Raw genomic sequence first — 55,778 nt, 5'->3', positions numbered from 1 at the left:
GTTATAATGGCGGGCCAGCTTACGGTAGTTCTCGTTCAGTACCGGCTCATAGCGGTCTGCGCGGCTGACCGCCGCTTTCAGGTTATCCGGCACAAGAAGCTGGGGCACGCCGCCGAAGAACTCGAACGCCCTGACGTGGGCCATCAGCCAGCTTTCCTGACGCTGGTTTTCGCAGGCTTACGGTGGATTACCCCCAAATGAATCGGAAAACCGATACTGGAAAAACTCTAAAGCGGTGGCTAGTTTTAGTTGACCACTACATTTTTACATCGGTACTAACAAATATGGCACACACTGATCGCTTACATTCAACTTTATAACGATAAAAAAACATACAGTTGCGAAGATTTGTGTGTTGATGGGGATATCGAGGCCAACGCTGTACAAATACATAGCGCCGGCTAGATTGGTCAATAAATGTACTTAGCGTACGTTTTCGTACGGTTGGGCTTCAGATCCCTTATAGTGGTATATCAGTTCAATAACGATAACCGATACCAATCATCCAACTGCCAACATCAACGCTGTCAATACGACTATTTTCGTAACCGATATCTAGAGCTAATTCACTTACAGAATTAACCTGAATACCCACTCCGTAATTCAAGCCGTAGCGAAGTGAACCTGTTTGGGTGAGCTCACGTGAACCAGCGCCCACACCAAGCAAACCATAAATACTAAGCCAATCATTAAGACAGAATGACGAACCAGCAGATACCGAACCATACTTTTCTTTGCTATAAATACTGTTATTCGTACCTGTATGTTCAAGATACATAAAAGAGCCTATAACCCCCCATGCACTATTGGCATTATCATGGCGAAACTTGACGTTGAATCCCTCCGCACCATTTACAACCCCCTGAAAATCCCCCCGTGCATACCCAACAGAAACAGTGCTATTGCTCGCAAATACGTTCCCAGTCACTATTGAGAATAAACACATCCCAGCAATAGAAAATTTATGAATTTTATTCATGCACCCCATAAAACACTCCAGCAATCAGAAAGGTGAAAACGACAATGGTGTAGGTTGCGTAGTTTAGTTCCACATTCTAGTGAATGCCAAAGGAGCCAAAAAATTTAGGTAATATAATTACCTTGACGCCAGATTATATCTAACCAGTATTACTGGTGATTTTCGTGCTCAACAAGAGTATGCCTCTGAGAGATAGTAATAGGTTCAGCCACATTTAAATGCAGTTCTCCTTTTTTAACGTGCTGTAAGAGCGCTTCTCAAAGCGAAGCCCTAGATTAGCAAAGAGTCGAACTGCGCTCTTATTCTGATAACCTAGGCAGAAAGCCAAACACGGCTGCATATATCGAATCCATATGTATAGTGACCTTATCCGGTCAACACATAGAGTACAACAAATAAAAACCGCCAATTTAGGTATTATTTTGTATAAAAAAAGATATTATCTTTAATGAGAATTAATAAGCCAGTTTTTTATCAGCATAGCAGCCCTGATGATGCAGGGGAGCAAATCATGATCGACTGGGATGATCTTACCCAGTAATATCGGACACGGTATTAAGTGAGTAAACTCTTAACTCAGAGGTGACTCATGACTAAATCATCAGCAACGGAAAACAAGCCCCGCAAACAACACACGCCTGCCTTTCGGGACGAAGCGCTTAAGCTCGCTCAACGTATTGGCGTAGCAGCAGCCGCGCGCGAACTAGGTCTCTACGAGTCGCAACTTTATACCTGGCGAAGCAAACAACAACAGCAACTGACATCATCCGAGCGTGAAAGCGAACTGGCTGCCGAAAATGCCCGGCTCAAACGTCAGTTGGCAGAACGGGAGGAAGAGTTGGCTATTATCCAAAAGGCCGCGACATACTTTGCGAAGCGCCTGAAATGAAGTATGTCTTTATCGGAAAACATCAGCCTGATTTCAGCATCAAAGCCATGTGCCGAGTTCTCCGTGTCGCCGGCAGTGGCTGGTATGCCTGGCGTCTGCGTCGTCACCAGATAACTCCGCGTCAGCAGTTCCGTCTTGTCTGCGATTACGCATTGACTCAGCATTTTTGTTACCCAACGCTCACTGTTTCCTCACCAAAATTGTTACTTTGGCTGTGTGATAAATAATCAGCCAGAGGTCCACCTATGAGCAATGCATTGTTGCCTATGGATACCCGTCGTCAGCTTATGCGGGCGCTGAAAACACGCTATCAGGCAGCCAGTAAAGCCGAGAAAACCCGGATCCTCGAAGAGTTCATACTGATCAGTGGGTACCATCGTAAATCAGTAATCCGGTTACTGAATGGTGCCGTCACCAGCGGCAACCAACGGCGTCGATCAGCCACGGCTCGTTCAGTTTATGGCGCAGCTGTTCAGCAGGCTCTGATCGTACTGTGGGAAGCTTGAGATCGGTTGTGCGGTAAGCGTCTCAGGGCGTTACTGCCCCAGCTTATTCCGGCGATGGAGAAACACGGGCATCTCAGCCTGAATCCGGCACTCCGCGAGCAACTTCTGAAAATCAGTGCAAGATCCCTTCGCTGACGTCTGGAACGAAATAGAATGCTGGCTTAAAGATGAACCGCAACTGGGCAGTACCGAATTACTTCTCAAACTTGAAGGCGTACATCCTGGTCAATTTACTGAAGGTCATCGCAGAACACTGCAACGCAGGTTGCAGGAATGGCGGGTCAGGGTGGTCAGAGTACTGGTCTACGGAACTCGTGCCGATGGTAACAGCAACACCCTGATGCAACTCGGCGGCGAGGATTTCCTGCATGAGCTCACCGAATTTATGCTCAACCTCATCATGGAAGCTGACGTCACTCAGCGCATCAACGCAGAGCCTCACGAGCGCAGCGATGAACGCGAGACATACCGCAACGGCTACCGTGACCGGCAGTACAACACCCGGCTCGGCACGCTGGACCTGCGTATCCCGAAGCTGCGTGAAGGCACCTACTTCCCGCCCTTTCTCGAGGCCCGCAGGCTGTCGGAGAAGGCGCTCAACGCGGTTATCCAGGAGGCATGGATAAACGGCGTCTCGACCCGCAAGGTTGACGCGCTGGTCCAGTCGATGGGGATGACCGGCATCTCCCGCAGCCAGGTGTCCTCCATCTGCCGCGGTATCGATGAGCGCGTGTAGGCGTTCCTGCAGCGGCCGCTGGAAGGGGAATGGCCCTACCTGTGGCTGGATGCGACCTACGTGAAGGTGCACAAGAACGGACGGGTGCTCAGCGTGGCGGTAATAATCGCCTGCGCGGTCAGCCCGGACGGTCGCCGGGAGATTATCGGGATGGGTATCGGTGAGTCTGAAGCCAAAGCGTTCTGGCAGGCCTTCCTGCTGAGCCTGAAGGAGCGCGGTCTGGAGGGCGTGAAGCTGGTTATCTCCGACTCGCACAGCGGCCTTAAAGCAGCGATACAGCAGGTGTTCTCCGCCAGCTGGCAACGCTGCCGGGTCCACTTCATGCGCAATATGCTGAGCCGCGTCAGCCGGGCGAACCAGTCGGTGGTCCGTGCCGCATTGCAGCAGGTGTTCGTGCAGACCGACGAGAAAAGCGCCCATGCCACCTGGCGTGAAGTTGCCGGCCAGCTGGAGAAGAGCAACCCGGCGGTCACGGCGATGATGGATGAAGCGGAGGCGGACGTGCTGGCGTACTTCGGCTTCCCGAAAGCGCACCGGGTGAAAATCCACTCGACCAACACGCTGGAGCGCCTGAACAAAGAGGTGAAGCGTCGTGCCGACGTGGTGGGTATCTTCCCCAACGAAGAGAGCATCATGCGGCTACTGGGTGCGGTACTGACGGAGCAGAACGAAGAATGGCTGCTGCAGAACCGCTACCTGCCGCAACACAGCATGGCGGAGACAGACCAGCCCGCTGAAACCGAAGTAATCGACGCGCTGCCACTCAGTGCATAACAGGCCCGTTACCGGACCGGAAGGCTGTAACTGAATTTACACCACCTTGACGGACTCGACCCAGAGTCCCAGAGTTCAGTATCAAAGCCATGTGCCGGGTGCTGCGCGTGGCCAGGAGTGGCTGGTATTCATGGTGTCTGCGCCGTCATCAGACTAACCGGCGACGGCAGTCCGTCTGGTCTGTGATGCCGCTGTCCGGCAGGCGTTCAGTGATGCAAAACAGCGGTATGGTGCACCGCGTCTGGCTGATAAATTGCCCCGGTACAACATCAGAACCATCGCCGCCAGCCTGCGTCGTCAGGGGCTTCGTGCAAAAGCAGCGCGTAAGTTCAGGCCGGTCAGCTACCGTAAGCATGGTCTGCCGGTATCAGAGAACCTGCTGAAGCAGGATTTTTACGCCAGCAGGCCGAACCAGAAATGGGCTGGTGACATCACGTACGTACGGATGAGGGCTGGCTGTATCTGGCGGTCTGTGGTCCAGGGCTGTCATTGGCTGGTCGATGTCGCCAAGAATGACGGCACAACTCGCGTGTGATGCGCTACAGATGGCACTGTGGCGACGTAAGCGACCGGAAAATGTCATCGTCCATACGGATCGTGGCGGGCAATATTGTTCAGCGGATTATCAGGCATTGCTGAAACGGCATAATCTACGCGGGAGCATGAGCGCCAAAGGGTGTTGTTACGACAATGCCTGCGCGGAAAGCTTCTTCCATTCGCTGAAGGTGGAATGTATCCATGGAGAGCGCTTTATCAGCCGGGAATTAATGCGAACGGCGGTGTTCAATTATATCGAGTGTGATTACAATCGGTGGCGTCGTCACAGTGCCTGTGGCGGACTCAGCCCGGAACAATTTGAAAACCAGAACCTCGCTTAGGGCGGTGTCCACATTATCTGGGTAAGATCACATTGCCCCCTGCGCCTGTGGCGCCAGATATTCGAATTCGGACTCATATCCCCTCTCCCGTTACGTTATTCCTGAACCAGTAGCAGACCGGCCCGTCGCAGGTATCATGGACTGACCCCAGGAACCAGCCGTCATCGTCCGGCGGTTCGGGTATCCAGCCCCGCGCATCCGGTGCCTCATCAGTGAATCCGGCTGCAAAGGCCTCAGGTGCCTCATCCCGCATGGTCATCACGAAGCACGCCAGCCCGTGGGTTCTCAGCCAGTAACGAAGTTCTCCCGGAGTTTCACAACCGCTGCGGACAAGCGCAGGATGCGTCGAGTATCCGTGTTCATCGCGTTCTGCATCGACGGGAACAATCATTTTCCGCCCTCCCTGAGTTCAGCACGTTCATCCGCCGCGTCCGTCCCTGAAAAGGACTTATCGCCATCGTGTTGGGGTTCTACGCCGGAAACCTGGATTTTTCCGAAACCAGTAACGGCGAGGGTTGTCACATAAACGACCAGTTGAGTGACAATCATTAAGACAACGATTTTAATGCTGAAGCCTGTCACATAACCCGTCATTCAACGCCATGCAAATCTGAGGAGCTTTAGGTTTGGTGACGAAATTTTCTGGGATTCCGGCGTAGAAAACCATGTGAATAAAGCCCGCATCAAACGGGCTTTATTGGCTTTGCTATTTGTCACCATAGTGATAACGGGCTGCGTAGATGATGATTTCTCCGCTCTTGATTGAATAGACCAGACGGTGACTCTGATCAATCCGGCGGGAATAGAGCGCCGGATCTTTGTGGTGCCGCAGCCGTTCGGGTTTTCCGATACCTGTCAGCGGATCAGCCTCGATGCTGCGCAACAGCTGCCGGATACGCTCAAACTTCTTTTTGTCAGTATCACGCCAGTAGCTAAGGTCATCAGCTCCGTTCCTGGTGAACTTAATATTCCACTTCGACAAATTCGCCGCGCTCCGCCTGTTTCATTGACTCATTGATATGCGCGGCGTTCGCCGGATTGCTGAACAGATAGACCGTTTCGATTAGCGCCTCATACTCTCCTGCATCGATCATAACAATATCAGGTGCGTCACGACGCATGACGCGTACAGGTTCAGCATCATCAGTGACGCGCTTCATGGTGTCAGCAAAATGTTTACGGGCATCAGTAAAATTGATTGCATGCATGTTGTTAGCTCCCATTTTTGGGCTTAGTATATAACACGTACGCAAATAAGTACACATTAGCATTCCATAACGACGAATTCACTATGTAAATTGGCTGGTGTTTTGTTGGCCGCTTAACGGCGGTCACTGTTCCACTGAGCCTCAACCCCCAACACCCCATCATACATCTGGCAGGACTTAACCAAAATGTATCCATATGGCATAAGATGTTATGTAAGAAAGCAGCACAGCGGAGGACACCATGAAACGCCAGAAACTGACTGAATATGAATCCCGCCGCCTGGCAGACGCGATTGCAGCTGAGGTCAGGGCTATGGGATTACACGGCAGGGTAAGGATGCCTCAGGAGACAAGACGCCGCATCCGGGAACAGGTACTGAAAATCATTCTTGCTGAACGGGAAGCGGACAAAAAACGGGAAGCGGCACAGGCGCAGGGTCTCGAACCAGAAGACACCTTCAGCTGGCGGCCACAGCGTCGCCGGTGACGGTGATGGAAACGGAGACCATTGAACATAACGTCCTCTTGCGCGCACAGCTAAAACGGAATGAGAGCGTTTCCGGGGTCAGACGGGCGAAAGTCGTGGCTGTTAAACCGAAAAACCACCGGAAACGCGCCCGGTAAATTTTAACCGTCTGCATGACCATGCAGCAAGATGAATGGCAATCTTTTCCTGCGTAGTCTTACGCTTACGAAGCTCCAGCCCCAACAGTATTCCTATCACCTCAAAATTAGAACCAGTATTAGACATATGTTTAAACCTATCTCTTATTTTAAGATACATCTACTGTCTGGTGTTTCTTGGGGACGCCCCATGAAGTACATTTATCCGCTTTTATCGTCCTGTTATTCGTAAGCGTAAAGCCAGCGCCGTATGTAGCCATTAAGCAAGTACTGGTAACTTAGATGCCCACCTGTTACAGACGGACATCTAAATATGGAAACCCAATCCTGACGAAAAGAACCCTGAAAGAATTATTGGGGTTTGGGGAGTAGTGGAACCAAAAAGACGGTTAAGCGGTTCAATTGAATGGTCAATAACAGGTAAATCAATCTGTTGAGAGCCACTGCGTCTTTTGCTCCGCAAACGGCCAGGATGGGTATAGTTAATTTGGCTATCGTAAAAGAGGTGGCTAAAAATGGCAATATGCGATGTAAATTGGCTGGTTAATTTTTGGCTATTTAAAATGACCGCTTAACGGTGTTTACTGTTCCGTTGCTCCCGAAACCCCAACAACATCTAACACATCATTCACGACTCAATAAAACCAAATTCTTTAAAATAGCATCTAAATACACCCCTCGCAGAATTCCCTAAACATTACCTTACGCATCCGGAAAGAAAATACCAACGCTTTCTTTAGCAACCTTATCAATAAATAGCTTAATAGTTTTTGCGTCAAATTTACCACTAGCTACAGGCTCCTCACTAAGCATATTCATTTTCAAAATTTCACTACACATAGCCCTGACTCTAACCATACTTTCCAGCATAACCTTGTTGTACTCCATCTGGTTAAAACCGCCTTCCTTCATTTCTCTCTGAATACGATAAACTCTGAGCCCTAGCTCAACTAACATGGAAGTTATTGACGAAACTGTTGCATCAGTCTCCGTTGCTCCTTCCTGCCTGCGCTCAGTAATAATCGCATCTATTTCTTCCCTGACCTGATTACTGACAAATGTTTGTATCCGTGGCATTCTTTGCTTTTCCTTACAGATTTAGAATCTTATTAAAATATAAATTCGGAAAATTATCCATAGTATGTTCAGAGTATATCATTTATTTTTGCAGAGTATAGTAACGAGTACACCCCCTCGAAAAACCAGAGTATACCCTAGAGTACACTCTATCTATCTAATTGATTTTAAATGCATAGTATAACAAGAGTATATCAAGCACTCTAATTATACTCTGCATAGAGTATATATATACTCTATGCATCAATGATGCAAATGACTTTGCAGTCTTTAAAAAACCATAACAGCATGATTTCAAAGAAAAATCAGGCAAGATGCAATCTTGCGACGGGTGTGGGACTTTGAAGTTAAGAAGCAGGTTTAGACAAAATTGTCCGCCGGGCAGGATTCCGCATATTCCGGCATTGCCGTTTTTTATCGGAAATGGCACTCTAGACATGGGATATGACAGATATGGAATATTGCAGATGAAGAACGTTCTTCTCGCTGGATTACTCGTGGTTACCTCTCCAGCCATTGCTCAGGACTGTTTTGATATGGCGGGAAGGGATTACCATATTGAACCTGATTTATTGCGTGCAATCTCTTTCAGAGAGTCATCATGGCGCCCTGATGCAATGAACGTTGTCAGCAATCAAAGTTACGCTGTCGGTATGATGCAAATACACTCGCAGAATTTTTCGCATCTGGCTCAGTATGGGATCACGGCTGGTAATCTTTACAGAGATCCCTGCATGAATATCTATACGGGTGCCTATTATCTCGCAATTGCTTTTAAGCGCTGGGGATACTCCTGGAGGGCAGTAGGAGCTTATAATGCAGGCTTTCGTGAAACGGAGGCGCAGGAGAGGAAACGCCAGAAGTACGCAGAGGAAATCAGAGCTATTTATAACGGAATCAAAAAAAATGCGTCACCTGAATGACGCATCAGCTGTTAATCAATAGCACGCCATATCAGTTCGCGTTCCGGGTGCTGAATAATGCTGACATAATCCTTTAGCGCATCCTGACGGGCGATGAGATGATTAAGGACCGTGGCATATTCCGGCCCCATACCTACCACCTTCCATGATAGCCAGTTCATTATCATCAGGGTAGAAATAATTCCTGCTGCATCAGCACTGACTTCTGCCTCAAAGTAATTACCGGGAATAACCATGTTATAGCGCTGTTCACCTTCTGGTGCGATATATCCTGTTTGTGCGGTGGTGAACCTGACACAGTTCGGAGCCACGTTTCCGCCAGTACCCTGCGGAATAATCCAGTAATTCCAGAAACCACCATCATAATCTGAATGCTGACGTAACCAGCTGGCAATCATGTTATCAGCAGAAGGCGTAAAAAAGAGCGCGGGAATAAAATCAAGACGTTCATCTCCATCTGTAACACAGTAGCGCTTGCGTTCATCGATTTTAAATTGTTCGGCTGATGCTAAAAGCAGCCCTCCGCGAATTGATGAAATCGGGAGATAGTCACACAAGGAGAATGCACACCTCCCGGAACGTAAAATCGGCGCAAGACGAATTACCGTTACGGACATCAGAGCGGCGGTAATTTATTACCGCCACGGTGAAAGCGGCGCATCCTTTCAGGATGCAGCAAGCGTGATTTTGAATTTGCGTCAGGATGGACGCCCGAAGGGCAGAGACAGCTTGCTGGCTCTGTTCACGACGTGCCGTGTCCCTTCAGGGACGACGCCCGGACTAATATTTATTATTTTCAACGCAAGGAATAAATAGCAGATAAGATAAACAGCAGTATGCCGGATGAAATATCACAGGTCTTCATAACTAATAATGAGAAACCCACGCGACGGAGTAATATGGGCGGCGCGTAGCGCTGCCGGTATTACTCTGCGCCGCAGGCGCGCGGCCTTTGATGCCACGAAAGGCAGGGTATTCCCCTGCCCTTCAGGCTAGTTATGCAGCTTTATTCATGGATCGCATAAATTGGCGCATGGCATTAATTCGGCGCTGATCCTCCAGGCGCTTCTCAAAGTTGTTGATATAGTACACCGGCGTATACCTGACCCTGTTAAGCTGCATCGTCAGCGTATTGCCCGTGATCACCTCAGCAGGAATACCCAGCAGGGATAGCTGGATAAAGGCCATATCCGCCGCGATCGGATCAATATCGATGCAGCTACCGAACATGTGCTCAGACGGGTTATAGCCCGCCTCCAGCAGATATTCCGCATACGCCACAATCATCCCCGCCGCACCGCTTGCCGGATCGCTGACGGTCACGAATCCCTCACGGCGTATCGTTTCGTCGACGTCCGGCATCAGCAGCCTCGCCAGCAGTGACTGGACGTGATACGGCGTGAAATATTGCCCGTTCCGGTCGTCGCCCAGCTCAAGCTCCATGAAGATCGCACCGAGAAAGTCGTGAAATTTCGCCTCCAGCGCGCAGACCATAAGGCAGAAAAGCGTATGCATATTGCTGATATCGCTCTCGCCGTACTTCGAACAGATTTCACGGCTGCGCTCAATGTTCTCCGGCGTTCTTATCCGCGCCATATCCAACTCGCTGGCCGCCAGCGTGATAAAGTCGCTGAACACCTCCCAGCGGCGCAGCTGGCGGGCGGTATCCCTGAACACGCTGATAAACTGGTGCCGTGCTTCGTCAGTGCTCATCATCCGGTGCGGTATCGTCGGCGCGTTCACGGCTGGCAATACGGGTTTCGCGGGTGTTAAGGGTGCGGCCGCTTTCGCCTGGTCAAAAAAACAGGCAAAACTGAGTTGAGACATATTTCCTCCTCAAATGCCGCCCCCTGCGGGGCGGCTCCTCCGTCAGTTAAATGCCCGCTTCATCTCGAGCGTGCGTAACACCTGCCCCCACTCACTCCCGCGCATGGCAGGAATACGAACGGCGCGCCTCTTCTTCCGGCAGTGCGTTATGTGACGACCCAGCGCCCGCATTTCGGCGCTGATTTCGTCACGGTCGATATCACTGCGTTTAATGCGCACCTGTTTTTTTACGGGTGCGTTTTCCGCCTCAAGCATCTGGACATACAGGGCGGTCGGTGTAACAATTGACGCTCTTCTGAAATGATTCATAGATGTTTCCTTTTAGTTGAGGCCGGATTCATCGTTCCCAGGCGAATAAATCCGGCGGGATATGGCAGACGAAAGTCTGCCTTTTTCATATCTGGCGCTGCATTTCCTCCTTAACGCGGGCCAGGATCTCCGCGTGGTTAAGGCTGCTGTAGTCGCGCATCCGGTAATAACGGATACCGATCCGCGCATAGATTTCGGTCACGTTGCCGCAGACCATCTCCGCCAGCATAAAGGTTTCACACTCGCCGTTCTCACTGCTGCGCCAGTTCATCGGGTACATCAGCCCCAGCGCATCATGGAAGGCGTGGACGTCAATTTCGACGGGCGCTGCGATATACGATTTTTCGCGGCTCAGCCAGTATTCACGCTCTGCCTCACTGGTCGCGTAAATACCCGCTTCAGCGCAGGATTCGGTCAGATTTAAGTGCATGGTTTATCTCCTTCTGGTTTATGGCGCCTGAATGTCGCCGCTGTGGTTAATCGTCAAACGTGATGCCGGAAAATTGAGCCATCAGGTTCAGCATGTCGGCTATATCGTCAACTTTCTGCTGAATGGCAGGTGTTGCCTTAACGATGCGCATCACCGTTGCTTTCAGCTCGTCCATACCGCTGTTTTCCGCTTCACCCAGCGCCGTTTTATCGGTGTTGCTCTGGTACTTCAGCAGGGCTTTGCTGACCTTGTTTTGCAGGCTCTCAAGCCCGCTGAGCGCGCTTTTCTCCCATGCGTCGAGGCTGAATGTGCTGTTCGCATTACCGTTGCTGATGCTCATGATGTCTCTCCGATGTAACTGGCGGCATCCCCTGCCGCCGTGTTTAGTCAGGCCAGTGCACTCACTCTGCGAGCATGGCGTATTCAAAGTTCATGCAGTTTTTCAGGCTCTTGTTCGCATACGTCCACGCCGCCATCCCCGTTGCACCGTATAACCGGACGGCGTGAGCCTGAGCCTGTAACCACGGCTGTACGACATGGAACGACAGCAGCGGCTTATCACGCATCCAGTTGAGCACGCCCTCGTCCCAGACGTTTTTGCTCATGGCGCAAAGGATGTTGCAGACTTCTTCCGCCTCGTCGGCCTCTGACAGTTGCAGGTTCCAGACCTGACACAGCTCCAGCAGGTATGACTTTTGCTCTGCGATAACACAGGCCAGACGGACTTTCGGGTCTGTACCCCATCTTCCGGTAGATTCTTGAGCGGCGGTTTTGACGTTGACGTTTCGTGTGTGCATCCTGGTTTTCTCCTGTGGTGATGGTTGTCCATCTCCCTGGTGAGTTCTCTCGCGGCAAGGGCCGAGTAGCAACGGCGGGGCGGCAGGAGAAGGGCGGAGACAAAAGTTTTTGCGCCCCGCAAAAAGTTTTGGCGGAGTGCATTTCACCCTTCGGATGACGACCCGACGGTGCTACGAATAGCCCTCCGCGTGAGGACGCACGGGAGATAGCTTCACCGGGAGAACAGGATGCACACACCCGACACGTCGGAACGGCGTGGCGCCATTAAAGCGACGGCATCAGCCGGCGCGGTGAAGGCGTTCCGGACGGCACGGCCGGAGAAGCCGCAGCCCCTGACCTTCGCCATCAGACCCTAGCCGTATGGCACGAACCCCGAAGGGGTTCGGCGGAGCCCGGCGGGTGCGTCAGCGGCCGCCCTGGCGGAGTGGGGCTCGACGACCGGACAGCAGCGCTGGCCGGGAGCCGAAGGGGGACATCGCCCTGCCCTGTTTTCGGTTTATGGCCACGGAGCTGCAGCTGAGAAAGTTAACCAGCAGGACGCCGGATATGACACCCGGGATGAAGAACACAGGGAAAACAATGCTGAAGCCAGGTACAGGCAGGTAACTCATGGCGCTCTGACTTCAGCAAATCAGGCAGGAAAGGCTGGAGTGTGGACAAGGCGGAGGGAGCAGAGGGGCAGCGCCGGAGGCGCGTCCCCCTTCCCCTGTTCCCCGGAGGGGAACAGCCCTTCCCAGAAGTTCAGGCGTGCGGTCGCGCCAGGAAGGAAAAAGGGGCTACCATCTAACCGGTAACCCCTTCATAAAGGCGCTTCAGGCATGTCAGAGCAACTCAGCACCTGAAAAGGCGGGGGGTTCCCCCGCCTCCAGGTAGCTTACTTACCGGATGTCGGGTAGCAGCAGTGCATTGCTACACAACCGCCCCCTAAGAACGGTACGTGCGAGTTTCCCCGCATACCGCTCAAGCCTTTATAAGCTTTTGTTTCATCAAAAACCGGCTTCATTACTGTGTAACTGTCGATGGCAGTTGGGGTGCAGTAGAATCAGGTTGTCCAGACCATCATCCCCGCCCTGAGATTTCTTCAGCACATGATGAATGTTCCAGCCTGTTTCCCGGCTAATTGGTTGACTACAGTGCGGACACTGCGTACCTTGCCTTTTCCATATAGCCAATATTTTCCTTTGCCCCTGCTGAGATTCCTTCCAAGAATAATCTAACCGTTTCTCGAAATAGTTCTCCCATTCAGGTAGATAAGGATTTGCCGCCCCTTTGATTTTGATATGGCGAAAGATATTTGTGCTTCCGGCGCGATGTAAGACATACTTTTTCCCATCGTCGTCGATGCCATAAAACATCCCATGTCGCATTTTGATAGATGTATGATACTTACGAAATATCCATCGCCTACTCTTACCGGGATGCCTTCTAGCACACCATTGCCATGTCTTGCGCCAGATATGATGATCAGTAACATTGAATGCGTCCGAGGATGCAACATGCCGGTGGTAGTTAGCCCAACCTCTGATAAGGGGATTGAGTAGGTAAACCAATAACCACGACGGTACTGTTTTGTTATCCTCGATGGTGTTTCTGACCTTCCTGAGAAATGCCTTCACGTTTTTCTTCGCTGGCCTGATGACAAGTTTCCTGCCAAAGCGCCGTACGTGTTGCCCCAAGAAGTCAAACCCGTCTGTAATGTGCGTTATTACCGTTTTATCTTCCGACAGCATCAACCCTCTCTTGGAGAGGAAGGTTTTTACTACGGGGAGGACTTCACTCTCCAGAAGCTCTCTGGATTTTCCAGAGATAATGAAGTCATCGGCATATCGAACAAGATGAACCAGATTTTTCCATCCTTTCTTAGAGCGTTTCTTTCCGAAGTGCGTTTGTAATTCATTCTCCAGTCCGTCGAGTGTCATATTCGCCAATACTGGCGATATGATCCCTCCCTGAGGGGTACCAGAGATCGTCTTCCTGAAAGTGCCTTTATCAATAACTCCGGCTTTCAACCATTTTCTGAGTATTTGCTTATCCATGGGGACATTATTGAGCAACCACTCATGGTTGATGTGATCGAAACATCCTTTGATATCGCCTTCCAAAACCCATGTTGCTGCATATCGGGAACTATACATATTGCAGACCTGTTGTATCGCATCAGCCGCACTTCGCGCGGGCCTGAAGCCATAACTATTATGATCAGCGGTAGTCTCCGATACTGGTTCGAGCCCTAGCAGATATAGAGCTTGCATGGCTCTGTCTTGCATCGTGGGAATGCCTAAGGGTCTTGTCTTACCGTTAGATTTTGGTATGTTTACCCTCTTCAAAGGTAGAGGTTTATAACCTTGTCTTTTGAGTCTGGGTATCGCTTCCCATTTCGCTTAGGGGTGTTCCAGATCTTTCCATCGACACCGGGTGTTTTTCGCCCGCTGTTTTCAGTAACTCTCTTCACTGCCAATGCTCTGGCACTGAAAGAGTGAATCAGTAAGCGTTGCAGTTTTTTCACCTTACGCCACTGCTGATTTCCTGTAGCCTTCGCGATCCTAGTTTGTAAAGTTCTAACGTAGCGGTGGCATTTTCTCCAATCAATGGAGTGCCAGCCTTCTTCGCCGATGGCCGCAGTTACGCAATTGATCGTAATATTCTTACCTGCCATCCCTGAGAACCCTTACAACTTATCCGCGATTAAAGACCTGATGGAAGTCTGCCCGGTTTCCCGACGAGGCAAATTTTGAACCTCTATCCAAACGATTACAGTTTGGCTTTCGCTTTTTCCATCTTCCTATACCCGCACTCCCATCAGCTCATCTTACGATTCACCTGCCACTAGGGCGGCAATACGGGCTTACCAAGTTCCGACCAACATACAGACGAGCGGGTTAGGTTCTGTCTATCCGCCGGGGGAGTTATAGTCCATGTGTTCCCACTACGAACAGGAACAACCATACCCCTTACCTTTTGGTGCAAGCCTATCAGCATCTTTGGCTTGTTGCATGTCACGACGTTTATCGACAGTTCACTATGTTAACCATACCGCTCAGCCTAGCGCTCTCGCCGCGTGATGCTTGCAGCGATCAGATCCTCTCACGATTAACTGATGCGGTAATTGCTGAGCTACATTGTTCCAAGGGCTTCAGACAGAGCCGTCACCCGCTCTGCCTGCCTCAGTAGGCTACAACTAATGGAATAGTTGGTTTTGTATAAAAGATATCAAAACAATATGTTGGACGACTTCTTGTCGCACTCGTAGGCCATAAAAGCCGCCACCTCCCTGTTCGTGTCCCTGTACCGGATTTCGCAGAGCGATTTTCGGGTCAGGTAAGTGAATATCAGCAGTGTGAGACACACTATCAACACGCACCAGAGCAGGGTACTTCGCGGCAGTTTCATAGCTGACTTCTCCTTGCCTTTCGGCAGGTAAGCGGCTAATCTGATGTTGTTCAGGCATACAGACTAAGCCTCGTGGGTTAATGAAAATTAACTACGGGGCTTTCTGCTTTCTGCCGCACAACACGGTAACAAACCACCTTCACGTCATGAGGCAAAAAGCCTCAAGCGCCACGTCGATTATACCGGGCAGATGCTCTTTCTGACCAGGAATATCATCGAGCTATGAGCCAACCAACGGCACGAATAAGCAGGCAGAACATGTAAAAAATGACCGTTGCAGTAAACATCCCGATGAGTATCGCCTGAGACACTTCAGGAGCACCTGACCACATACCGTCACTCCTGAACACCAGGAATGAAAATAACGCACCGAGTCCGGCAAGAGACAAAAACTGAAGAATAAATGCCCGCTTCCGGGTCATAACAACACTGATGATGAGATATCCATATCCTGCGCTAATTACGGCTATTAAAACAAACATTCGCAAAAAATGAGTAAAGGCATACTGAACTTCTGTCATAACTGATTTCCATTCCGGGTGAGTTTCGGTGATACCAGCCAGTTCATTAGCCAGGCCAGCATCATCAGCATTCTGGCAGAATAGGGCACTGCATTATCCTGGCAACATTCAGGTTAACGGTTCCTGATATGTACCAGGATACCACACAGAATGACAATCCCTGCCAGCAGAGCCATGTCTGGAATTAGGATATCGAAAGCGCTACTGACCAGTTCATCCGGATTGTGATCCCCCCAGATTGCCAGTCCGTATCCAACCCCCCAGACAAAAAATGCCAGCCCCGCAGCCAGAACTCCCAATTTAAAAAGAAAGAAAAGCACGTTGTCCAGCTTACCAGGCGGATCGTGCCAGGTGATAACCATCGAGACCAGGGCACAGATTGCCCCCCCCGATATAGTAAGCCTTGCTTCCGAACATCTCCGGCGCACCGAAGTCTATGATCATCGTTAACAGGCCATTTAACAGCGTGACCAGTATCCAGTATCTCATCTGTAAATTATCCTTTTTAATACCCTGCCGACCCTGTTTCCGGCAAAGTAAAATATCATACTCAATGAGGCGACTTTCCCCGAAAATACTCAGGCCGTGTCATCATTTCCCGCTCAATGAGTTCATCAGCAAACAGCGGCGCAATCCGGTTCACGCGACGTTCCAGATTCCGCCGACGGGCAGCCGCTTTTCGTTCATCACTCCAGCGTCTTATCTGCCTTTCATCCAGAAAATCGACACACACCGCATACCCTGCTCCCGCCACCCAGAGAGCCATCACCGATTCAGGGGCGGGCTTCCCTGCCTCCACCACTTCTGACGCCAGCTCTGGTTCACCGGGGCAGGGAAAGGGACGCTTCCAGCGCAGTGAGTAACGCCACTTCATACACGGCTCCGTGCTGTCAGCTTGTTCGGAACCATCCAGCGCTCCAGCTGCCTGACAGACTCAGTGCTTTCCCGCGCCAGTGCATCCGTTTCGGCCATCACCGTCCAGAACGGCTGGTTCTCCGTCATCCAGCGCTCCATTGGCTCCAGCGACGGGAAACGCTCGCTCCAGCGCCAGAACATCTCCTCCAGGTCGAACTGGCACAGTTCAGTCCCCGACCAGCGTGCGCTCCAGCTGCTGACCGTTTGCGGGGTATGGAATGCCAGCTCAATCTCCGCCTGCCCTGCCAGCGCCTGATACGCTGTTTCGTGCTGGCACGCTTCCTTACGGCGCTGGCGGGTGTATTTTTCATCCCGCAGGGCGTCCTGACAGCGAACCCGCTCGGTCTGCTGAAAGGCCACCTCCGGAAAGAGGCGCTGACCGGCACCGACAGGAAGCGGCAGCCAGCAACACGTCCCGCGGCTTTCAATCAGGGCATCGATGGCACTGAGCCAGCTGTCCCTGCTGCCCCGCAGCTCCCGCGCCGTCAGCACCGGCGCAAAATAATGGATTTCCCTGAGAGTGATGCGCGAGCTGCCCGTGAGCCGCCGGAAAAAGGCGCTGGCATACGGGTACATCATGGACACCGCGCCGCGCGACCGCCTGCGCTCAACCTCGGCGATGGCTTCCATCGCGGCGCGTCGCTCAGGGCTGAAGGGAACCAGAGAGAGATGTGAAGGGATCATACCGCGCCCTCCGCTGCCAGAATGCTGATGATGCTGGCCTGACTGTATCCGTCCGCATCGAGACGCGCCGTCAGGCTGACGGTGTGGCTGACAAACTCCGGCTGGTAGTCGCTCAGGGTACGAATAACGGAGAACGGGCGAACGCTGGCGGGAACGAACACCACCATCCAGACGGGACTGATGCCACCGGGACTGCATACGGCAAGATGATACTGCCCGTGGGAAGGGGTGAAGCGGATTTGCACCGGGAAGAAGCCGCCGAACTCGCTGCGGTACTCGCCGTTCATGCCCCAGCTTTCAGGGCAGGACAGGTCACGCATGACGGCGTGGGTCAGTTCGCGGCGGTAGTCCTCACCGCTGTCGCGCCAGTCCTCAAACTCATCACAGGACATCGTTTTCAGTACATCGGGGGTCAGAATAGTGCGCATACGAATCTCCTTATCGCCGCCCCGCAGGGCGGCGCTCCGTTATCAGGCGGCGTGTGCCGTGTTGGTGGTATCGTTGTCAGTGGTGTCGGTATCTGAAACAGCGTCGTCAGCACCGGATTCAGGCGCTGGCTCAGGTCCTTTCAGCCATGCCGGAACCCAGCGGGTGTGCTGCATGAAGTGCTCCGCATGTGCTGCGGCGTCGCCCTTCTTCATCTTCTCCGCGTCACCCGCCGCGCCCGTCAGCCCCGCCTCTTTCAGGGAGGCGACAATCTGCGGATGTTTCAGGCTGCCGAAGTAGTTGTCCTTCGTCGGCTGCCACCAGTCGCGCAGGTGGAACCCGATTGCCGCCTCGACCGCATCGAGTGGACTTCGGGAGGTATGCCCCATATCGCGGGTCTGAACCCCGTCAACGGAACAGGCGGTGCAGAAGGCCATAAATGACATGAGAGCCTCCCCGCTCAGGGTAAAGAAGGTAGTGAAGTCCTTCTCCCAGCCTTCCGGCAGCAGGGCTTTCAGACGTGCTTTCTCGGTCATCAGGAGGTCAAACGCTGCGCCGCCCTTACCTGAGGGGGCATTTTCCGTCAGGCTGCTGTGTGAGACCGTCAGGCTGATGCGGAACGGGTGCGTCGTGGTCAGACAGCCGGAAAAGACGCAGGTACACATGCGCCAGACCATCAGCGCCACCGCCTTTTCGGGCTGCTGCATCAGCGCCGCCTGTAATGCCAGCGTACGCTCGGAGGTCATTTTCGTGAGCAGCGGGACGCTGATCCCCTCTGCGACGTCGGGCTGGCGTGAGGTGAACGGCACCGTTACGCTGCCAGATTCGGTCTCTTCCGGCATATCTGCTTTCAGGCGCACACCGCGCTGCACGTACACCTGCCCTTCGTACAGGCTGACCATCACCCCCGTGCCGGACTTCATGTCGTCAGTCCACGCGCTGACTTCTGCCGCCTCCTGAATGGCGAGGATGTCCGCTTCGATCGCATCCGACTCGTCGCAAACGCTGTCATATGCGTCGTACTGCTCCCGCAGCGCATCAAGACGCTGCTGCTGCTCAGGGGTGTACACCGGATCGGGTTCAACAGGCTGAACGAACTCTTTACCGTCTTCGCCGTGGTACCAGATACGGGCTGCGCGTCCGCGACTCCATGCCCAGCCCTCACGCTGCTGAATGTCCAGTGCGATACGCTCCAGCTTCTCCTGCACCAGACGCTCAACCAGCACGCTGTCTGCCGTGCCGTCGCCCTCGCCCTGGCTGAACACATCTTCACGGACGTAACCCCCTGCCGCCTCGTAGGCATCGCGCCCGATAAAACGGAATTTTGTGTTGTCGGTGCGTATCTCGGTTTCGGTAATGGCGCGTTTAATCAGGTGCGCGGGGGCATTCGACCAACTGGCTTTTACACTTTCGAATACCTCAACCTGACGGGCAGGATCGTCCTCGAGACAGAGCGCCTGACACTGCTCAACGGTCAGTTCGTCCTGCGCGAGCTTATCCATCAGGGCAGGCGCAAGATTTGCCAGCTTCAGCATGCGCTGCACGTGGCGGGTGCCGAAGCCGAGCGCATCACCAATCTGCGCAGGGCTTTTGCCCTGCACTGCTAAGGTGCGGAAACCCGCGATCTGCTCGGCAGGATGCATGGCAGCACGCTGCTCGTTCTCCGCGACGGAGGCAAGGGCAGCAATGTCGTCTGAGACGCGCTTCACGGCAACGGTGTAACCGGACGGGAGACGGTTTTCTTCTGCCAGAAGCTGCATGGCGGTGAGTCGGCGGCCACCTGCGGCTACGCCGTATTTACCGTCCGAGAGAGTGTGAACAATCAGGTTCTGCAGCAGTCCGAGCGCCTCAATGGAGTCGGCAAGACCGCGAACGCTGTCCACGGAATACGGGATAGTGCGCACGTTAAAAGGTGATTTAACGAGATCGGACAGCGGAACATACTCGATGACAGCGGCCTCAAGGGCGGCTTTCAGGGCATCTTCCTGCGCCTTCGTGATTTTTTTAGTGCTGGTTTTTTTGGGTGCTTTTGCTTTAGACTCGGTTACTGACATAGTTAATACTTCGAGTGTTATTGATGATTGTCCGGCCCTGCGGAGGGACGTCTCCGGCAGGGCACCTCTTACTGCTTACTTCGTTTTACGGATACCGTAACGTTCGATGTAATGGTTTAGCCATTTCCCGGCATCCGCTTCAAAATTCCATGCGCGCCAGACCATCTCGCCATCCTTACGGACAACGAGGCGAAAGTGCGTCCCCTGGTCGTCCTCAATCGCGACATTCGCAAACTCCGCCGCCACGGCTTCGGCCTGTTCGCGGGTGAAGGTGTCATCGGGTAACGGTCCGGCGTTATAAATGCTCATGTTTTCTCCTTCAGCCCCGACAGTTGCGGGGCGTGTTCATCAGGTTTCTAGAACGGGGCATCATCATCCATCGGCGGATAGTCGTCCGGTAGCGGCTGCGGAGCCTCCTGAGACGGCGCGGCGCTCTGACGGCCTTTTCTGCCGCCCTTCGCTTTAGGGGATTTATCAGCAGTGCCAGCAGGTTGTGCCGCAGCGCCAGAGTTCTGCGGTTGTGCGGGCTGCTGCGGTGCGGCACTCTGAGCCTGACCGCCGTCACGACGCCCGCCGAGCATCTGCATGGTGCCGTTCTGCCCGACCACGATTTCGGTGACGTAACGGGTCACGTCATTGTCGTCCTGCCAGTTACGGGTACGCAGCTGGCCTTCGACATACACCTGAGCACCCTTGCGCAGGTACTCCCCCGCCACTTCCGCGAGCTTGCCGAACAGCACGACACGGTGCCATTCGGTGTTTTCGCGCATCTCTCCGGTCTGCTTATCGCGCCAGGACTCAGAGGTGGCGAGGCTGAGATTAGCCACCGCACCGCCCCCAGGCATGTAACGGACTTCAGGGTCCTGCCCCAGATTGCCCACGATGATGACTTTGTTGATTCCGCGTACTGTCATGATGAATTTTCCTTCCGGTTGTGTTGCCCTTAAAACCATCACCCGTTGAGTTGCCGGGGCCGCGGTTTTGACGTTTTGCGGGGACCTGCTGAACGCGCCCCCTGGTTGTTACCTTCACCCGTTTGAGAGCCGTTCGCCGCAGGGGCGTAAACCAGCACGGGCGATGGCGGATGTCCAGGGCGCGGTTTACCGCGTGCCATTTACCCTGGACAGCTGACAGCGACTGTGCTTGTCTCAGCCCCGGCGAAAGGACTCAGAGGGGTGAAATGACCAGGAGGAAATGAGCAGGAACCCGCCGCAACGACGGAACGCGCGGGCGCGAAACGGCGTTGCGCCTTACAGCCCGGCGTCAGTTTGCCGGGGTGCAGAAAGCGCAGGATACGGCGCGTGAAGGGCGGCGTGACCGGAACGGTCGCAGCAAGCCTGCCGTTGACGTTGCGACAGAGGGATGGAAACCCGCTGCCCCGAAGGGGCCGGGCAGAGACAGCGAAGCTGGCTCTGTGCGGAGCATGACAGCCCCGGTTCCCGCCAGGGAAGTCGCCCGCAGTCATATCGCTCAGGAAGAAAAGCCGGCAGGACAGTGATATCAACCAGTACGCCACCGGTATGGACACTATTGCCAGCGGCAACGGCAACGCAGAGATTATCACCGGAACAGAAATAACGCCGACCAGCTGCAGCACACCGGTGTTCATACCCTGACACCACAGGTACATCAGACACTGGCGGAGATGCGCGGCGCCGCAGGCGCGGCGTACTTCGCCGGCAGGCAGAGCCTGCCAGGGTTTTGCGCGCGGGCTGACAGGCGGCTGAACCGCCTGCCGGGGAAAATCAGTTGCTGAAGACGTACCCATCATGGAATACATAACCGCTGCTGAACAGGTCACGCGCCCAGGCTTCAAAATCGAAGTAGCTGCGAAGCGGCTCCGGCACCTCATTCAGCAGGCCGTTGTCCTCCACCATCTCCCGCGCGTAGTCCTCCTCGCTTTCCGCTTCGCCGCGATATGCATCATCAAACGCGTCATAGTCACACTCGCCGGTATACTCCGCCCAGGCGATAAACGCGCCCTCCCTCCCCTCTTCTTCAGCCTGTTTGAACGCGGCGATAAAATCCCAGTCGATGGAGCATTCAGAGACGAACTGCGACGGGATGCCCTCCCAGTCCTGAAACATAAATTCGGCGTCCCATTCATCGTTATGCAGCGCCTGGCAGGCCTCGTAAAAATCCTCCCTGCCGTCAAACTCTGTCAGGTCAAACCATTTGCCGTAAATGCTGCCGCAGTTGTACTTGTGATACGTGCCAACGTAGACAGCAGGCGTGGTGGTCGTAGTGCGCATAAAAATTCCTCCGTGGTCGATGTTGTCTGAGTTCCGGCTTACGCCGTGCCGACACGACAGCCCGACAGGGAGCGAAAAATGCAGGGGCGATGCATGAAGCCGCAGCGCCGGTAAACAGCGGAGAGGGTCTGGACGGTTAGCGAGCGAATATTGAGCGAGATAACGACGGGAAGAACCGCGACAAGACTTTAAACATACGGCGACCGGGTGAAGGCATCGACGTCAGTGAACCCTTGCATTTGCAGCGTTCGGGCTAGAGTAGAGGCACGGCGTAAGCCGCAGAGCGCACGAACGTCATTCACCGCGCGGCCGTAACGCCGTGGAGGTCGCGCCGGAACAGAGGAGCTGGCGACATCCTTTTGCGTTGCAGGACCGGCAGGGCCAGGATTGCTCCCGGCCCTGTGGCTGCATCAGATCCGTTCCATCAGCATTCTGACATCGTGCAGTGCCTGTTTGAGGAATTCAGGCGTGGGTCGGCCCACCTCCCATGCCTGCCCGACAAGATTTTCCAGGTCGCCTTCCTGTCGCCGCAGTACGCGCATGAGCAGCGCCGCGGGAACGCTTACCTCGCGTGCCACGGCCTCACGGTGTCGTACCAGAAGGTCGCATACGCCAGAATTTGTAACGCCTTCCCTGCGATATACAGCCATATCCGTATTACCGGTTGTTTCCATCAGCCCCTGAATCTCGGCAGGTTCCGGCTTTACATCAAGTTCACCGCAGGCGACATAAAAAGCTTCTTCGGTCCAGACCAGCAGGACCAGCGGCTCGTCGGGGGTGAACATGTTTTCGAGCCGGGTGCAGAGTTCTTCGCGTGTTCCGTACATTTTGATTCTCCTGTGTCGTTTTCTGACGGGCGTTTCCGCCCGTCCGTGTCAGTCTTTAAAGCTGGCGTCCAGCTCCAGCGCATGCCGGTATGCTTCAAGATAAAGTGCGTTGATGCGGCAAATTGTCTGGCGGGCCAGCCGTTCTGTCAGGTTCTCCGCGTCGTAGCGGTAGCGCGATTCCAGCGCATTCAGGGTGACGCGAAGGTCGCACATGCTGTTTGCCAGGGCGGCAACGTCGGCACGCAGCGCTTCGTTTCCGGCGTAATTCGTCATGCAGCCTCCGGAAGCCAGTCACCGTTGGCAGCGGGCAGGCACATTGAACGCCGGACAGCGGCCAGCCGCTGAACGCCGGCCCGGTGATACTGTTCGAGCAGCTCAATACCGATGTACCGCCGCCCGGCCTGTAGTGCGGCCACGCAGGTGGAGCCGCTTCCGGCAAACGGGTCGAGCACAATCGCACCGGGATGCGTGAAGGACTCAATCAGCGGTTGCAGGCTGGTTACGGGTTTTTCGGTCGGGTGGTGCCGGTTGCCGCTGTATTTCCAGCCCAGCACGTCCGGCAGCGGGTTTTGTGGCAGACGTGGACGGCCTTTTGCCAGCAGGTAGGCACACTCATGGCGGTAGCCCACATAGGCGGACTTCGATGTGTAGGTTTTGGTAAACACCAGGTGGCCGACAACGCTGAATCCGGCATGTTTCCAAGCAGCCATAAAGCGATCGACGCGGTTCCAGCCGTAGAAGCTCACCATCAGCGCGTCTTTTTTTAGGACGCGGTACATCTCATGGCAGGCGGGTTGCAGCCATTCATCGGTTTTATCGCCGGCGATGGTACGCCCCTGACGGTCACGAAAACCTACCAGATATGGTGGGTCGGTAAGGATGAAATCGACAGCATTATCCGGAAAGCCGGACATGATATGGACGCAGTTACCCAGGATGAAACGGGACATAATCATTCTCCTTTCTCAAATGCGGCGCCAGTTACGCCGTGCCGATACGACAGCCGGGTTAAAAGCGGAGAATGCAGGGGCGGTGCCGCAAGCCGCAGCGCAGTGAAAAAGCAGACGCTGGCTGGACGGTTTGACGGCGAAAATTGAGACGGAAAACGACGGGAAGACAGCGGGTAATGCGTTTGAAATTAACTGCGACCGGGTGAGGACACCGGCAGAGCGAACCCTTGCATTCGCAGCGTCCCGGCTACAGTAGCGGCACGGCGGCCACACGATGGCAGGAACCTGAAATACGGCCTATGTTCAGAACTGAGGTGAACCCTGATTAGAGATCCACAGCGGAGAAACACAATGTGCGGTCGGTTTACGCAGTATAACTCCCGCGAGGAGTACCTTGCCTTTCTCGGAGAAGAAGCTGAACGGGGTATTCCGTATGATCCGGAGCCCGTCGGCCGCTACAACGTCGCGCCCGGAACCCGGGTATTGCTGCTGAGTGAACGCCGCTCGCAGCTGCATCTTGATCCTGTTCACTGGGGTTATGCCCCGGAGTGGTGGAACAAGCCCGCTCTCATCAACACCAGAAGTGAAACTGCGGCCAGCAGCCGGATGTTCAGGTCACTCTGGGAGCACGGACGGGCCATTGTCTTTGCCGACGGCTGGTTCGAGTGGAAACAGCAAAACGGCGTGAAACAGCCGTTTTTCATTTACCGTAAGGACGGAAATCCACTCCTGCTCGCAGCCATCGGGAAACAACCATTTGTAAACGGCAATGACCAGGAAGGATTCCTGATCGTCACGGCAGCTGCGGATGAGGGACTGCTGGACATTCACGATCGGCGACCGCTCGTGTACTCACCGGCTGCCGCACGTAAATGGCTCAGCGAAAAGACAACCGGTAAAGAGGCGGAAGACATTGCCCGTGAGGGCAGTCTTTCCGCCGGAGATTTCACATGGCCCCCCTCAGCCGGGCAGTTGGCAATCCCGGTAACCAGGGCCGGAAACTTATTGAGCCACTGACCTAGCAGACGCTGAGATACGCGGCATCCACTCACAGGGTTATGCACCGTTTCTGTGGATAACCCTGAGCCTGTTTTATCCGCCAGAACAATGACCTGGCAGGAGCCGGTAAAATTCTCCTTGCAGGACGGAAAATATCTTAAATAATACTGTATATAAAAACAGGCATTTTAAGAGGTATGCCATGATCCTTTTTGTCTCTCCCGCATCTGAGCCAGCACTGTTCACCGCACCACTTTTCACAGAGCGCTGTCCGGCAGGTTTTCCGTCACCGGCAGCGGACTACACCGAAGACGAACTGGATCTGAACGCCTACTGTATCCGTCGCCCCAGCGCGACCTACTTTGTCCGTGCCATTGGCGATTCGATGAAAGATATGGGCCTGCACTCCGGCGACCTGATGATTGTCGACAAGGCCGAAAAACCCATGCAGGGGGATATTGTCATCGCAGAAACAGATGGTGAATTCACCGTTAAACGCCTGCAGCTTAAACCCCGGATTGCCCTGCTGCCGATGAATCCCGCCTACCCCACTCTCTATCCGGAGGAACTGCAGATCTTCGGCGTGGTGACGGCATTCATACACAAGACACGGGGTACAAACTGATGTTTGCGCTCGCTGACGTGAACTCGTTCTATGCCAGCTGTGAAAAGGTGTTCCGGCCTGACCTCCGGGACAAAGCCGTCGTCGTTCTCAGCAATAATGACGGCTGTGTGATCGCCCGTTCCAAAGAGGCGAAGCGGCTAAAAATCGCCATGGGCGTGCCATGGTTTCAGCTGAAGACGGCACAATTCCCAGAGCAGGTCATTGCCTTCTCCAGCAATTACGAGCTGTAGTAAGTTAAGTGGAATGCAACATCCTGAACTAAACTGATCCGGGTTTCCCAGTCACAGGAGGTCGGTATGATGCCGGGTAGCACACTGTTTACAACCAGTATGTATCTGGTTGAGCAATGGCTCGGACTTCTGATGGATCTGGGCCGGGCGGGTGCCACAATTAAGGCGTATCGCGGTGCACTGGTGCACTATTTACGCTATTGTGAGGAAAAGTCCCTTTCCCCACCGGATGCCCGTTTTGACGATTTCTCGGGTTACATCCGGCCGCAGTTGCCGGGCATGGAATGTCCTGTCGCCAGCGCCACTCTTCAGCTGCGCATCTCTGCCGTCCGTCTCTGGTATGAATTTCTGTCTTATCAGGGGCATTGTGAAACGAATCCGGTTCCGCGGGCCATGCTGCCGGGGCCGGTGTTCAGCGGGCGCGGGCTGGTGCCGAGAATGACAAAATTGCCCCGTATACCGGATGATCAGGCCTGGTTTACCCTGTTAAAGCAGGCCGCTGCGGGCTCATTACGCGACCGCCTGATGCTGGCACTGGTTTATTATGGTGCACTGCGGCGGGCGGAAGTGACAGCGCTCCGGATTGACGATTTTGATCCCGGTCACCGGTTGATCCGCATTCGCGCGGAGATCACCAAAAACCACCGGGAAAGAGTGGTTTGTTACAGCCCGACAGTGACACCGGTACTCGCAGCGCACATGCAGAAGTTACGGTCTCAGGGGATTTCCGGTGGGGCACTGTTTCGCTCTGTGTCTGATCGTAACCACGGAATGCCACTGAGTATCTGGAGCTGGAGTAAGACGGTTAAACACTGGGCCGTACAGGCCGAATTGCCGGATTTCTCAACGCATACCCTTCGTCATCTGCGGCTGACTCATCTGGCAAGAGCGGGCTGGAAACTGCATGAACTGGCGGCATACGCCGGGCACCGGGATCCCCGGACCACACAGATGTATCTGCATTTATCGGGTGTGGATCTGGCCGCCAGAATGGCTGGCGCCATCGCGATGACCGATCAGAAAGTTTCCGGTCTGATATTCGGCTGACGAGGGCAAGATGAAACCGGATGATGCTACCCGTGCTGTTTATATTCCTTTTGACAGAGCGCAATATATACTTTCAGACCATCTCTCGGACGAGGAGAGAACCGCGCTAAGTGTTGCCCGCCGGCGGACCGTCTTTCAGAAAATGACAAATCCTGTTCCTGCATTACTGCATCCACTCCGCGACATTGCGCTGCAGAGCGGGATCCCTGCCGGGATGGTGAAGAGGGCCATTCAGGCCGTGCTGGCGGTCGAGTCCGTCAAGGTGGTGTAAATTCAGTTACAGCTTTCCGGTCCGGCAATGAGCCTGTTATGCGCTGATTGGCAGCGCGTCGATTACTTCGGTTTCAGCGAGCTGGTCTGTCTCCGCCATGCTGTGTTGCGGCAGGTAGCGGTTCTGCAGCAACCATTCTTCATTCTGCTCCGTCAGGACCGCACCCAGAAGCCGTATGATGCTGTCTTCGTTGGGGAAGATGCCCACCACGTCGGCACGCCGTTTCACCTCTTTGTTCAGGCGCTCCAGCGTGTTGGTCGAGTGGATTTTCACCCGGTGCGCTTTCGGGAAGCCGAAGTACGCCAGCACGTCCTCTTCCGCTTCGTCCATCATCTCCGTAACCGCCGGGAAGGTTTTCTCCAGTTGGGCCGCAACCTCGCGCCAGGTGGCATGAGCGCTCTTCTCCTCTGTCTGTACGAACACCTGCTGCAGAGCGGCGCGGACCACCGACTGGCTGGCCCTGCTGACCCGGCCCAGCACGTTGCGCATGAAGTGGACCCGGCAGCGCTGCCAGCTGGCAGAGAACACCTGCCGTATCGCCGCCTTCAGGCCGCTGTGCGAGTCGGAGATAACCAGCTTCACGCCTTCCAGACCGCGCTCCTTCAGGCTCAGCAGGAAGGCAAGCCAGAACGCTTTGGCTTCTGACTCACCAATGCCCATCCCGATTATCTCCCGGCGACCGTCCGGGCTGACCGTGCAGGCGATTATTACCGCCACGCTGACCACCCGGCCGTTCTTGCGGACCTTCACATAGGTCGCATCCAGCCACAGATAGGGCCATTCTCCTTCCAGTGGTCGCTGCAGGAAGGGCTGCACGCGCTCATCGATACCGCGGCAGATGGACGACACCTGGCTGCGGGAGATACCGGTCATGCCCATCGACTGAACCAGCGCGTCAACCTTGCGGGTGGAGACGCCATTTATCCACGCCTCCTGGATTACCGCGTTCAGCGCTTTCTCCGACAGCCTGCGGGCCTCAAGAAAGGACGGGAAGTACGAGCCTTCACGCAGCTTCGGGATACGCAGGTCCAGCGTGCCGAGCCGGGTGTTGTACTGCCGGTCACGGTAGCCGTTGCGGTAGGTCTCGCGCTCATCGCTGCGCTCGTGAGGCTCTGCGTTGATGCGCTGAGTGACGTCGGCTTCCATGATGCGGTTGAGCATAAATTCGGTGAGTTCACGCAGAAAGTCCTCGCCGCCGAGTTGCATCAGGGTGTTGCTGAATGTCATGCTGTTGTCAGCCATCGGTTGACTCCTTTTAAGATAATGTCTTAGTAACCATTACCTTACCGGATAAGCCGATGGCTCTCACCATCCTTCCGAATTTACACCACGTCCTAAGACTCTACCGTGCTGGCGGAAACATACAATACAAATGCCCCCTGCTGGACATGGTCAGAAGATATCTGGCTGCGCCTTTTTAAACAAACACACCTCAGTGGCCCGTTACTGGCGGCTTTTGCCTGGCATTTAGGTCCCGTCAGAAAACCTCAGGAGCTTGAACGGTGCCGCCAGCCTGCGCTCTATGCCAGCGCAATATTCGGGCGGAATTTTTTCCTGCGGGAACTTCAGCGACTGACGGAAGTGCTGGTTTCGCTGGGCTATTCCCTTCGCCATCAGGAAATGTTCCTGTCCGCTGTTCTCGGTACCCTGATGCTGGAGAATGGAGATCCCCGTCTGGAGAGTTTTACGGAAGAACTGCTTAAACGCGGGCAACAGCATCGAACTGAAGGGATTGCCCGCGCGATTGGGAAGGTGTCTCATGGCCTGGCGGCCATGGGCATTCTGTCCCATCCCCTGCGGATGCGGGGTTATACTGGCTGGAAAGAGAAAAAAAAGGACGGTATTGCACCTGAATGGGTGCAGTGGTGTCAGCGCTGGCGTGACACCTCCGTACTGCGCCCCCGGACCCGCGAAACAAACTACAGTTTTATTTTGCGTATCGGTCTGTGGCTTGCAAGGGACTGCCCTGAGATACGTGAGCCCGGAGAGTGGACCATCAGTACCTGCGCCAGTTTTATTGCCGCACTGGGGAGAATGCATGTTGATGAGCTTTCTCTGGAGCCCGGGGAAAACCGGCGAGTGTCAGCCCGTTCCGGTCAACCGATGATGAGTAGTTCCCGGGCGGCATTCCTGTATGCCCTGCGGCGTTTTTTTGTCGATTATGAACTCTGGGGATGGGGCAGGCTTCACCTGAGCCCTTATCGTCATCTGGCAACGCCGGATACACCGGCGTTCAGTCGCGGAGTCACCCCCCGGGTGATCGATGATCCGGTCTGGCTGAAACTGATCTGGGCCAGTCTGAACCTGCGTCCGGAGGACATGCTGACGGAGATCCATTATCCGTTTGCCATGCATCAGGCAATGGCTGTGATCTGGACTCATGCAGGGCTTCGTCAGAATGAAATCCTGCGGCTGACTGTGGGGTGCGTGCGTGAACAGACGGATGATATTGTTCATGATGATGGCAATATTATTCCCGCCGGGACGCTTTGCTGGCTGGATGTTCCCGCAGGGAAAACGTCAAAAGCGTTTGTAAAGCCCGTCGCCAGTGTCGTGAAAAAATATGTCGATTTATGGCTGCAGGTGCGCCCGGCAGAACAGGCACCTCTGACTGATGAACGAACCGCTGAAAGGGTCAGCTATTTATTTCAGTATCGGGGAAAACAGGCTGGCAGTGCGATGCTGAATAATACCATCATTCCGGTACTGTGCGCCCGGGCGGGTGTTCCCTGTGAGGACAGCCGGGGACGGATCACCAGCCACCGGGGAAGGGCCTCTGCCGTCACCGCGCTGGCCAGCGTGCCACAGGGAATGACGTTACATGAACTGATGGAATGGTCAGGACACAGCTGTCCGCGCTCAACCCTGCACTACATCCGTATTCGCCCCACCCGGCTGGCGGCATCCTTTGTCAAAGCCGATAAAATTTCCCATATGATCAGCGTGCTGATTGATCACGACTGTCAGTCCATCACAGAGTCAGGACCTTCTTTGTACTATGATTTAGGTGAGTTGTATTGTACCAACCCGTTCTGGAGCAGTTGTCCGCACAGGATGGCCTGCGTCGGCTGTGATTTCAGCCTGCCAAAAAGCAGCTCCCGGGCTCAGGCCCTGGAAAGTAAAGCGTCCATACACCGGTATCTTGAGGAGGTTCCGTTGACACCGGATGAAAAAGCCATTGCGGAGGGCGATATCGACAAGCTGACGGCATTCATCAAAAAATGGCCGGCCAGCCACCTCCCGGTACCCGCTGACCCCCGGACATGTTTATCACCGTCAGCGTACTGATCCTCGTCATGTCTGGGTATGCTGCCAGGGCAGTTCCCTGTCCTGGCTACTGCCCGTTTTCTGCTTGGTCTCGTGCATGACCTTTAACACTTCACCCCGTCAGCAGGTTTCAGGTAACAATCCAGATGCTTGATTTTCTATTCCACATAAATGCTTCTATGTCCAACAGGGTGATGTCCCATCTGGAGGAGCTGGCGCCGCGCGTGGAGCAGTACAGCATCGACGAGATGTTTCTGGATATACGCGGTATAGACAGCTGCATCGATTATGAGGACTTCGGCCGGCAGCTGCGCGAACATGTTCGCTCCGGAACGGGGCTGACAATCGGCGTCGGGATGGGGCCGACCAAAACGCTGGCTAAAAGCGCGCAGTGGGCGTCCAAAGAATGGCCACAGTTCGGGGGCGTACTTGCCCTGACGCCACACAATCTGAAGCGAACTGAGAAACTGCTCTCACTGCAGCCGGTGGAAGAAATCTGGGGCGTCAGCCGCAGGATATCCAGGAAACTGAGCACCATGGGTATCACCACAGCACTGCAGCTGGCGCGCGCGAACCCTGTATTTATCAGGAAGAATTTCAGCGTTGTGCTGGAGAGAACCGTCCGGGAACTCAACGGAGAAAGCTGTATTTCGCTGGAAGAAGCGCCGCCGCCGAAACAGCAGATAGTCTGCAGCAGGTCCTTTGGGGAGCGTGTCACGACATATGAAGCAATGCGCCAGGCAGTCTGTCAGTACGCTGAGCGTGCAGCTGAAAAGCTGCGCGGCGAGCGGCAGTTCTGCAGGCATATTGCCGTTTTTGTGAAAACATCACCGTTCGCCATGAACGAACCGTATTACGGGAATGTGGCCAGTGAGAAGCTGATGACGCCCACGCAGGATACCAGGGACATCATAGCCGCAGCGGTGAAAGCACTGGACCGGATCTGGGTGAATGGCCATCGATATGCAAAAGCGGGGTGTATGCTCAATGATTTCACTCCTACGGGGGTTTCGCAGCTGAACCTGTTCGATGATACTCAGCCGCGAAGCAACAGCAGCCAGCTGATGAAAGTCGTGGACGGTATTAACCATTCAGGACTAGGAAAAGTGTGGTTTGCGGGACGGGGTATCGCACCTGAGTGGCAAATGAAACGAGAAATGCTTTCACCGGCCTATACAACTCGCTGGTCTGAACTGCCAGTAGCGAAATTATGAGTCACGAAGAGGTTGAAAAACGTGGTGATTTCAGCGTGAAAGAATTTCAAATTCTCCTTTATAATCAAACCAATAAGCATGAAATTGACGTGGTGAAAAACATACAAAAAAAGGATGCTCTTCGGCATCCTTATCCCTTACTCACCTGACTCTGGAAGTCTTTCCAGAATACGCTTTATTGCCTCATCAATCTCCGACTGTGCCTCAGCGGAAATACGGGAAAACTCATAAACAACAAGTCGCTTCTTTGGATCAGTTTTCTTTCTGGCAAACTGATTACGATCTGAAAATTCTCTCAGCTTCTCTGTTTGAACCGTTCTGGTCGGGCGGGTTGTCAGCGATTTGCTCTCAGCCCTGATAGCCGCCAGAATTTTGCTTTTATCAATTGCCGGATAATCTGGCATGGTCTTCAACCGATGCTGAACTTTTTCCATCAGTTCTGTTACAGATGTTTGATTTTTGTTTGCTTCTTCAGCCAGTTTCAGCAAAAACTGATAATCCGGCAACGAAATATCATTTATCACCGGGAATACTGCAACCATTTCATCTGGCACTGCTGCGGCCTGAAACGCACGAGTCACTTTCGCCGGAGAGAGATTCTCTTTCAACGCAATCTCTTCTTTCGTCATGCTAGTTCCATAGGTGACTTCGAGTCGTTTCCCCAACTCGCGAAGGCTATGTTCTCTGGCTGTCTGGATATCTTGCGCTAACTGCCGTGCATCGGCGAGTGATATATCATCTTTAGTTACTAGGATTTCGAATTTAACGTTATTAAATATGCAGGCGGCACGGCGTCGGGTCCCATCTAATATCTCAATTTGTCCATTAATCTCCCGTCCAATAGCCGGGAAGAATTGCTGCAGCTTTATCGTCCGGGAAATATCACTGACGGACTCACGCGTAAGCATAGCCTGATCTCGTCCATTGACCGATACATCAACGAACGTCTTTGATTCAATCTCTCCGCTTAATACAACCGTTTTGACAAATTTGGCCTGCTTGCCGGATTTAAGAGTAAACGTTTTGACATCTCCGTCACCTTCAAGCATACGGGCAAACTCTGAACTGCTATTACCGAGAACTCGCCCACGAGCTAAAACCTTTTTCATTTAGACTCTCCCCGGATGTATTCAATGCGGTCAAAAACTGCTTTCGTAAACCGTTCTGCTTCAGTACGTGCCTTTTTCAACGCTTCAGCACTACCAGGGTATGAAACAGGGTTAGCACTAATAATAGTGTCAAAAGATTCACCACATCGTTCGAATCCATCCAAACGTGGCAGTGACGAGTCCAGAATATTACTTGCATACACTTCGCGAGCCAGGCTATGCGAAGTTTCGTGATCACGCTTATTAGTCATTTTTGACATGAAACCGATACTCGCGCTCAGACGTGGTTCCACACCTTCGTCTTCAAGACGCTCCAGCATTTCAGGCAAACGTGTCAGATATTTAAGGGTTGAATGGAAATCAACCTGTGCCGGTGGAGTAGGGGTCAGAAGCAAATCACTCGCTGCCAGACCATTCAGAAGGAACGGATCAAGATGGGGACCAGTATCTATGAAGACAAAATCATAGTCACCAGCGATACGGTCAATGATTGTTTTCCTGAGGACTTCAGAAGGTTTAAGTCCTGGTAAATGTTCTGCGACTAAAGACTCCCACTGGCTCGCCACAAAGCCGTCATCAATAGAAGCAGGGATGACATCAACACCAGGAATAATGGTGGGCCGAATAACTGCTTCTCGCAATGTTTCAACATCGAGATCATTCAGCATTGCCTGAGCAGCTGTTTCAAGGACTGTACCAATGCTATGGGTGTGATCCAGGAACATAGTACTGGAGGCCTGTGGGTCGAGGTCTATTACAAGGATGCGAAGATCATGCCGCAGCAGGTCCTGATGTACACGCAACGCATGTGCAAGAGTAACTGTACTGACTGTTTTTGATACACCACCTTTAAGGTTTACAACGAAAATAACGTAGGGTTCTTTATGGATATCGCGATATTTAGGTATCTGTCGGTGGGCGTAGATATCGATAACATTCTTTATCGTCAGAGCATATTGTTCGACGTTACCAATCTGCTTTTTATTAAATATATAGCCGTCTTCTTCCATTTCTTTCATGGCCAGTTCTACGATACGCCGGCTCAGCTTTGGTAGTTTTGCGACAGCGTTACGAGTATATGTCTGATGATAATCTGTCAGATTAAATTCTTTCCTTTGTTCCTCAATATCCCTACTCATAGCCTGAAGTAAAGCGCTTGCTCTAAGAGCTATGGTACCCACACTACCGTAATCGCGTTTCATTGTTGTCCCCTCAAGATGGAATCCTTGCACATTGATGGCGTAGAAGCTCACGCTATTGTACACAATAAAAAACAACGTACAACATATAATGATACGGCGCTAAATTATTGTACATTAACACTTACCTATCACGTAGATCAAAAAGACAACTGAGGCTGTACTCAAAGTAAGCGTACAGCGTGAACCGTCTGGTCATAATCTGAAGCATCCGACAAAGTGGTGTCCACCAAATAAGTAGTGGGAACCAAAGTGTCAGATATGCAGAAAAATATGACTCCCGGCAGGCGTAAAGGCTGCCCTAATTATTCTCCTGAGTTTAAACAGCAGCTCGTTGCTGCCTCCTGCGAACCCGGGATATCCATCTCAAAGCTGGCGCTTCAAAATGGCATTAACGCCAATCTGTTGTTCAAATGGCGTCAACAATGGCGTGAGGGAAAGCTGCTATTACCTTCTTCAGAGAGTCCTCAGCTACTTCCTGTGACTCTCGATGCAGCTGCCGTACAGTCAGAGCCACTCGCAGAGGACCCGGAAACCCTCAGTATCAGCTGTGAGGTAACGTTCCGGCACGGAACGCTCCGCCTCAACGGTACTGTCAGCGAAAAGCTCCTGACCGTGCTGATACAGGAGCTCAAACGGTGATCCCGTTACCAACAGGCACCAAAATCTGGCTGGTTGCCGGTATCACCGACATGCGTAACGGCTTCAATGGCCTCGCCGCAAAGGTGCAGATGACGCTGAAAGACGATCCGATGTCCGGGCATGTCTTCATCTTCCGGGGCCGAAGCGGCAGTCAGATCAAACTGCTGTGGTCTACCGGTGACGGGCTGTGCCTGCTGACCAAACGGCTGGAGCGCGGGCGCTTCGCCTGGCCGTCAGCTCGCGATGGCAAAGTGTTCCTGACACCGGCGCAGCTGGCAATGCTGATGGAAGGTATCGACTGGAGACAGCCAAAGCGGCTGCTGACATCCCTGACCATGCTGTAGGCCTCTTTATCCTGGTTGTCGCAGAATAAGCCTGGTAAAATACGGGCCTATGAATGACACCTCTTCTGACGATATCCTTCTGCTAAAACAGCGCCTGGCCGAACAGGAAGCGTTGATCCACGCCCTTCAGGAAAAGCTGAGCAACCGGGAGCGTGAAATAGACCATCTGCAGGCGCAGCTGGATAAACTCCGCCGAATGAACTTCGGCAGTCGTTCCGAAAAGGTATCCCGCCGTATCGCACAGATGGAAGCTGACTTGAACCGGCTTCAGAAAGAAAGCGATACGCTGACGGGGCGGGTGGATGATCCGGCCGTGCAGCGCCCGCTGCGTCAGACCCGCACCCGCAGACCGTTCCCCGAATCACTTCCCCGCGATGAAAAACGGCTATTACCCGCAGAACCCTGCTGCCCGGAGTGTGGTGGCTTGCTGAGTTATCTGGGTGAGGATGCCGCCGAACAGCTGGAGATGATGCGCAGTGCCTTCCGGGTTATCCGGACTGTACGCGAAAAACACGCCTGTACTCAGTGCGATGCCATTGTGCAGGCCCCCGCGCCTTCGCGGCCCATCGAACGGGGTATAGCAGGACCGGGGTTGCTGGCCCGCGTACTAACCTCTAAGTATGCAGAGCACACCCCGCTGTATCGCCAGTCTGAAATATACGGCCGCCAGGGTGTGGAGCTGAGTCGCTCACTGCTGTCGGGCTGGGTGGATGCATGTTGCCGGCTGCTGTCACCGCTGGAAGAGGCACTTCGGAACTATGTGCTGACTGACGGCAAGCTCCACGCCGATGACACGCCCGTCCCGGTGCTGTTGCCGGGCAATAAGAAGACGAAGACCGGGCGGTTGTGGACGTATGTTCGTGATGACCGCAATGCCGGGTCAGAGCTGGCACCTGCCGCGTGGTTCGCTTACAGCCCGGACAGAAAAGGCATCCATCCGCAGACCCATCTTGCCGGCTTCAGCGGTGTGTTGCAGGCAGATGCGTACGCCGGGTTCAACGAGCTGTACCGCAATGGCCGGATAACGGAAGCCGCCTGCTGGGCTCATGCCCGCCGAAAGATCCACGATGTGCACATCCGCACCCCGTCAGCCCTGACGGAAGAAGCCCTGAGGCAGATCGGTCAGTTGTACGCCATAGAGGCGGATATAAGGGGAATGCCGTCAGAGCAGCGGCTTGCTGAACGTCAGCGAAAAACGAAACCGCTGTTGAGATCCCTGGAAAGCTGGTTGCGTGAAAAGATGAAGACTCTGTCGCGACACTCAGAACTGACAAAAGCGTTCGCGTACGCACTTAACCAGTGGCCGGCACTGACGTACTATGCGGACGATGGCTGGGCCGAAGCAGACAACAACATCGCTGAAAATGCCCTGCGGACGGTCAGTCTGGGTCGTAAAAACTTCCTGTTCTTCGGCTCTGACCATGGTGGTGAGCGGGGAGCGCTGCTGTACAGCCTGATCGGAACGTGCAAACTGAACGGCGTGGAGCCAGAAAGCTACCTCCGTTATGTCCTTGACGTCATTGCTGACTGGCCGATAAACCGGGTCAGCGAACTACTCCCCTGGCGCGTCGCACTGCCAACTGAATAACACATCCCCGTCAATACGGTTCTCGCTGGACGCTTACTACTCAAAGAAAAAACCGTGAGTCTGTTCAGAGCTTGCATCTGAGCAGGTGAGGGGTTGGACAAGCCCGGCGGGCGCGTCAGCCTGTCACATTGGGGTATGGGTGGGGGGCGCCCATCTCTTGCACAGAGCGGGCATTCATTGATGCCATGCCAGAGCAGGAATAATCGCCAGACTGGACGTTCAGGTTATTCTGTCCATAAATATTAAAGGGCGAAGAGTGGTTAACCCTTCGCCCTTAGTTACGTTTCCGGTCTTATCAGTCGATAAGCTCGCGGATCAGTTCGAGAACTGCAATCAGCGCATTCGCACACGCGACTACAGCCCGCAGAACGATGATTAACAGGTTAATCATCCGTTTCTCCATAAAATGGAGCGAGAGAGACTCCGCTTACTCTTACATTGCCTGTCGCGAAGCATATCTCATTGTTAGATGATGATGTTCTCACTCCGGCCAGAGCACCAGTTAACAGCACCACCTGTACTACTGATCAGGACTTTAAAATCGTTCATGCGCGATTCCGGAGCAAAAATATCACAGTGCTAACCCGATGATTATACAGCGTGTATCTTTGACTTCTACCCCATACTTGAGAAATTACCCCAAAGGTAATATTATTGAAGCGTTAGATGATGATGTTCTCAACCGGTCAGGGTTCCTGCTCAGGCCGAAGTAAAAAAACCGACCTCACCAGTCGGTTTTTTTACGCCCATATTGTGCTGGCAAATGGTGTGCTCCAGCTGCGCGGCCAAACTCAAAAATGCTGGCGTAATTTCCTCTCCGGATGCGCAGCCAGTCGCAGAACTGCTGGCAGACTGTCCCGGTTACGTAACTCCCGCGCCACACTGGACGTTCAGGTTATTCTGTCCAGAAGTTATGATTACCGTTGCCATAACTTCAGGAATGAGGACTTTTTGTTTATTCTCTCGATTGCAGCCTTCTCTCGTCGTAGCTCATCATTGGCATTAGCCTGAAACTGACTCACAGCATCTTCAGCCGCCAACCTAACAGGTGCTTTTTCATCGCGATTTGCTGTTGCCATTAAGCAGGCTTGAGATACAGCAATGTAAGTATCAAAGGCCAGTTTTCTCATAATTTGGTTAGTGGACATTAGGGATACCGTTTCATGCAGCTTTGTATATTCAATATAATCTTCTCCATCAGGTCTGAATGGAAAAACCATATATTTCTGCAACATCATTCGTGAGCTTGATAAAAATTCAATGTAACGCCCAGCTTTCGCATCAAAATCTTTACGCCGCTGAATTAAGGCTTCTTTCCTTAACTCGTGCCGTTGAGATAATTTTAGCGTCAAATACCCGCCTAATATTGTTAGCATCGACCCAAGTCCAATTTTAACGGCATTATCAGCCACATCAACCCACTCAGTCACCATCTGCTATCTCGTATCTTCCTGTGATGATCATGGCTGTCATTATAAATCCCCACAGCGATTTCTGTCTAGGTATACGAGATTAGAATCAAGAACCTGCTGACTGATGCCCTGGTTTAAGGTATGGAGTAAACATCCCTTGAAAATCAGAGTGGAAGTGAGGGGTGATAAAGACATTTCCTTTGGCTTTTCTGGCTTCTTCTATACCAATCATCTTTGGACAGCCGTTCATGGAGTTATATTTCTGAATATTTTTATAAGTTGTCTCAGCACACCAGGCTTCATTTACAGAATTTATTATATTTATACTTAAAAACTCCAACTGCGGTTCAGTTTGACATTTTTCACATCGGTGATAGGGATACCAATAACTTCTCGTAACATTATAGAGTGTATAACCTTGCATATACGGAATGTAAGCCTTTAATACACGGCCTTTAAAATTTGCATTTTTCACTTCGACAGAAAGAAAATCATGTTGATTGGTGTAACTAATCCTGTAATCAGTTTGATCAGGTATGAATCCCTGACCATATTCCATCTCGGTTGTTTGACTGAAATCCATAATGATGTATCCATAGCCACTCATTGATTTGGCTTCATTGTAATCCAGTTCTTTATTCGTAATGCCAGAACATGCTACTAATAGACTCAATAAAAGAATAATAAAAGATAATCTTAATGATTTCTTTAACATTTGAATTTCCTTTTTAACACAATGTTTTTCTCTTTTAAATTAAAGTCAATGTATCATATAAACTGGTATGAGTGTTGGTTTGCGTAGAATTAATAGTTTACTTTTTTAACAGGATTTCCCGCGCTCCGGACACCATCACCGCACAGTTCGCCGTCCGGATCACTGCCGCCTGGTGTAATGCCGTTGCCAGCCTGGACGTTCTGGTTATTCTGTCCAGCTTAATGGCAGTGCGTGATCTATCCTGGTAGAATGGTCTTTGCTGTTGATAACAAATAGGAAAGTTGACTTATGGAATACTCAACAATCTCTGAAGCTTTAATTGGTGGTCTTGCTGGCGGCACCATCGCAGCCGGATTTATCTGGCTCTTGAATCGCCACGGATAATCTAGACACTTCCGAGCCGTTGATAATACTGGTTTTCATATTCTGTCGGTGACATCTGATCGCTAGAACCATGCCGACGCTTACTGTTATAAAACATTTCGATGTAATCAAAAATATCGCTGCGGGCTTCTTCCCGCGTTCCGTAGATCTTTTTCTTTATCCGTTCGCGTTTCAACAACTGGAAAAAGCTTTCTGCAACCGCATTATCATGGCAGTTACCGCGACGGCTCATGCTGCCCTCCAGGTCGTGTGATTTCAGGAACGACTGCCACTCATGGCTTGTGTACTGACTGCCCTGATCCGAATGAACCAGCACCTGTTTTTGGGGATTACGCCGCCATACAGCCATCAGCAGTGCGTTCAGGACAATGTCCTTTGTCATCCGGGATTGCATGGACCAGCCGATAATTTTGCGTGAGAACAGATCAACAACCACGGCAAGATACAGCCAGCCTTCGTGGGTCCTGATGTAGGTTATGTCCGTTACCCAACGCTCATCCGGAGCATCCGGATTGAACTGTCGCTGGAGCCTGTTAGGCGACACGATACTGGCCTCGCCTTTACGTGCCCGCGGGCTCCGGTATCCGACCTGAGCCTTTATCCCGACACATTTCATCAGTCGCCAGACTCTGTTCACTCCGCACTGTTGCCCGCTGTCCCGCAGATCCAGATGGATCTTGCGATAACCATAGACGCATCCCGACTCCAGCCAGAACTGTTTAATCTGTCCTGTCAGCATCTGGTCTGTCTGATGGCGCTGTGAATGCGGCTGCTGAAGCCAGGCGTAAAAGCCACTGGGATGAACATCCAGCACCCGACAGAGCAGGCGAACAGGCCAGCAACGGGCGTTGTCACGGATAAAGGCGTACCTCAGTCGGACAGCTTTGCGAAGTACGCCGCGGCTTCCTGAGAAACTCCCGATTCACACGCATAATTCAGGGTCTTGCTGGAGAGAGTAACCCAGTGATTTTGCTCTTCGTTTAAGTCCATCGAGTACGCGACTACGGTAGCGTTCTTCATAATAATCCGCGCCAGGATCGACATATTTCTGACCATATTTCAGGGCATTGTAGAACAGTATTGCCAGTTTTCTTGCCGTTGCAGTGACTGCTTTCGCTTTCCCTATACTGGATGATAATCGACGATAAAAAGCGCCCAACGCGGTATCGCTCCGGCCAATTGTTGTGGCTGCCAGCCTGAGTGCAGCAGCAATTCGACTGGATGAACGTCTCGTTTTCGAGGACAACACTTTTCCACCGGAGATCTTATTTCCCGGGGACAAACATAGCCACGAGGTAAAATGGCTCGCATCCGGCCAGCGATTCATGTCAGTACCGCATTCGGCAACGAATTTTAGTGCCAGATAAGGTCCAAACCCATGTATCTGTGTCAGATCTGCCCCAGTAATTTTCCAGAGTAACGGTCTGACATCAAAGGAAAGTTGATTGGGTTGCTTTGTACGATGTCTGGCGGAGGGCAATACTCCCTCAGGCTCTTTAATTCCGATACTGAGCTGCAATAATGAAGTTTCGATTTGATCATCACACTCGCGGATCTTTTCCTGGTAAAAATCGAAAAATGCAACCGACTGTTCAAGTGCAAAAAGATGCTCAGGCTGCCAGTTCCCTGTCAGGGCCTGCTGAAGCACTTCTGGCGTCTTCTTACATCTGACATCACGATACTGGATCAACATTGAAGGATCGCGCTCACCACTGACAATGGCTCTGACGATTGAAAGACCGGTAACGCCAGTGATATCCGATACGGCATGATGTAATTGCACATTCATCTGCATCAACGCCTTCTGCATATGCTGGATATGTGCAGCCCGGTATTCAGTCAGGCGTTCCCGTTGCCTCAAATAAGACCTGAGTACAGAAATGTCGTGTTCAGGTCTGAAGCTGGCCCGGAGAAGACCAAATGAATGCAGTTTCTGCAACCACTGGGCGTCGTTGACATCAGTCTTGCGACCAGGAACATTTTTTGCGTCTCTGGCATTTACGAGGATCACATTGAAACCCGCGGCTTCAAGGATCTCAAAAGCAGGCAACCAGTAAACGCCGGTGGACTCCATGGCGATGGTCGTAATGTGACAGGTTTTGAGCCAGTCAGACATCCGATGAAGGTCGCCGGTGAAACGTAAGCGTCCAGCGAGAACCGTATTGACGGGGATGTGTTATTCAGTTGGCAGTGCGACGCGCCAGGGGAGTAGTTCGCTGACCCGGTTTATCGGCCAGTCAGCAATGACGTCAAGGACATAACGGAGGTAGCTTTCTGGCTCCACGCCGTTCAGTTTGCACGTTCCGATCAGGCTGTACAGCAGCGCTCCCCGCTCACCACCATGGTCAGAGCCGAAGAACAGGAAGTTTTTACGACCCAGACTGACCGTCCGCAGGGCATTTTCAGCGATGTTGTTGTCTGCTTCGGCCCAGCCATCGTCCGCATAGTACGTCAGTGCCGGCCACTGGTTAAGTGCGTACGCGAACGCTTTTGTCAGTTCTGAGTGTCGCGACAGAGTCTTCATCTTTTCACGCAACCAGCTTTCCAGGGATCTCAACAGCGGTTTCGTTTTTCGCTGACGTTCAGCAAGCCGCTGCTCTGACGGCATTCCCCTTATATCCGCCTCTATGGCGTACAACTGACCGATCTGCCTCAGGGCTTCTTCCGTCAGGGCTGACGGGGTGCGGATGTGCACATCGTGGATCTTTCGGCGGGCATGAGCCCAGCAGGCGGCTTCCGTTATCCGGCCATTGCGGTACAGCTCGTTGAACCCGGCGTACGCATCTGCCTGCAACACACCGCTGAAGCCGGCAAGATGGGTCTGCGGATGGATGCCTTTTCTGTCCGGGCTGTAAGCGAACCACGCGGCAGGTGCCAGCTCTGACCCGGCATTGCGGTCATCACGAACATACGTCCACAACCGCCCGGTCTTCGTCTTCTTATTGCCCGGCAACAGCACCGGGACGGGCGTGTCATCGGCGTGGAGCTTGCCGTCAGTCAGCACATAGTTCCGAAGTGCCTCTTCCAGCGGTGACAGCAGCCGGCAACATGCATCCACCCAGCCCGACAGCAGTGAGCGACTCAGCTCCACACCCTGGCGGCCGTATATTTCAGACTGGCGATACAGCGGGGTGTGCTCTGCATACTTAGAGGTTAGTACGCGGGCCAGCAACCCCGGTCCTGCTATACCCCGTTCGATGGGCCGCGAAGGCGCGGGGGCCTGCACAATGGCATCGCACTGAGTACAGGCGTGTTTTTCGCGTACAGTCCGGATAACCCGGAAGGCACTGCGCATCATCTCCAGCTGTTCGGCGGCATCCTCACCCAGATAACTCAGCAAGCCACCACACTCCGGGCAGCAGGGTTCTGCGGGTAATAGCCGTTTTTCATCGCGGGGAAGTGATTCGGGGAACGGTCTGCGGGTGCGGGTCTGACGCAGCGGGCGCTGCACGGCCGGATCATCCACCCGCCCCGTCAGCGTATCGCTTTCTTTCTGAAGCCGGTTCAAGTCAGCTTCCATCTGTGCGATACGGCGGGATACCTTTTCGGAACGACTGCCGAAGTTCATTCGGCGGAGTTTATCCAGCTGCGCCTGCAGATGGTCTATTTCACGCTCCCGGTTGCTCAGCTTTTCCTGAAGGGCGTGGATCAACGCTTCCTGTTCGGCCAGGCGCTGTTTTAGCAGAAGGATATCGTCAGAAGAGGTGTCATTCATAGGCCCGTATTTTACCAGGCTTATTCTGCGACAACCAGGATAAAGAGGCCTACAGCATGGTCAGGGATGTCAGCAGCCGCTTTGGCTGTCTCCAGTCGATACCTTCCATCAGCATTGCCAGCTGCGCCGGTGTCAGGAACACTTTGCCATCGCGAGCTGACGGCCAGGCGAAGCGCCCGCGCTCCAGCCGTTTGGTCAGCAGGCACAGCCCGTCACCGGTAGACCACAGCAGTTTGATCTGACTGCCGCTTCGGCCCCGGAAGATGAAGACATGCCCGGACATCGGATCGTCTTTCAGCGTCATCTGCACCTTTGCGGCGAGGCCATTGAAGCCGTTACGCATGTCGGTGATACCGGCAACCAGCCAGATTTTGGTGCCTGTTGGTAACGGGATCACCGTTTGAGCTCCTGTATCAGCACGGTCAGGAGCTTTTCGCTGACAGTACCGTTGAGGCGGAGCGTTCCGTGCCGGAACGTTACCTCACAGCTGATACTGAGGGTTTCCGGGTCCTCTGCGAGTGGCTCTGACTGTACGGCAGCTGCATCGAGAGTCACAGGAAGTAGCTGAGGACTCTCTGAAGAAGGTAATAGCAGCTTTCCCTCACGCCATTGTTGACGCCATTTGAACAACAGATTGGCGTTAATGCCATTTTGAAGCGCCAGCTTTGAGATGGATATCCCGGGTTCGCAGGAGGCAGCAACGAGCTGCTGTTTAAACTCAGGAGAATAATTAGGGCAGCCTTTACGCCTGCCGGGAGTCATATTTTTCTGCATATCTGACACTTTGGTTCCCACTACTTATTTGGTGGACACCACTTTGTCGGATGCTTCAGATTATGACCAGACGGTTCACGCTGTACGCTTACGGTGAAACTTTGAAAAGTCCTGACTGGCTCGGCGTCAGCGTCAGGCGGTACGGCGACAACGTGAAATTCAGCGCCAATATCAACGCCCGCAGCATGAGAATGGACAATAGACATTCGGGAGGATTTTTTCATGGGAATCTCCTTGCTCATTTTTGATGAACGAAGGAGGGGACGACGGAGAAATCACCTTCCTGAACGGGATCAAAGTCACCACTGTCGGATCCGCCACAGTCCCTGAACCATGTTTTTTTACGGGGTCATACCACCAAAAGGCCGACGGCTGCTTCCTTCGCTAAATTAGTCTGCCAGCTTTTCCAGGGAGTTTCTGAGACTCAGGACGGGGTTTCACCCATGGACAGTTTTTTAATATGTCCCGTTCGTCGGTAACCCGCTTCAGCTCTTTCTGGAGACGGCGGATCTCGACCTGAGCATCTGACTGTTCTTTATGAGTGGATGAGTTCGGGCCGTCCTGAGAAACTCCCGATTCACACGCATAATTCAGGGTCTTGCTGGAGAGAGTAACCCAGTGATTTTGCTCTTCGTTTAAGTCCATCGAGTACGCGACTACGGTAGCGTTCTTCATAATAATCCGCGCCAGGATCGACATATTTCTGACCATATTTCAGGGCATTGTAGAACAGTATTGCCAGTTTTCTTGCCGTTGCAGTGACTGCTTTCGCTTTCCCTATACTGGATGATAATCGACGATAAAAAGCGCCCAACGCGGTATCGCTCCGGCCAATTGTTGTGGCTGCCAGCCTGAGTGCAGCAGCAATTCGACTGGATGAACGTCTCGTTTTCGAGGACAACACTTTTCCACCGGAGATCTTATTTCCCGGGGACAAACATAGCCACGAGGTAAAATGGCTCGCATCCGGCCAGCGATTCATGTCAGTACCGCATTCGGCAACGAATTTTAGTGCCAGATAAGGTCCAAACCCATGTATCTGTGTCAGATCTGCCCCAGTAATTTTCCAGAGTAACGGTCTGACATCAAAGGAAAGTTGATTGGGTTGCTTTGTACGATGTCTGGCGGAGGGCAATACTCCCTCAGGCTCTTTAATTCCGATACTGAGCTGCAATAATGAAGTTTCGATTTGATCATCACACTCGCGGATCTTTTCCTGGTAAAAATCGAAAAATGCAACCGACTGTTCAAGTGCAAAAAGATGCTCAGGCTGCCAGTTCCCTGTCAGGGCCTGCTGAAGCACTTCTGGCGTCTTCTTACATCTGACATCACGATACTGGATCAACATTGAAGGATCGCGCTCACCACTGACAATGGCTCTGACGATTGAAAGACCGGTAACGCCAGTGATATCCGATACGGCATGATGTAATTGCACATTCATCTGCATCAACGCCTTCTGCATATGCTGGATATGTGCAGCCCGGTATTCAGTCAGGCGTTCCCGTTGCCTCAAATAAGACCTGAGTACAGAAATGTCGTGTTCAGGTCTGAAGCTGGCCCGGAGAAGACCAAATGAATGCAGTTTCTGCAACCACTGGGCGTCGTTGACATCAGTCTTGCGACCAGGAACATTTTTTGCGTCTCTGGCATTTACGAGGATCACATTGAAACCCGCGGCTTCAAGGATCTCAAAAGCAGGCAACCAGTAAACGCCGGTGGACTCCATGGCGATGGTCGTAATGTGACAGGTTTTGAGCCAGTCAGACATCCGATGAAGGTCGCCGGTGAAACTTTGAAAAGTCCTGACTGGCTCGGCGTCAGCGTCAGGCGGTACGGCGACAACGTGAAATTCAGCGCCAATATCAACGCCCGCAGCATGAGAATGGACAATAGACATTCGGGAGGATTTTTTCATGGGAATCTCCTTGCTCATTTTTGATGAACGAAGGAGGGGACGACGGAGAAATCACCTTCCTGAACGGGATCAAAGTCACCACTGTCGGATCCGCCACAGTCCCTGAACCATGTTTTTTTACGGGGTCATACCACCAAAAGGCCGACGGCTGCTTCCTTCGCTAAATTAGTCTGCCAGCTTTTCCAGGGAGTTTCTGAGACTCAGGACGGGGTTTCACCCATGGACAGTTTTTTAATATGTCCCGTTCGTCGGTAACCCGCTTCAGCTCTTTCTGGAGACGGCGGATCTCGACCTGAGCATCTGACTGTTCTTTATGAGTGGATGAGTTCGGGCCGTACTTCTTTATCCAGGCGTAAAGGCTGTGGGTGGTGATATCGAGACGTATTGCAACGCTGGAAACAGAATGACCGCGATCAACAACCTGTTTGACTGCTTCAATTTTAAACTCTTCGGGATAACGCTTACCGCTCATGGGCACCTCTCTTTAAGTCATCTTAAATGACTCTGAGGTGTCTGTTAAACCCGTGGCGATTCAAGACTGACAGCACGGGATATAGCCTAAGTTGGACATTCTGCAAATTCAGTCCAGTTCTCTCAGTGCCTCACTCCGCCATCGTCAATCCTCCACATAGAATGTACAAAAAATGCTATTCATTCTGGACATTGCGGCACTATCGGAAAAAGTGTCCAAAAAATATTTCTGGTGATCGTATTTATTTTTGTTGATCTGTTTCCGAAACCGTGAGTCTGTTCAGAACTTGCTTCTGAACAGGCGAAGGGTTGGACAAGCCCGGCGGGCGCGTCAGCCTGTCACACTGGGGTATACCCGTATTCAACCACTAAAACTGACTGATGTTGCGGCATGCCGCGTGCCAGGTAACCAGCCCTGAGTGACCGGGGTCAGAATGACCACTTATATGTTCCCTTTGAGTATGGCCACCGCATCGGCCCCGGGCATCTGGAACTGTACGCGATGACGCGCCGCCACATCGAGCGCAAACACCTTCGTGTACACCTCCGTCGAACTGATGCTCTTGTGCCCCATTAAACTCTGCAGCACCTTCAGCGGAATGCCGGCATACAGCATGTGCATGGCGTAGGAATGGCGGAACGTGTGCGGTGTCACCGGCACGGAGAACGTCACCCCGTCGGCCGCCGCAGCCTCCACCGCTTCACTGAGCCAGGTGCGGACGGTCCGGTCAGTGATCTCCCAGATACGCGCCTTCCCGGTTCTGCCGCTTCGCTTGTTGCGTCGTTCAAGGGGAATTTTCAGCGTGGCCACCATCATCTCCAGCTGGCTGACATACTGCGGATCGGAGAGCGGCACCAGACGGTGAATCTGGCTACCTGCGGGAGTGCGGCCGGCCGTTCGGGCGGCTTTTTCGGAACGTTGTTTGAGTGTGGCCAGCTGCACAAACGGCCAGGGTGGCACCAGGGAAAAATCTCCTCTCGTCAGCGCCAGCGCTTCGTTAATACGCGCCCCCGTATTCCAGAGGGTTGCCAGCAGCATCTTGCGGTGCAAATCGGGCACGTAGTGAAGCAGGGCGCTCACCTCCGGTGCCAGCAGGTATTTTGGCAGTTCGTTATGAACGAGGGCCATCTGGCGCAGTGCCAGTGCGGCAGGGTAGTCAATGGCAACCGGTAAATGAACGGGCTGAGCCGCGAAATGCAGCGCAGGCAGGTTGCTGCTCATCCTGGTCTTCGCTCTCCTGAACGATCGCGCCCGTCAGGTTCGACCGGGGCAGACGTTTCCGTCAGTCCTGCTGAATGGTGCCGCATTCTATACCCCCCAGAACATCAGGTTAATCGCGTTCTTGATCTCATTCTCCCTGTGGCTGAGATCGGCCACCTCCTCGCCGGTAACGGCTGCGGTGACGCTGGCCATATCAGTGGTCATCAGCCGGTAGCTGTCGTCCCCGATGTGCACCACCGGATAGAGTTCGCGGGAGACCTTGTCCGACAGCAGGCGGGCACTGGCCAGCGGGATCACCATTCGCCGTCCCGGGGTATCAACAATATCACTCTGCACATCCACGAACAGACGGTAGCGACTCTCTCTTTTATATGTGTAAACCCTGAACTGCATATCACCAGTCCCTGTTTTCGTCGGCAAACGAGCCGTTCGTTTCGATAAACCGGGCAACCTCAGCCATCCCTTCCTGGTTTTCAGTCTGCCAGCGTTCTGCACGAAGACGTCGGGCTTCGTTCTGCATGGCGGTATTCACCAGACCCGAGATATTGACGTCCGCGGATTTCAGTAACCGGTAACTGTCGCTGTCTATGGTGACAGTTATACGCTGCTTCATAATAAGCCCTCACTTGCATACTTCAGGTATGATTAACAGTATAGCTTACCGGTTTGCTTTTTACAGGCGTTACTGATACATACCATTACATCGCTATTGGTTTACAACGGTTATATTCACTGTCTGAAAAATATCTTACATTATAATAAGCAGCCATACAGCCACGAAGATAAATTACCGGATGGCCGTTCCGGCTGGATCCAATTTTTACGGTATAGCGCAGTTTCCGGAAGTGTACCACGGCGGGGAAATAAGCAAAGCGGCGTTTTCTGCTGCAGCGCGCCGGGTCACGGAACGGGGGCAAAACACAATATATAGAAGAAATATCAGCTGACGGAGTGGCACATGTTGTGTTTGCTGGCCACAGCACCCCGGTGGCAGGAATGAAGATCCGGAACTGGTAATTTTCGGATCTGTGGTGAAAAAGAGAGTGGAAAGGATAGGTCAAGCATATCCATATGCCATGCATCTGCATAGGCCAGGCATACGCATATGCTTACCATCTGTATATGTTACATCTATACATATGCTCAACATCTGCATATACTGAACATATGCACACGCCCGGTGCAATCAACCTCATTCCGGATATGCATCATATATCCGTACTTACCCGGGAGAGAATCATGAGAACCGTATCCATTTTTAAAAACGGCAATAACCGCGCCATCCGTCTGCCCCGCGATCTGGATTTTGAGGGCGTCAGCGAGCTGGTGATTGTCCGGGAAGGAGACAGCATCATTCTGCGTCCCGTCCGGCCGACCTGGGGCTCGTTCGCGCAGTTCGAAAAAGCCGATCCGGACTTTATGGCGGAGCGCGGGGACGTTGTCAGCGACGAAGGGCGATTTAACCTGTGAACAAGACCTATATGCTCGACACGAACATCTGCTCATTCATCATGCGCGAACAGCCGGAAGCGGTGCTGAAGCGCCTGGAGCAGGCGGTGCTGCGCGGTCACCGTATCGTGGTCTCGGCCATCACCTGGTCTGAGATTTCATTCGCCGCCCGGGCTGCAGGGCCGGTCACGCAGCAGCTGGCTGAAGCGTTCTGCGCCCGCCTCGATGCCATCCTGCCCTGGGATCGCGCCGCGGTGGATGCGACCACGGAGGTAAAGGTGGCGCTGCGCCTCGCCGGGACGCCGCCAGGCCCGAACGACACGGCGATAGCCGGGCACGCCATCGCCGCCGGCGCGGTGCTGGTGACGAGGATCGGGGGAGAGTTTGAACGGGTACCGGGGTTAATGCTTGAAGACTGGGTGAAATAAGTAAGAAACGATTAAGGGAACAGGCAAAAGTGACTGAACTACATCCACAATCTCTGGATTCAATGGATTAATCTGAAGTGGTCAACAAAAACTGGCCACAGCTTTAGAGTTTTTCCAGTATCGGTTTTCCGATTCGTTTGGTGGTAACCCACCGTTATATTCATGCGGTCTGAGCGCGCTGTAATATCCAACGATATAGTCCGTTATTGCGTGAGCTGCATCGCTGAAGCTTACGTAGCCTGTCACTGGCATCCATTCGTTCAGAAAATAAGGGGGATTTTGCCAGCCCCCCTTAATGCAACAGAAACCCCGGGATTGCCGGAACATCAGTAATTCGCCGGAAGTGACTTTTTATCCATCAGCCTTCCCCTGCGCATTGTAATATATCCGCCGGTGCTGAGCTCCTTCAGAATTTTGTTCAGTGAACTGCGTGAGACGGTCGTCCGGCTAAGAATGAACTCAAAGGCTGAAAACCTGCTGCGCTGCTCTTCATCCATTTCCCACAGCATTTCAAGGTGCTGTCTGACAATCCCGTAGACGTTTCGCGATGCGAATGCTTCATCGCGAATGTAGCATTTATTTACCACATCCACACAAAGTGTGAAGGCCTCCTGCCAGAGTGATTGCTCTTCGATAAGGCGCAGCGCGCGTTCCTGCCTTACTGCCATGAGCTCCGCCGGTCTGGTGGTTCTGAGATAATGAAAGATCGTATCCTTCTCCCGGAGGGTCAGTCCGGTGACGGCGGGGGCTTTGACGTAAGCCACGACGGTATCGTCTGACAGCCTGCGGACCTCTGCTTCACCCGCGCACAGACAGTACACGTACTGCGTCTCTTTCTGACGAAATGGTATGGTCTGCTTTTCGCCGGCGACAACCCTGTGAAAACAGTCAGCGCTCTCAATATTGTCAATGATACGTTCTGCAGCAAGCTGTGCGGATATACTGGTCATCATCATTCCGTGTAAAAATACCCATTAATTTAGTGTGGTAAAGGTGTTAACGGAGTTTAATATAGGCGAATTATGATATTATTTTGTATCAGTGATTGTGGAATATTGAAGCTGTGACTGGTATCAAAAAATTCAGCAAGCGTTTGACATTATTCCTGTGGTCCTGACCGGCCTGCCACCTCCGGACAGCTTTTTTCGCTTAAGTTGACGATCACCGCATCCGCCGGTATATCACTTAACTGAACCGCACCGGGTTTCCGGGAGACTAAACTCTCAGTGAAAAAGGAGATCCGACATGGCATCAAAATCAGCAAACCGTTACTCCCCGGAATTTCGTGAACGGGCAGTCAGAATGTTGCTGGACCAGCGTGATGAGTACCGTTCTGAACACGCGGCTATCCATTCTCTTGCCCCTAAAATAGGCTGCAGCACCGACACCCTGCGCACCTGGCTTCGTCAGCATGAGCGGGATGCAGGCGGAGGTGACGGTGGACTTTCCACCTCTGAGCGCGAACGTCTCAAGGAGCTGGAGCGGGAAGTCCGGGAACTGCGGCGCAGCAACGATATCCTGCGGCAGGCTTCCGCTTATTTTGCGAAGGCGGAGTTCGACCGTCTGTGGAAAAAATAATACCGCTGCTGGATACCCTCAGCAGGAGCCACGGGGTCGGACCGGTATGCCATGAGCTGGATATCGCCCCGTCGACATATTACCGGCACCAGGAGCAGCGTCAGCATCCGGAGAAGCGTAGCCTGCGGCAGCAACGTGACGACCAGCTGAAAGTGGAGATACAGCGCGTGTACGACGAAAACTACAGCGTCTATGGTGTTCGCAAGGTCTGGCGTCAGTTGCAGCGGGAAGGCTTCAGCGTGGCCAGATGCACCATCGCGCGGCTGATGAAGGCTATGGGGCTGGCCGGTGTGCTCCGTGGTAAAAAAGTGCGCACGACAGTCGGTCGTAAAACGCAGGCCGCTCATGACAGGGTCAATCGCCAGTTCGTCGCTGCCCGTCCCAACCAGCTTTGGGTGGCAGATTTTACGTATGCCAGCACCTGGCAGGGCTTCGCGTACGTGGCGTTCATCATCGATGTGTTCGCCGGCGTCATCGTGGGCTGGCAGGTGTCATCCTCGATGGAGACGACATTCGTGCTGGATGCGCTGGAGCAGGCGCTGTGGGCCCGTCGTCCGTCAGGCACAATCCATCACAGCGATAAGGGATCGCAATATGTGTCGCTGGCGTACACGCAGCGGCTACAGGAGGCGGAACTGCTGGCCTCAACGGGCAGCACGGGGGACTCCTACGACAATGCAATGGCGGAGAGCATCAATGGCCTGTACAAAGCGGAGGTGATACACCGACAGAGCTGGAAAAACCGTACGGAGGTTGAGCTGGCGACGCTGACATGGGTGGAGTGGTACAACAATCGTCGGCTCCTTGGGCGACTCGGCCACATACCACCTGCTGAAGCAGAAAAAGCGTATTATGCTTCCATCGGAGAAAAGGCTCTGGCAGCCTGAGTTCCCGGACTAAACTCTCTCCCACAAAACCGGGGCGGTTCACAAGCGTCACGGGGATTAACAACGGGGGCCTGGGTTCATATTCAGATGGTAGTTTTACTTTCCCTTGTCGCCATTGCTGGCGCCATTTAAACAACAGGTTGGCATTAATGCCGTTGTCCAGCGTCAGCCTGGAGATTGAAACACCAGGCTCAAATGATGCCTCGATCAGACGTTGTTCAAACACTGGCGGATAATTAGTGCAGCCCTTAGGTCTGCCGGGTGTAGCTCGCTTCTGTAAATCTGACATTTTTGGCACCCACTATTTTTAGTGGTGGATATTTTGTCGAATACGTCAGATATCAGTCCAGACGGCACAGACTGATCGCTTACCATCATGCGGCTGGATTGCCAGGCTGGTAAGAAGGGTTAACACATGTGAACTGTTAATAAACGCCGTTATCGGCAACAGGGCAAAGATGCTGAAAGACCTGAACCAAAAGGGTACGAGATCTGGTTGCTCCACAGGGCCACCCGGAGCACATAGGCACAGAGATCTCCGGTGAATAGACGGAACCCACCCTGACCTTTTTTATGCCCTGCTACCCGGACCGGGCACCGCTGGGTCGGTAAAAAGGGCGTGGAGAGCGGTATCATCTGCGCACTGTGAGTTTTCTTTCGACTGAACATCCGCTCCTGATAAGAAACAGTTATTTTAGGTTACAATAAATAATCTATGATAAGTAATTAATGCGAATTTTTTGCAATAAAAAGGGTTCTGTTATGATTAACAAAATAATATATACTGTAAACCCAACCGACACCTTAGAAATAAAAAGACACAACAGCGATAGGTTAAATAAGCTTAAAACCCACCCGCTAGCTATTATAATAAAAAACATTGCGATAGAACACAGATACGGTTTGTATATACTAACCATTAATTCAATCATACCACCATTTAATATTTTAATAGCCATAATCATGTTTGGAATAAACATGATTATGTTTGCCAGCAAATATAACCGTGCTAATGTCTCTATATCATAGAACACCCCAACTACAAAAGAACCTACCTGGAGCGTTGCATTAAAGATTGAAATATAAAATAACAAATCGGTCCTTCCTCTTGACATGAAAACAGCGCCCGTAGAACTTACCATCGCTTGTAAAATACCAACAATTGATAACCAAGTTAATAATTTTGGTAAAATACTCCACTGGTTACCAAAAAAAATAATTACAAACTCATTGCTTACTGCTGATAAACCCAGCATCATTGCCGGAACTATTAATGAAATAGCCTTAATGGTTTTTAGATAGATCCTGAAAGAATCATTTGGTGATGATTGCAATCTACTTAAAATGGGATAGAGAGACCTAGTTAAGACAGATGTTATATTTTGCACTGGGAATAACATCAATCTATATGCTAATGAGTACTCACCTAATATCGATGTGGGGAAGAACTTCCCAATAATCAGTTGGTCACTATTTCTAGAGAAATAGTTAATGAAATTAAAAAAAACCAAATTTGAACTAAATCTGAATGTCGACTTAATGTTATCTGTATTAAATGTAAAAGAAGGCTTCCATCCCGATAAGATATAAAATGAGATTGAGGTAAAAATAGAAAAACTAATTGCTTGATATACCAAGCTATAAACACCATAACTATTAACCGCAAAATAAACACCAATTATAAGTGAAGATATTGATGAGAGAGATTCTATAAAAGCTATTTTTTTAAACATTGATCCTCTTTCAAGAAGTGCTAAGTGTACGGATGTGACACTATTAAATATAAAAGATAGTGTAATTAATTTTATGGTGTACTCAAGTTTTTCCTGCTCAAAGAAAATAGATATAAAATGAGCCGAAGCATAAAATAAAATAGCCAATGCAAACCCAACAACCACATTCATTATGAAGACAGAACTTTTGAATGTCTCATCTATTTCTTCTTTTTGAATTATGGCTGCTGAAGATCCCATATCTCTAAGAATATTAACAAAATTAACCACAACTAATGTGATTGACATTAACCCTATCTCCTGTGGTGTGAGATATCTTGCAAAGACAACCAAGCCAAGTAATTGACAAATAACCTTAACACATTGAGATATTGAAACCCATCGCACATTATTTAAAAAATTCATTTATCACCTTGTTAAAAATTAATATCTCTGAAATAAGAATGAACTTTTTGTATTGATAAATCATTGTTTGTCTTTTGCATGCCAAAATATGAAAGGATTTTTTGGTAGAGCATATTGCCTAATTTAAATATGATATTATTTCTCCTGAATTGGAATGTGTTTTGCACGCTGAGGGGATTATTCCTGTGCATTATCTCCTGTACATAATTTAGTGCATCCGGACAAGCCTCAACTTTTGCATTTGATAATTCTAATATTTTACTTATCCAGATGTCATCTGTCGTTGGGGCTAAGGATATATATCCCTTATTTGTTAAAAGAGATTCTTTTATCATCTTTTTAGTTAGAACACACCCGCCGACGCCAGTAATAATATAACCATGGTTTAAGATTTTCTTTTCTAGACAAATATCATATTGACTATAAGACTGCAGTGTTCCTATGATATTTCTCTTTGTTACTCTAATTCTCGAAGCGATTGCTATCCTTTCTTCATTAGAATAAAATGCATTCAGTAATGTATCTAACCATAACTCTCCATAAATAACATCATCATCAGCGTAAACAAGTACATCAGACGGGGCCGCCTCTATTAATGCGTTTATTATCTTCCTGTAAGGTCCTGTATTTTCAACAAACTTAACATCAATAATATTTGCTATTTTATTAAAGTTGTATACCCATTCAGGAATATCTTTTATTCCATCATCTGATAGATATGCCTCTTTAGATATCCATAATACAATTTTATCTGGCTTCTTTTTTTGATTGATCAATGACCATACCGTTGCACTACAAAGCCCAAGCCGTGAAGATGTTGTTGTTAGGTTTATAGAAATCATAATAAACTCTTTTCATAGTTAAGTGATGTGCTAAAGAGCAGCTTCATAAAAATGGATTTTGAATATATTACATCGATTTATATGGCACAATTGCAAACTTATAGATGAAATAGTATTTCACATTTAGGAGATGTTCGTAAATTTAAAAAGATCTGCATTTACGCAGAAGATAACCATAATAAGAAGGTGTGTCCTGATTTTACGCACTAATCCCTTTGATTGTTGCGCATGCTGTATTTATAAATTTGAATTCCCGCGTGGTATACCAATTTTAGCTTTCCATGATCGCACTCAATGACGTTATTAAATACTTATTCTATCTATTGGCTCACGATAGCTAATACAACATTTTTATAACCAGTTTATTACTCACTGGATAATACCAAACTGGAAAATTCCGTCCTTAGAGTGGGTTCATGTGATTCTCAAGCGGCACTAAGTCACTTGTCATCAGTATCCCGATAAGAGTAGTCGATATATTTAACTACATCCATAGAATGGCGTTCTTTAAGATAAAACCATACGCATAAAATTGCAACAAACATAATTGTTGCCAAAAATAGAATTAAAAACCACATTATCTTCACCCTTCTATGAAAAAAATGTTAATGTTCGGCCATGCTTAATATTTCAAATAATATATCAGGCATCAAGTGTTTAATGCAAGTAAGCAGGAGCCATATAAGATTTGGCGGGTAGATGTAAAGTTCACAATTTTGAAATTGCAACCTTTTCAGCCTTAGAGTGAAGTGGTTGATTTTAAAGAAATATTTATCTCAAAAGTTACAATATAAGCCAGCATCTTCCTATATTATTTTAATTTACCTATAGTTATGTTTATTTTTGCATCTTTGGGTGATTGGAAAATATTTTGATATTGTTGCAAAGAGCATCATCTCTGATGAACTTTGTGCTCTGAATAGCCACAGGTTTAACAGACACCTCAGAGTCATTTAAGATGGCTTTAAGAGAGGTGCCCATGAACGGTAAGCGTTATCCCGAAGAGTTTAAAATTGAAGCAGTCAAACAGGTTGTTATTCAGCCCATACCTGGCTGGATATACGGGCCGGAGGTCAAGATAAAAGGTCCCGATTAGCTCAGATAGCTCAGAGACGAGCCTGAGTATGACGATATCCGTTAAAGCGGCCCCGAAAAGAAAGGATTTGCCCCTGCTGCAAATCAAGAGGTCGGTGAACCCAGCGGTTCTTATTAGAAAACACGCAGAGCTATACCTTCAGCATAACGATTCAGTTACTTTATAAATGCTTCGTTGTTTCACTGCGTAATTTAAAACCACATCACATTTGACCCATTTCAGTTATGTAGTTTTTAT

At 51.8% G+C, this 55,778-nt stretch carries 56 protein-coding genes, 15 pseudogenes and 1 other annotated feature (1 of these 72 only partly in view); of the genes and pseudogenes, 21 read left to right on the top strand and 50 right to left on the bottom strand.

Annotated elements, in window-relative coordinates; all coding sequences use genetic code 11:
- Together KGP22_RS23270 and KGP22_RS23265 are read right to left on the bottom strand one after the other, a co-directional pair.
- A protein-coding gene (locus tag KGP22_RS23270; RefSeq protein WP_223582594.1) for a hypothetical protein crosses the window boundary here: on the bottom strand, nt 1–144 show its beginning. It extends 798 nt beyond the left edge of the window; only the first 144 of its 942 coding nucleotides appear in the window; its start codon is at nt 142–144; its stop codon lies off the left edge, out of view.
- Nucleotides 145–478: 334 nt separating this feature from the next.
- On the bottom strand, nt 479–979 hold the full coding sequence (locus KGP22_RS23265; protein ID WP_123061084.1) for an Ail/Lom family outer membrane beta-barrel protein: 501 nt from the start codon (nt 977–979) through the stop codon (nt 479–481).
- 589 nt (nt 980–1,568) lie between these two features.
- Between KGP22_RS23265 and KGP22_RS23260 the strand changes: the two are divergent.
- From KGP22_RS23260 to KGP22_RS23245, 4 genes and pseudogenes are all read left to right on the top strand, one after another.
- Nucleotides 1,569–2,035 (top strand): annotated as a pseudogene (locus KGP22_RS23260) (transposase); the annotation flags it as partial.
- 78 nt (nt 2,036–2,113) lie between these two features.
- Entirely contained in the window at nt 2,114–2,374 is a 261-nt protein-coding gene (locus KGP22_RS23255; RefSeq protein ID WP_223582592.1) for a hypothetical protein, read from the top strand.
- 340 nt (nt 2,375–2,714) lie between these two features.
- Nucleotides 2,715–3,884: pseudogene (locus KGP22_RS23250) on the top strand (IS256 family transposase).
- A 71-nt stretch (nt 3,885–3,955) separates the two neighbouring features.
- Nucleotides 3,956–4,762: pseudogene (locus tag KGP22_RS23245) on the top strand (IS3 family transposase); the annotation flags it as partial.
- A gap of 73 nt (nt 4,763–4,835) precedes the next feature.
- On the opposite strand, the gene KGP22_RS23240 reads toward KGP22_RS23245, so the two are convergent.
- The 4 genes from KGP22_RS23240 to KGP22_RS23225 all read right to left on the bottom strand — a co-directional run bounded on the left by KGP22_RS23240 (nt 4,836) and on the right by KGP22_RS23225 (nt 5,970).
- Nucleotides 4,836–5,153 (bottom strand): hypothetical protein, encoded by a 318-nt coding sequence (locus tag KGP22_RS23240; protein WP_123061047.1) that lies wholly within the window; start codon nt 5,151–5,153, stop codon nt 4,836–4,838.
- On the bottom strand, nt 5,150–5,356 hold the full coding sequence (locus tag KGP22_RS23235; protein ID WP_123061046.1) for a hypothetical protein: 207 nt from the start codon (nt 5,354–5,356) through the stop codon (nt 5,150–5,152). Before KGP22_RS23235 ends, KGP22_RS23240 begins: the two co-directional genes overlap by 4 nt.
- Nucleotides 5,357–5,468: 112 nt before the next feature.
- The gene (locus KGP22_RS23230) at nt 5,469–5,744 is read right to left on the bottom strand and encodes a Txe/YoeB family addiction module toxin (RefSeq protein WP_123061045.1); all 276 of its coding nucleotides are present in this window, start codon (nt 5,742–5,744) and stop codon (nt 5,469–5,471) included.
- Nucleotides 5,725–5,970, bottom strand: a complete 246-nt coding sequence (locus KGP22_RS23225; RefSeq protein ID WP_103061436.1) for a type II toxin-antitoxin system Phd/YefM family antitoxin — start codon at nt 5,968–5,970, stop codon at nt 5,725–5,727. Before KGP22_RS23225 ends, KGP22_RS23230 begins: the two co-directional genes overlap by 20 nt.
- 241 nt (nt 5,971–6,211) lie before the next feature.
- Between KGP22_RS23225 and KGP22_RS23220 the strand changes: the two genes are divergently transcribed.
- Nucleotides 6,212–6,457 carry a hypothetical protein gene (locus KGP22_RS23220; RefSeq protein ID WP_123061044.1) on the top strand — a complete coding sequence of 82 codons (246 nt, stop codon included), beginning with the start codon at nt 6,212–6,214 and terminating at the stop codon, nt 6,455–6,457.
- A gap of 839 nt (nt 6,458–7,296) precedes the next feature.
- Here KGP22_RS23220 and traM read toward each other — a convergent pair.
- Nucleotides 7,297–7,671, bottom strand: coding sequence for a conjugal transfer relaxosome DNA-binding protein TraM (gene traM / locus KGP22_RS23215; protein ID WP_143345794.1), 375 nt, complete (start codon nt 7,669–7,671; stop codon nt 7,297–7,299).
- 467 nt (nt 7,672–8,138) lie between these two features.
- Here traM and KGP22_RS23210 point away from each other — a divergent pair, with 467 nt between their 5' ends.
- Complete coding sequence (locus KGP22_RS23210) at nt 8,139–8,594, top strand: transglycosylase SLT domain-containing protein (RefSeq protein ID WP_143345793.1); 456 nt, start codon at nt 8,139–8,141, stop codon at nt 8,592–8,594.
- Between the two features lie 11 nt (nt 8,595–8,605).
- On the opposite strand, the gene KGP22_RS23205 is transcribed toward KGP22_RS23210, so the two are convergent.
- The 17 genes and pseudogenes from KGP22_RS23205 to ssb form a co-directional block, all read right to left on the bottom strand.
- Complete coding sequence (locus KGP22_RS23205) at nt 8,606–9,124, bottom strand: antirestriction protein (protein ID WP_223540708.1); 519 nt, start codon at nt 9,122–9,124, stop codon at nt 8,606–8,608.
- A gap of 466 nt (nt 9,125–9,590) precedes the next feature.
- Nucleotides 9,591–10,421: an N-6 DNA methylase gene (locus KGP22_RS23200; protein ID WP_143345791.1), complete on the bottom strand. Its 831-nt coding sequence runs from the start codon at nt 10,419–10,421 to the stop codon at nt 9,591–9,593.
- Nucleotides 10,422–10,463: 42 nt separating this feature from the next.
- The gene (locus tag KGP22_RS23195; protein WP_245403088.1) at nt 10,464–10,676 is read right to left on the bottom strand and encodes a hypothetical protein; all 213 of its coding nucleotides are present in this window, start codon (nt 10,674–10,676) and stop codon (nt 10,464–10,466) included.
- Between the two features lie 139 nt (nt 10,677–10,815).
- Nucleotides 10,816–11,160, bottom strand: a complete 345-nt coding sequence (locus KGP22_RS23190; protein WP_143345790.1) for a hypothetical protein — start codon at nt 11,158–11,160, stop codon at nt 10,816–10,818.
- 46 nt (nt 11,161–11,206) lie between these two features.
- Nucleotides 11,207–11,500 carry a hypothetical protein gene (locus tag KGP22_RS23185; protein ID WP_172621948.1) on the bottom strand — a complete coding sequence of 98 codons (294 nt, stop codon included), beginning with the start codon at nt 11,498–11,500 and terminating at the stop codon, nt 11,207–11,209.
- Nucleotides 11,501–11,561: 61 nt separating this feature from the next.
- The gene (locus tag KGP22_RS23180) at nt 11,562–11,957 is read right to left on the bottom strand and encodes an ammonia monooxygenase (RefSeq protein ID WP_143345789.1); all 396 of its coding nucleotides are present in this window, start codon (nt 11,955–11,957) and stop codon (nt 11,562–11,564) included.
- A 987-nt stretch (nt 11,958–12,944) separates the two neighbouring features.
- Nucleotides 12,945–14,614, bottom strand: a pseudogene (gene ltrA, locus KGP22_RS23175) (group II intron reverse transcriptase/maturase).
- A 554-nt stretch (nt 14,615–15,168) separates the two neighbouring features.
- Nucleotides 15,169–15,315 (bottom strand): type I toxin-antitoxin system Hok family toxin, encoded by a 147-nt coding sequence (locus KGP22_RS23170; protein ID WP_282443092.1) that lies wholly within the window; start codon nt 15,313–15,315, stop codon nt 15,169–15,171.
- Nucleotides 15,257–15,406, bottom strand: a pseudogene (locus tag KGP22_RS23165) (DUF5431 family protein); the annotation flags it as partial. The gene KGP22_RS23170 and the pseudogene KGP22_RS23165, both read right to left, overlap by 59 nt.
- A 154-nt stretch (nt 15,407–15,560) precedes the next feature.
- The gene (locus KGP22_RS23160; protein ID WP_123061034.1) at nt 15,561–15,869 is read right to left on the bottom strand and encodes a hypothetical protein; all 309 of its coding nucleotides are present in this window, start codon (nt 15,867–15,869) and stop codon (nt 15,561–15,563) included.
- Nucleotides 15,870–15,982: 113 nt separating this feature from the next.
- A pseudogene (locus KGP22_RS23155) lies at nt 15,983–16,358 on the bottom strand (hypothetical protein).
- Nucleotides 16,359–16,419: 61 nt separating this feature from the next.
- Nucleotides 16,420–16,743, bottom strand: coding sequence for a theronine dehydrogenase (locus tag KGP22_RS23150; protein WP_123061032.1), 324 nt, complete (start codon nt 16,741–16,743; stop codon nt 16,420–16,422).
- Entirely contained in the window at nt 16,740–17,468 is a 729-nt protein-coding gene (locus KGP22_RS23145) for a plasmid SOS inhibition protein A (protein WP_123061031.1), read from the bottom strand. The genes KGP22_RS23150 and KGP22_RS23145 overlap by 4 nt, the downstream gene beginning before the upstream one ends.
- On the bottom strand, nt 17,465–17,896 hold the full coding sequence (gene psiB / locus KGP22_RS23140; protein WP_223582586.1) for a conjugation system SOS inhibitor PsiB: 432 nt from the start codon (nt 17,894–17,896) through the stop codon (nt 17,465–17,467). Before psiB ends, KGP22_RS23145 begins: the two co-directional genes overlap by 4 nt.
- Before the next feature lie 42 nt (nt 17,897–17,938).
- The gene (locus tag KGP22_RS23135) at nt 17,939–19,948 is read right to left on the bottom strand and encodes a ParB/RepB/Spo0J family partition protein (RefSeq protein ID WP_223582584.1); all 2,010 of its coding nucleotides are present in this window, start codon (nt 19,946–19,948) and stop codon (nt 17,939–17,941) included.
- Nucleotides 19,949–20,023: 75 nt separating this feature from the next.
- Nucleotides 20,024–20,257 (bottom strand): DUF905 domain-containing protein, encoded by a 234-nt coding sequence (locus KGP22_RS23130; RefSeq protein ID WP_143345785.1) that lies wholly within the window; start codon nt 20,255–20,257, stop codon nt 20,024–20,026.
- Between the two features lie 47 nt (nt 20,258–20,304).
- Nucleotides 20,305–20,862, bottom strand: a complete 558-nt coding sequence (gene ssb / locus KGP22_RS23125) for a single-stranded DNA-binding protein (protein WP_123061027.1) — start codon at nt 20,860–20,862, stop codon at nt 20,305–20,307.
- Between the two features lie 280 nt (nt 20,863–21,142).
- On the opposite strand from ssb, the pseudogene KGP22_RS24295 reads away from it, so the two are divergent.
- Nucleotides 21,143–21,285, top strand: a pseudogene (locus KGP22_RS24295) (hypothetical protein); the annotation flags it as partial.
- A 408-nt stretch (nt 21,286–21,693) separates the two neighbouring features.
- On the opposite strand, the gene KGP22_RS23115 reads toward KGP22_RS24295, so the two are convergent.
- The 4 genes from KGP22_RS23115 to KGP22_RS23100 form a co-directional block, all read right to left on the bottom strand.
- Nucleotides 21,694–22,200: an antirestriction protein ArdA gene (locus KGP22_RS23115; protein ID WP_123061026.1), complete on the bottom strand. Its 507-nt coding sequence runs from the start codon at nt 22,198–22,200 to the stop codon at nt 21,694–21,696.
- A gap of 410 nt (nt 22,201–22,610) precedes the next feature.
- On the bottom strand, nt 22,611–23,027 hold the full coding sequence (locus tag KGP22_RS23110; RefSeq protein ID WP_123061025.1) for a DUF1380 family protein: 417 nt from the start codon (nt 23,025–23,027) through the stop codon (nt 22,611–22,613).
- Nucleotides 23,028–23,075: 48 nt separating this feature from the next.
- Nucleotides 23,076–23,300, bottom strand: coding sequence for a hypothetical protein (locus KGP22_RS23105; protein WP_223582582.1), 225 nt, complete (start codon nt 23,298–23,300; stop codon nt 23,076–23,078).
- Entirely contained in the window at nt 23,297–23,977 is a 681-nt protein-coding gene (locus KGP22_RS23100; protein ID WP_123061023.1) for a DNA methylase, read from the bottom strand. Before KGP22_RS23100 ends, KGP22_RS23105 begins: the two co-directional genes overlap by 4 nt.
- A 351-nt stretch (nt 23,978–24,328) precedes the next feature.
- Here KGP22_RS23100 and KGP22_RS23095 point away from each other — a divergent pair.
- The 5 genes and pseudogenes from KGP22_RS23095 (at nt 24,329) to KGP22_RS24255 (ending at nt 27,149) form a co-directional block, all read left to right on the top strand.
- Nucleotides 24,329–24,999: pseudogene (locus KGP22_RS23095) on the top strand (SOS response-associated peptidase family protein).
- A gap of 179 nt (nt 25,000–25,178) precedes the next feature.
- Nucleotides 25,179–25,601, top strand: coding sequence for a translesion error-prone DNA polymerase V autoproteolytic subunit (umuD, locus tag KGP22_RS23090; protein ID WP_223582580.1), 423 nt, complete (start codon nt 25,179–25,181; stop codon nt 25,599–25,601).
- Nucleotides 25,601–25,822, top strand: a pseudogene (locus tag KGP22_RS23085) (DNA polymerase V subunit UmuC); the annotation flags it as partial. The gene umuD and the pseudogene KGP22_RS23085, both read left to right, overlap by 1 nt.
- 75 nt (nt 25,823–25,897) lie before the next feature.
- Complete coding sequence (locus tag KGP22_RS23080) at nt 25,898–26,878, top strand: site-specific integrase (protein WP_223582578.1); 981 nt, start codon at nt 25,898–25,900, stop codon at nt 26,876–26,878.
- A gap of 142 nt (nt 26,879–27,020) precedes the next feature.
- Complete coding sequence (locus tag KGP22_RS24255; RefSeq protein WP_282443091.1) at nt 27,021–27,149, top strand: hypothetical protein; 129 nt, start codon at nt 27,021–27,023, stop codon at nt 27,147–27,149.
- 36 nt (nt 27,150–27,185) lie between these two features.
- Here the strand turns inward: KGP22_RS24255 and KGP22_RS23075 are convergent, their stop codons facing one another.
- Nucleotides 27,186–28,391, bottom strand: coding sequence for an IS256 family transposase (locus KGP22_RS23075; RefSeq protein ID WP_223582576.1), 1,206 nt, complete (start codon nt 28,389–28,391; stop codon nt 27,186–27,188).
- 105 nt (nt 28,392–28,496) lie between these two features.
- On the opposite strand from KGP22_RS23075, the gene KGP22_RS23070 reads away from it, so the two are divergent.
- From KGP22_RS23070 to KGP22_RS23060, 3 genes are all read left to right on the top strand, one after another.
- Nucleotides 28,497–30,437, top strand: a complete 1,941-nt coding sequence (locus tag KGP22_RS23070; protein ID WP_223582574.1) for a tyrosine-type recombinase/integrase — start codon at nt 28,497–28,499, stop codon at nt 30,435–30,437.
- A gap of 125 nt (nt 30,438–30,562) precedes the next feature.
- On the top strand, nt 30,563–31,630 hold the full coding sequence (gene umuC / locus KGP22_RS23065; RefSeq protein ID WP_282443090.1) for a translesion error-prone DNA polymerase V subunit UmuC: 1,068 nt from the start codon (nt 30,563–30,565) through the stop codon (nt 31,628–31,630).
- Nucleotides 31,627–31,779, top strand: coding sequence for a hypothetical protein (locus KGP22_RS23060; protein ID WP_223582572.1), 153 nt, complete (start codon nt 31,627–31,629; stop codon nt 31,777–31,779). The genes umuC and KGP22_RS23060 overlap by 4 nt, the downstream gene beginning before the upstream one ends.
- On the opposite strand, the gene KGP22_RS23055 is transcribed toward KGP22_RS23060, so the two are convergent.
- Together KGP22_RS23055 and KGP22_RS23050 are read right to left on the bottom strand one after the other, a co-directional pair.
- Nucleotides 31,768–32,739 carry a ParB family protein gene (locus tag KGP22_RS23055; protein WP_223582570.1) on the bottom strand — a complete coding sequence of 324 codons (972 nt, stop codon included), beginning with the start codon at nt 32,737–32,739 and terminating at the stop codon, nt 31,768–31,770. The genes KGP22_RS23060 and KGP22_RS23055 overlap by 12 nt on opposite strands.
- On the bottom strand, nt 32,736–33,941 hold the full coding sequence (locus KGP22_RS23050; protein WP_015493083.1) for an AAA family ATPase: 1,206 nt from the start codon (nt 33,939–33,941) through the stop codon (nt 32,736–32,738). The genes KGP22_RS23055 and KGP22_RS23050 overlap by 4 nt, the downstream gene beginning before the upstream one ends.
- Before the next feature lie 258 nt (nt 33,942–34,199).
- Here KGP22_RS23050 and KGP22_RS23045 point away from each other — a divergent pair, with 258 nt between their 5' ends.
- Genes KGP22_RS23045 through KGP22_RS23035 form a run of 3 tightly spaced genes read left to right on the top strand, consistent with a single transcriptional unit; the run spans nt 34,200 to nt 36,512 of the window.
- Entirely contained in the window at nt 34,200–34,580 is a 381-nt protein-coding gene (locus KGP22_RS23045) for a transposase (RefSeq protein WP_073001090.1), read from the top strand.
- A complete protein-coding gene (gene tnpB, locus KGP22_RS23040) occupies nt 34,577–34,924 on the top strand; it encodes an IS66 family insertion sequence element accessory protein TnpB (RefSeq protein WP_073001021.1) in 348 nt (115 codons plus the stop codon). The genes KGP22_RS23045 and tnpB (KGP22_RS23040) overlap by 4 nt, the downstream gene beginning before the upstream one ends.
- Nucleotides 34,925–34,973: 49 nt before the next feature.
- Nucleotides 34,974–36,512 (top strand): IS66 family transposase, encoded by a 1,539-nt coding sequence (locus tag KGP22_RS23035; protein WP_223579781.1) that lies wholly within the window; start codon nt 34,974–34,976, stop codon nt 36,510–36,512.
- Between the two features lie 295 nt (nt 36,513–36,807).
- Here the strand turns inward: KGP22_RS23035 and dqlB are convergent, their stop codons facing one another.
- From dqlB to ccdA, 14 genes and pseudogenes are all read right to left on the bottom strand, one after another.
- A complete protein-coding gene (gene dqlB / locus KGP22_RS24250; protein WP_282440866.1) occupies nt 36,808–36,903 on the bottom strand; it encodes a DinQ-like type I toxin DqlB in 96 nt (31 codons plus the stop codon).
- A 526-nt stretch (nt 36,904–37,429) separates the two neighbouring features.
- The gene (locus KGP22_RS23030) at nt 37,430–37,945 is read right to left on the bottom strand and encodes a hypothetical protein (protein ID WP_223582567.1); all 516 of its coding nucleotides are present in this window, start codon (nt 37,943–37,945) and stop codon (nt 37,430–37,432) included.
- Nucleotides 37,946–38,030: 85 nt separating this feature from the next.
- The gene (locus tag KGP22_RS23025) at nt 38,031–38,639 is read right to left on the bottom strand and encodes a hypothetical protein (protein ID WP_223582565.1); all 609 of its coding nucleotides are present in this window, start codon (nt 38,637–38,639) and stop codon (nt 38,031–38,033) included.
- Between the two features lie 385 nt (nt 38,640–39,024).
- Nucleotides 39,025–39,924: pseudogene (locus KGP22_RS23020) on the bottom strand (IS3 family transposase); the annotation flags it as partial.
- Between the two features lie 21 nt (nt 39,925–39,945).
- Nucleotides 39,946–41,160: pseudogene (locus KGP22_RS23015) on the bottom strand (IS110 family transposase); the annotation flags it as partial.
- A 39-nt stretch (nt 41,161–41,199) separates the two neighbouring features.
- Nucleotides 41,200–42,738 carry an IS66 family transposase gene (locus KGP22_RS23010; RefSeq protein ID WP_223579781.1) on the bottom strand — a complete coding sequence of 513 codons (1,539 nt, stop codon included), beginning with the start codon at nt 42,736–42,738 and terminating at the stop codon, nt 41,200–41,202.
- A gap of 49 nt (nt 42,739–42,787) precedes the next feature.
- On the bottom strand, nt 42,788–43,135 hold the full coding sequence (gene tnpB, locus KGP22_RS23005; protein ID WP_073001021.1) for an IS66 family insertion sequence element accessory protein TnpB: 348 nt from the start codon (nt 43,133–43,135) through the stop codon (nt 42,788–42,790).
- Complete coding sequence (locus KGP22_RS23000; protein WP_073001090.1) at nt 43,132–43,512, bottom strand: transposase; 381 nt, start codon at nt 43,510–43,512, stop codon at nt 43,132–43,134. The genes tnpB (KGP22_RS23005) and KGP22_RS23000 overlap by 4 nt, the downstream gene beginning before the upstream one ends.
- Before the next feature lie 453 nt (nt 43,513–43,965).
- Nucleotides 43,966–44,100, bottom strand: a pseudogene (locus KGP22_RS22995) (IS3 family transposase); the annotation flags it as partial.
- Entirely contained in the window at nt 44,090–45,430 is a 1,341-nt protein-coding gene (locus tag KGP22_RS22990) for an IS110 family transposase (protein ID WP_223582563.1), read from the bottom strand. The gene KGP22_RS22990 and the pseudogene KGP22_RS22995, both read right to left, overlap by 11 nt.
- A 229-nt stretch (nt 45,431–45,659) precedes the next feature.
- Nucleotides 45,660–45,902 (bottom strand): annotated as a pseudogene (locus KGP22_RS22985) (transposase); the annotation flags it as partial.
- A gap of 441 nt (nt 45,903–46,343) precedes the next feature.
- Nucleotides 46,344–47,123, bottom strand: a complete 780-nt coding sequence (locus tag KGP22_RS22980) for a site-specific integrase (RefSeq protein ID WP_123061020.1) — start codon at nt 47,121–47,123, stop codon at nt 46,344–46,346.
- Nucleotides 47,124–47,210: 87 nt separating this feature from the next.
- Nucleotides 47,211–47,516: a type II toxin-antitoxin system toxin CcdB gene (gene ccdB / locus KGP22_RS22975; protein ID WP_123061019.1), complete on the bottom strand. Its 306-nt coding sequence runs from the start codon at nt 47,514–47,516 to the stop codon at nt 47,211–47,213.
- Nucleotide 47,517: 1 nt separating this feature from the next.
- The gene (gene ccdA / locus KGP22_RS22970) at nt 47,518–47,736 is read right to left on the bottom strand and encodes a type II toxin-antitoxin system antitoxin CcdA (protein ID WP_123061018.1); all 219 of its coding nucleotides are present in this window, start codon (nt 47,734–47,736) and stop codon (nt 47,518–47,520) included.
- Nucleotides 47,737–48,362: 626 nt separating this feature from the next.
- Here ccdA and vapB point away from each other — a divergent pair.
- A complete protein-coding gene (vapB, locus tag KGP22_RS22965; protein ID WP_123061017.1) occupies nt 48,363–48,593 on the top strand; it encodes a type II toxin-antitoxin system VapB family antitoxin in 231 nt (76 codons plus the stop codon).
- A complete protein-coding gene (locus KGP22_RS22960) occupies nt 48,590–49,000 on the top strand; it encodes a PIN domain-containing protein (RefSeq protein ID WP_123061016.1) in 411 nt (136 codons plus the stop codon). Before vapB ends, KGP22_RS22960 begins: the two co-directional genes overlap by 4 nt.
- An 81-nt stretch (nt 49,001–49,081) precedes the next feature.
- Here the strand turns inward: KGP22_RS22960 and KGP22_RS22955 are convergent.
- Together KGP22_RS22955 and KGP22_RS22950 are read right to left on the bottom strand one after the other, a co-directional pair.
- Nucleotides 49,082–49,261 (bottom strand): annotated as a pseudogene (locus tag KGP22_RS22955) (IS110 family transposase); the annotation flags it as partial.
- Nucleotides 49,262–49,326: 65 nt separating this feature from the next.
- Nucleotides 49,327–49,950, bottom strand: coding sequence for a helix-turn-helix domain-containing protein (locus tag KGP22_RS22950; RefSeq protein WP_223540699.1), 624 nt, complete (start codon nt 49,948–49,950; stop codon nt 49,327–49,329).
- 295 nt (nt 49,951–50,245) lie between these two features.
- On the opposite strand from KGP22_RS22950, the gene KGP22_RS22945 reads away from it, so the two are divergent.
- A protein-coding gene (locus KGP22_RS22945; protein WP_223582561.1) for an IS3 family transposase occupies nt 50,246–51,465 on the top strand; the annotation gives its coding sequence in 2 pieces (ribosomal slippage) (nt 50,246–50,540 and nt 50,540–51,465; 1,221 coding nt in all).
- Nucleotides 50,533–50,649: a sequence feature (AL1L pseudoknot), on the top strand. It overlaps the preceding gene by 117 nt.
- Before the next feature lie 142 nt (nt 51,466–51,607).
- On the opposite strand, the pseudogene KGP22_RS22940 reads toward KGP22_RS22945, so the two are convergent.
- From KGP22_RS22940 to KGP22_RS22930, 3 genes and pseudogenes are all read right to left on the bottom strand, one after another.
- Nucleotides 51,608–51,754, bottom strand: a pseudogene (locus KGP22_RS22940) (transposase); the annotation flags it as partial.
- Between the two features lie 424 nt (nt 51,755–52,178).
- A complete protein-coding gene (locus tag KGP22_RS22935) occupies nt 52,179–53,603 on the bottom strand; it encodes a lipopolysaccharide biosynthesis protein (protein ID WP_123061073.1) in 1,425 nt (474 codons plus the stop codon).
- An 11-nt stretch (nt 53,604–53,614) separates the two neighbouring features.
- Nucleotides 53,615–54,445 carry a glycosyltransferase gene (locus KGP22_RS22930; protein ID WP_123061072.1) on the bottom strand — a complete coding sequence of 277 codons (831 nt, stop codon included), beginning with the start codon at nt 54,443–54,445 and terminating at the stop codon, nt 53,615–53,617.
- Between the last annotated feature and the right edge of the window lie 1,333 nt (nt 54,446–55,778).

Origin of the sequence: Enterobacter sp. JBIWA005, assembly GCF_019968805.1 — a bacterium.
In the GTDB taxonomy this organism is placed as follows: Bacteria; Pseudomonadota; Gammaproteobacteria; order Enterobacterales; family Enterobacteriaceae; genus Enterobacter; species Enterobacter vonholyi.
Note: the sequence above shows the minus strand (reverse complement) of the source record. Positions and strands in the feature narration are given on the sequence as shown.

Excerpts from the sequence above, each read along its gene's own strand:
- KGP22_RS23265 (WP_123061084.1), bottom strand. The coding sequence starts at position 979 with ATGAATAAAATTCATAAATTTTCTATTGCTGGGATGTGTTTATTCTCA.
- KGP22_RS23255 (WP_223582592.1), top strand. The coding sequence starts at position 2,114 with ATGAGCAATGCATTGTTGCCTATGGATACCCGTCGTCAGCTTATGCGG.
- KGP22_RS23240 (WP_123061047.1), bottom strand. The coding sequence starts at position 5,153 with ATGATTGTTCCCGTCGATGCAGAACGCGATGAACACGGATACTCGACG.
- KGP22_RS23235 (WP_123061046.1), bottom strand. The coding sequence starts at position 5,356 with ATGACGGGTTATGTGACAGGCTTCAGCATTAAAATCGTTGTCTTAATG.
- KGP22_RS23225 (WP_103061436.1), bottom strand. The coding sequence starts at position 5,970 with ATGCATGCAATCAATTTTACTGATGCCCGTAAACATTTTGCTGACACC.
- KGP22_RS23220 (WP_123061044.1), top strand. The coding sequence starts at position 6,212 with ATGAAACGCCAGAAACTGACTGAATATGAATCCCGCCGCCTGGCAGAC.
- traM (WP_143345794.1), bottom strand. The coding sequence starts at position 7,671 with ATGCCACGGATACAAACATTTGTCAGTAATCAGGTCAGGGAAGAAATA.
- KGP22_RS23210 (WP_143345793.1), top strand. The coding sequence starts at position 8,139 with ATGAAGAACGTTCTTCTCGCTGGATTACTCGTGGTTACCTCTCCAGCC.
- KGP22_RS23200 (WP_143345791.1), bottom strand. The coding sequence starts at position 10,421 with ATGTCTCAACTCAGTTTTGCCTGTTTTTTTGACCAGGCGAAAGCGGCC.
- KGP22_RS23195 (WP_245403088.1), bottom strand. The coding sequence starts at position 10,676 with ATGCTTGAGGCGGAAAACGCACCCGTAAAAAAACAGGTGCGCATTAAA.
- KGP22_RS23190 (WP_143345790.1), bottom strand. The coding sequence starts at position 11,160 with ATGCACTTAAATCTGACCGAATCCTGCGCTGAAGCGGGTATTTACGCG.
- KGP22_RS23185 (WP_172621948.1), bottom strand. The coding sequence starts at position 11,500 with ATGAGCATCAGCAACGGTAATGCGAACAGCACATTCAGCCTCGACGCA.
- KGP22_RS23180 (WP_143345789.1), bottom strand. The coding sequence starts at position 11,957 with ATGCACACACGAAACGTCAACGTCAAAACCGCCGCTCAAGAATCTACC.
- KGP22_RS23160 (WP_123061034.1), bottom strand. The coding sequence starts at position 15,869 with ATGACAGAAGTTCAGTATGCCTTTACTCATTTTTTGCGAATGTTTGTT.
- KGP22_RS23150 (WP_123061032.1), bottom strand. The coding sequence starts at position 16,743 with ATGAAGTGGCGTTACTCACTGCGCTGGAAGCGTCCCTTTCCCTGCCCC.
- KGP22_RS23145 (WP_123061031.1), bottom strand. The coding sequence starts at position 17,468 with ATGATCCCTTCACATCTCTCTCTGGTTCCCTTCAGCCCTGAGCGACGC.
- psiB (WP_223582586.1), bottom strand. The coding sequence starts at position 17,896 with ATGCGCACTATTCTGACCCCCGATGTACTGAAAACGATGTCCTGTGAT.
- KGP22_RS23135 (WP_223582584.1), bottom strand. The coding sequence starts at position 19,948 with ATGTCAGTAACCGAGTCTAAAGCAAAAGCACCCAAAAAAACCAGCACT.
- KGP22_RS23130 (WP_143345785.1), bottom strand. The coding sequence starts at position 20,257 with ATGAGCATTTATAACGCCGGACCGTTACCCGATGACACCTTCACCCGC.
- ssb (WP_123061027.1), bottom strand. The coding sequence starts at position 20,862 with ATGACAGTACGCGGAATCAACAAAGTCATCATCGTGGGCAATCTGGGG.
- KGP22_RS23115 (WP_123061026.1), bottom strand. The coding sequence starts at position 22,200 with ATGCGCACTACGACCACCACGCCTGCTGTCTACGTTGGCACGTATCAC.
- KGP22_RS23110 (WP_123061025.1), bottom strand. The coding sequence starts at position 23,027 with ATGTACGGAACACGCGAAGAACTCTGCACCCGGCTCGAAAACATGTTC.
- KGP22_RS23105 (WP_223582582.1), bottom strand. The coding sequence starts at position 23,300 with ATGACGAATTACGCCGGAAACGAAGCGCTGCGTGCCGACGTTGCCGCC.
- KGP22_RS23100 (WP_123061023.1), bottom strand. The coding sequence starts at position 23,977 with ATGTCCCGTTTCATCCTGGGTAACTGCGTCCATATCATGTCCGGCTTT.
- umuD (WP_223582580.1), top strand. The coding sequence starts at position 25,179 with ATGATCCTTTTTGTCTCTCCCGCATCTGAGCCAGCACTGTTCACCGCA.
- KGP22_RS23080 (WP_223582578.1), top strand. The coding sequence starts at position 25,898 with ATGATGCCGGGTAGCACACTGTTTACAACCAGTATGTATCTGGTTGAG.
- KGP22_RS24255 (WP_282443091.1), top strand. The coding sequence starts at position 27,021 with ATGACAAATCCTGTTCCTGCATTACTGCATCCACTCCGCGACATTGCG.
- KGP22_RS23075 (WP_223582576.1), bottom strand. The coding sequence starts at position 28,391 with ATGGCTGACAACAGCATGACATTCAGCAACACCCTGATGCAACTCGGC.
- umuC (WP_282443090.1), top strand. The coding sequence starts at position 30,563 with ATGCTTGATTTTCTATTCCACATAAATGCTTCTATGTCCAACAGGGTG.
- KGP22_RS23060 (WP_223582572.1), top strand. The coding sequence starts at position 31,627 with ATGAGTCACGAAGAGGTTGAAAAACGTGGTGATTTCAGCGTGAAAGAA.
- KGP22_RS23055 (WP_223582570.1), bottom strand. The coding sequence starts at position 32,739 with ATGAAAAAGGTTTTAGCTCGTGGGCGAGTTCTCGGTAATAGCAGTTCA.
- KGP22_RS23050 (WP_015493083.1), bottom strand. The coding sequence starts at position 33,941 with ATGAAACGCGATTACGGTAGTGTGGGTACCATAGCTCTTAGAGCAAGC.
- KGP22_RS23045 (WP_073001090.1), top strand. The coding sequence starts at position 34,200 with ATGCAGAAAAATATGACTCCCGGCAGGCGTAAAGGCTGCCCTAATTAT.
- KGP22_RS23035 (WP_223579781.1), top strand. The coding sequence starts at position 34,974 with ATGAATGACACCTCTTCTGACGATATCCTTCTGCTAAAACAGCGCCTG.
- dqlB (WP_282440866.1), bottom strand. The coding sequence starts at position 36,903 with ATGATTAACCTGTTAATCATCGTTCTGCGGGCTGTAGTCGCGTGTGCG.
- KGP22_RS23030 (WP_223582567.1), bottom strand. The coding sequence starts at position 37,945 with ATGGTGACTGAGTGGGTTGATGTGGCTGATAATGCCGTTAAAATTGGA.
- KGP22_RS23025 (WP_223582565.1), bottom strand. The coding sequence starts at position 38,639 with ATGTTAAAGAAATCATTAAGATTATCTTTTATTATTCTTTTATTGAGT.
- KGP22_RS23010 (WP_223579781.1), bottom strand. The coding sequence starts at position 42,738 with ATGAATGACACCTCTTCTGACGATATCCTTCTGCTAAAACAGCGCCTG.
- KGP22_RS23000 (WP_073001090.1), bottom strand. The coding sequence starts at position 43,512 with ATGCAGAAAAATATGACTCCCGGCAGGCGTAAAGGCTGCCCTAATTAT.
- KGP22_RS22990 (WP_223582563.1), bottom strand. The coding sequence starts at position 45,430 with ATGAAAAAATCCTCCCGAATGTCTATTGTCCATTCTCATGCTGCGGGC.
- KGP22_RS22980 (WP_123061020.1), bottom strand. The coding sequence starts at position 47,123 with ATGAGCAGCAACCTGCCTGCGCTGCATTTCGCGGCTCAGCCCGTTCAT.
- ccdB (WP_123061019.1), bottom strand. The coding sequence starts at position 47,516 with ATGCAGTTCAGGGTTTACACATATAAAAGAGAGAGTCGCTACCGTCTG.
- ccdA (WP_123061018.1), bottom strand. The coding sequence starts at position 47,736 with ATGAAGCAGCGTATAACTGTCACCATAGACAGCGACAGTTACCGGTTA.
- vapB (WP_123061017.1), top strand. The coding sequence starts at position 48,363 with ATGAGAACCGTATCCATTTTTAAAAACGGCAATAACCGCGCCATCCGT.
- KGP22_RS22950 (WP_223540699.1), bottom strand. The coding sequence starts at position 49,950 with ATGACCAGTATATCCGCACAGCTTGCTGCAGAACGTATCATTGACAAT.
- KGP22_RS22935 (WP_123061073.1), bottom strand. The coding sequence starts at position 53,603 with ATGAATTTTTTAAATAATGTGCGATGGGTTTCAATATCTCAATGTGTT.
- KGP22_RS22930 (WP_123061072.1), bottom strand. The coding sequence starts at position 54,445 with ATGATTTCTATAAACCTAACAACAACATCTTCACGGCTTGGGCTTTGT.